This window comes from Pseudoalteromonas sp. NC201 (assembly GCF_002850255.1).
GTDB lineage: Bacteria > Pseudomonadota > Gammaproteobacteria > Enterobacterales > Alteromonadaceae > Pseudoalteromonas.
In genome coordinates, this window is the sequence record NZ_CP022522.1 from 170172 (window position 1) to 227842 (window position 57671).

Annotated in this window: 33 protein-coding genes (2 of these 33 cut by a window edge); 16 read left to right on the plus strand and 17 right to left on the minus strand. The window is 43.7% G+C overall.

What is annotated here, in order from left to right; translation table 11 throughout:
- From PNC201_RS00725 to PNC201_RS00740, 4 genes are all read left to right on the plus strand, one after another.
- On the plus strand, positions 1 to 1626 hold the end of the coding sequence (locus PNC201_RS00725; protein WP_102055868.1) for a non-ribosomal peptide synthetase. 1785 nt of this gene lie to the left of the window's left edge; only the last 1626 of its 3411 coding nucleotides appear in the window; its start codon lies beyond the left edge, outside the window; it ends in the stop codon at positions 1624 to 1626.
- Complete coding sequence (locus tag PNC201_RS00730; RefSeq protein ID WP_010604336.1) at positions 1623 to 2393, plus strand: phytanoyl-CoA dioxygenase family protein; 771 nt, start codon at positions 1623 to 1625, stop codon at positions 2391 to 2393. Before PNC201_RS00725 ends, PNC201_RS00730 begins: the two co-directional genes overlap by 4 nt.
- An 11-nt stretch (positions 2394 to 2404) precedes the next feature.
- Positions 2405 to 9028 (plus strand): non-ribosomal peptide synthetase, encoded by a 6624-nt coding sequence (locus tag PNC201_RS00735; protein WP_158299090.1) that lies wholly within the window; start codon positions 2405 to 2407, stop codon positions 9026 to 9028.
- A 104-nt stretch (positions 9029 to 9132) separates the two neighbouring features.
- The gene (locus PNC201_RS00740; RefSeq protein WP_102055870.1) at positions 9133 to 22935 is read left to right on the plus strand and encodes a non-ribosomal peptide synthetase; all 13803 of its coding nucleotides are present in this window, start codon (positions 9133 to 9135) and stop codon (positions 22933 to 22935) included.
- Positions 22936 to 23577: 642 nt separating this feature from the next.
- Here the strand turns inward: PNC201_RS00740 and PNC201_RS00745 are convergent.
- The 6 genes from PNC201_RS00745 to PNC201_RS00770 form a co-directional block, all read right to left on the minus strand.
- Complete coding sequence (locus PNC201_RS00745) at positions 23578 to 26034, minus strand: ABC transporter permease (protein WP_102055871.1); 2457 nt, start codon at positions 26032 to 26034, stop codon at positions 23578 to 23580.
- Between the two features lie 93 nt (positions 26035 to 26127).
- Positions 26128 to 26853, minus strand: a complete 726-nt coding sequence (locus tag PNC201_RS00750; protein WP_010607883.1) for an ABC transporter ATP-binding protein — start codon at positions 26851 to 26853, stop codon at positions 26128 to 26130.
- Positions 26854 to 26872: 19 nt separating this feature from the next.
- Positions 26873 to 28126 (minus strand): HlyD family secretion protein, encoded by a 1254-nt coding sequence (locus PNC201_RS00755; RefSeq protein ID WP_102055872.1) that lies wholly within the window; start codon positions 28124 to 28126, stop codon positions 26873 to 26875.
- 348 nt (positions 28127 to 28474) lie between these two features.
- Positions 28475 to 29563, minus strand: coding sequence for a sensor histidine kinase (locus PNC201_RS00760; protein ID WP_227387611.1), 1089 nt, complete (start codon positions 29561 to 29563; stop codon positions 28475 to 28477).
- A 193-nt stretch (positions 29564 to 29756) separates the two neighbouring features.
- Complete coding sequence (locus PNC201_RS00765; protein ID WP_102055873.1) at positions 29757 to 31118, minus strand: sigma-54-dependent transcriptional regulator; 1362 nt, start codon at positions 31116 to 31118, stop codon at positions 29757 to 29759.
- 45 nt (positions 31119 to 31163) lie between these two features.
- On the minus strand, positions 31164 to 33608 hold the full coding sequence (locus tag PNC201_RS00770) for an ABC transporter permease (RefSeq protein WP_227387609.1): 2445 nt from the start codon (positions 33606 to 33608) through the stop codon (positions 31164 to 31166).
- Positions 33609 to 33995: 387 nt separating this feature from the next.
- On the opposite strand from PNC201_RS00770, the gene typA reads away from it, so the two are divergent.
- Entirely contained in the window at positions 33996 to 35816 is a 1821-nt protein-coding gene (gene typA, locus PNC201_RS00775; protein ID WP_095728606.1) for a translational GTPase TypA, read from the plus strand.
- Positions 35817 to 35913: 97 nt separating this feature from the next.
- On the opposite strand, the gene PNC201_RS00780 is transcribed toward typA, so the two are convergent.
- The 5 genes from PNC201_RS00780 to PNC201_RS00800 all read right to left on the minus strand — a co-directional run bounded on the left by PNC201_RS00780 (position 35914) and on the right by PNC201_RS00800 (position 43184).
- Entirely contained in the window at positions 35914 to 36762 is an 849-nt protein-coding gene (locus tag PNC201_RS00780; RefSeq protein WP_010607888.1) for a CZB domain-containing protein, read from the minus strand.
- 41 nt (positions 36763 to 36803) lie between these two features.
- Complete coding sequence (locus PNC201_RS00785; RefSeq protein ID WP_010607889.1) at positions 36804 to 37901, minus strand: ABC transporter substrate-binding protein; 1098 nt, start codon at positions 37899 to 37901, stop codon at positions 36804 to 36806.
- The gene (locus PNC201_RS00790; RefSeq protein ID WP_102055874.1) at positions 37882 to 39951 is read right to left on the minus strand and encodes a GNAT family N-acetyltransferase; all 2070 of its coding nucleotides are present in this window, start codon (positions 39949 to 39951) and stop codon (positions 37882 to 37884) included. Before PNC201_RS00790 ends, PNC201_RS00785 begins: the two co-directional genes overlap by 20 nt.
- On the minus strand, positions 39929 to 42094 hold the full coding sequence (gene uvrD, locus PNC201_RS00795; protein ID WP_010607891.1) for a DNA helicase II: 2166 nt from the start codon (positions 42092 to 42094) through the stop codon (positions 39929 to 39931). The genes PNC201_RS00790 and uvrD overlap by 23 nt, the downstream gene beginning before the upstream one ends.
- A 145-nt stretch (positions 42095 to 42239) precedes the next feature.
- Positions 42240 to 43184, minus strand: a complete 945-nt coding sequence (locus PNC201_RS00800) for a chemotaxis protein CheV (protein ID WP_010607892.1) — start codon at positions 43182 to 43184, stop codon at positions 42240 to 42242.
- 122 nt (positions 43185 to 43306) lie between these two features.
- Here PNC201_RS00800 and PNC201_RS00805 point away from each other — a divergent pair, with 122 nt between their 5' ends.
- A complete protein-coding gene (locus PNC201_RS00805) occupies positions 43307 to 44386 on the plus strand; it encodes a potassium channel family protein (RefSeq protein ID WP_010607893.1) in 1080 nt (359 codons plus the stop codon).
- On the plus strand, positions 44386 to 44568 hold the full coding sequence (locus tag PNC201_RS00810) for a hypothetical protein (RefSeq protein WP_010374482.1): 183 nt from the start codon (positions 44386 to 44388) through the stop codon (positions 44566 to 44568). The genes PNC201_RS00805 and PNC201_RS00810 overlap by 1 nt, the downstream gene beginning before the upstream one ends.
- Here the strand turns inward: PNC201_RS00810 and PNC201_RS00815 are convergent.
- Positions 44565 to 45026, minus strand: coding sequence for an EVE domain-containing protein (locus PNC201_RS00815; protein ID WP_102055875.1), 462 nt, complete (start codon positions 45024 to 45026; stop codon positions 44565 to 44567). The genes PNC201_RS00810 and PNC201_RS00815 overlap by 4 nt on opposite strands.
- 153 nt (positions 45027 to 45179) lie before the next feature.
- Between PNC201_RS00815 and tesB the strand changes: the two genes are divergently transcribed.
- From tesB to PNC201_RS00835, 4 genes are all read left to right on the plus strand, one after another.
- Positions 45180 to 46037, plus strand: coding sequence for an acyl-CoA thioesterase II (gene tesB, locus PNC201_RS00820; protein ID WP_095728597.1), 858 nt, complete (start codon positions 45180 to 45182; stop codon positions 46035 to 46037).
- Positions 46038 to 46371: 334 nt separating this feature from the next.
- The gene (locus PNC201_RS00825) at positions 46372 to 47040 is read left to right on the plus strand and encodes a CsgG/HfaB family protein (RefSeq protein WP_102055876.1); all 669 of its coding nucleotides are present in this window, start codon (positions 46372 to 46374) and stop codon (positions 47038 to 47040) included.
- A gap of 36 nt (positions 47041 to 47076) precedes the next feature.
- Complete coding sequence (locus PNC201_RS00830; protein ID WP_102055877.1) at positions 47077 to 47421, plus strand: DUF4810 domain-containing protein; 345 nt, start codon at positions 47077 to 47079, stop codon at positions 47419 to 47421.
- Position 47422: 1 nt separating this feature from the next.
- Positions 47423 to 48079, plus strand: coding sequence for a DUF799 domain-containing protein (locus PNC201_RS00835; RefSeq protein WP_102055878.1), 657 nt, complete (start codon positions 47423 to 47425; stop codon positions 48077 to 48079).
- A 4-nt stretch (positions 48080 to 48083) separates the two neighbouring features.
- Here the strand turns inward: PNC201_RS00835 and PNC201_RS00840 are convergent, their stop codons facing one another.
- Both PNC201_RS00840 and PNC201_RS00845 read right to left on the minus strand, forming a co-directional pair.
- Complete coding sequence (locus PNC201_RS00840; protein ID WP_102055879.1) at positions 48084 to 49892, minus strand: Lnb N-terminal periplasmic domain-containing protein; 1809 nt, start codon at positions 49890 to 49892, stop codon at positions 48084 to 48086.
- A gap of 45 nt (positions 49893 to 49937) precedes the next feature.
- Positions 49938 to 50408, minus strand: a complete 471-nt coding sequence (locus tag PNC201_RS00845) for a DUF3015 family protein (RefSeq protein WP_069023445.1) — start codon at positions 50406 to 50408, stop codon at positions 49938 to 49940.
- 180 nt (positions 50409 to 50588) lie between these two features.
- On the opposite strand from PNC201_RS00845, the gene PNC201_RS00850 reads away from it, so the two are divergent.
- Positions 50589 to 51389, plus strand: a complete 801-nt coding sequence (locus tag PNC201_RS00850; RefSeq protein ID WP_010607902.1) for a VOC family protein — start codon at positions 50589 to 50591, stop codon at positions 51387 to 51389.
- On the opposite strand, the gene PNC201_RS00855 is transcribed toward PNC201_RS00850, so the two are convergent.
- Entirely contained in the window at positions 51386 to 52114 is a 729-nt protein-coding gene (locus PNC201_RS00855) for a transporter substrate-binding domain-containing protein (RefSeq protein WP_010607903.1), read from the minus strand. The genes PNC201_RS00850 and PNC201_RS00855 overlap by 4 nt on opposite strands.
- 157 nt (positions 52115 to 52271) lie before the next feature.
- Here PNC201_RS00855 and PNC201_RS00860 point away from each other — a divergent pair, with 157 nt between their 5' ends.
- The 3 genes from PNC201_RS00860 to PNC201_RS00870 all read left to right on the plus strand — a co-directional run bounded on the left by PNC201_RS00860 (position 52272) and on the right by PNC201_RS00870 (position 55730).
- Positions 52272 to 52937, plus strand: a complete 666-nt coding sequence (locus PNC201_RS00860) for an SDR family oxidoreductase (protein ID WP_102055880.1) — start codon at positions 52272 to 52274, stop codon at positions 52935 to 52937.
- An 87-nt stretch (positions 52938 to 53024) separates the two neighbouring features.
- Entirely contained in the window at positions 53025 to 53396 is a 372-nt protein-coding gene (locus PNC201_RS00865; protein WP_010374501.1) for a hypothetical protein, read from the plus strand.
- Positions 53397 to 55730 (plus strand): fatty acid cis/trans isomerase, encoded by a 2334-nt coding sequence (locus PNC201_RS00870; protein ID WP_102055881.1) that lies wholly within the window; start codon positions 53397 to 53399, stop codon positions 55728 to 55730.
- A 39-nt stretch (positions 55731 to 55769) separates the two neighbouring features.
- Here PNC201_RS00870 and PNC201_RS00875 read toward each other — a convergent pair whose 3' ends face one another.
- Positions 55770 to 56396 (minus strand): peroxiredoxin-like family protein, encoded by a 627-nt coding sequence (locus PNC201_RS00875; protein WP_102055882.1) that lies wholly within the window; start codon positions 56394 to 56396, stop codon positions 55770 to 55772.
- Positions 56397 to 56510: 114 nt separating this feature from the next.
- On the opposite strand from PNC201_RS00875, the gene PNC201_RS00880 reads away from it, so the two are divergent.
- The gene (locus tag PNC201_RS00880; protein ID WP_017219351.1) at positions 56511 to 57131 is read left to right on the plus strand and encodes a dUTP diphosphatase; all 621 of its coding nucleotides are present in this window, start codon (positions 56511 to 56513) and stop codon (positions 57129 to 57131) included.
- On the opposite strand, the gene yrfG is transcribed toward PNC201_RS00880, so the two are convergent.
- On the minus strand, positions 57128 to 57671 hold the 3' portion of the coding sequence (gene yrfG, locus PNC201_RS00885; RefSeq protein WP_010607908.1) for a GMP/IMP nucleotidase. It continues 116 nt past the right edge of the window; only the last 544 of its 660 coding nucleotides appear in the window; the start codon falls outside the window, past its right edge; it ends in the stop codon at positions 57128 to 57130. The genes PNC201_RS00880 and yrfG overlap by 4 nt on opposite strands.

Here is a 57671-nt window from a genome sequence, read left to right on the forward strand (position 1 = left end):
ATAACGTTGATGGCCATATTGAAAGCGGGTGCAGGCTATATTCCAATCGACGAAGCATTACCTTTAGAGCGTATTGATCAGATATTACAAAATTACCCAAATAGCTTGTTGATATATGGAGCCTGCTCTCAGGCGTGCATCAGTGAGCACAATAATAAAAGGCAACTGTCATCGCTAATTTTGAGTAATTACCCAGTTACTAATCCGGTGCTCGAAGTGGGGCTACTAGAGTCGCCCTGCTATGTCTTACACACCTCAGGCTCTACAGGTAAGCCAAAAGCGGTACAGATGTCACATAAAGCGCTGTTGAATTTGATTGTGACCATTGGGGTTGCTCAACCTCTTTTAACGAAACAGCCTACTTGGTTGCAATACGCATCAATCGGTTTTGATATGAGCTTTACTGATATTTTTATGGCACTTAGTAACCATGGTAAGTTGGTACTAACTCGTCGAGAGTGTATGAGTGACCTAGACTATCTTAGTAAAACGATTGTGGATCATGATGTCAGCGTTTTAAATTTGCCACACTCAATGCTGCACATTTTATTGAGTTATTGGGTAGAAAGTCACGTCAATCCAGCGCAACTGAATTGTGTGATATCTACGGCTGAGCAACTAAAAATAACTCCAGCGATCAGAAAGTTCTTTTCACGCAATAATCGAATACAACTTGTTAATCATTATGGTCCTACAGAGACACACGTTGTGACTGCATTAAATCTCTCAAAAGTACCAGAGACTTGGGCTGATATACCTAATATTGGGTCGCCAATAGCGAATGTGAGCTGCTTGGTACTTGACGAGTTTGGCTATCAAGTACCTGTAGGCGCTATGGGGGAGTTGTATATCACAGGTGCATGCTTGGCCGATCAGTATCTCGGAGAGCCTGAGCTGACGAAGGAAAAGTTTACTGAGCTACCTCATTATCCTCATTTGGGTGAGCGATTTTATCGTACGGGAGATTTGGTTCGTTGGACGTCAAATGGCAACTTAGAGTATTTAGGTAGAAGCGACCAACAGGTGAAACTGAGAGGCTTCCGAGTTGAACTAAGTGAAGTGGAGACTACCTTAGCATTGCATCCAGACGTAGATATGGCATCCGTAAAATGTGATGAATTCAACGGAGATAGCAAGCTAATTGCTTACTTTACTGTAAAGGGAAGAACACCTTCACAAACTGAGCTAAATGAATTTTTGCTTTCCAAGCTACCTTACTACATGTGTCCAAGCTTATTTATCGAAGTCACTTCATTTACATTTAATATCAACGGAAAAGTAGACAAAAATGCGTTGCCTAAGGCTGATTTCTCGGTACTAGAAAGTCACTATAGTGAACCTGAAACTCCGACAGAGTACCGCCTTCAAGGTGCGTGGCAATCATTGCTCAATGTTGAGAAAGTAGGCCGTAATGATAACTTCTTTAACTTAGGTGGGCACTCGTTACTTGCATCACAACTCTCTGCTGGGATCCAGCAAGAAACCGGCATAAAACTATCAGTAAAAACGATTATGGAAGCCCCTATTTTGAGGGAGCAAGCGCGCTTATTCGATGAGCTAAATTATTTGCAGAATGTTGAGAGCCTAAAGGCTGGACAAACAATCAAGGAGGAGGGGGTGCTATGAAAGAACTTAAACTATCACTAGAAAATTATCTACATGAAGGCGTGGTTAAGTTAGAGGGCGTGTTTTCTCAAAACGATATTGAGACCTTAGAAATGCACCTTCGAGATCATATTGGTGTTGAAAAACGGGGGGTTGTCTATGAGCAAGATGGAGTTACGGTACGCGGCATTCATGGTATTCACTTGTACCATGAGTTTTTCTCCACATTAGTAAAACAGGAAAAATTACTTGGTATCGTTCGGAAAACCCTAGGTGACAACTGCTATGTGCATCAATCCAAAGTAAATGTTAAGAAAAAAGGGGTTGGGGAATTCTGGCCATGGCATCAAGATTTTGTGTTTTGGCATAATAATGACCATATAGAGAAAGAAGAACTAGTCAATATCGCCATATTTCTCGATGATGTGGACTTTATTTCTGGTCCTTTGTGGTTTATTCCAAACTCGCATACGCAAGGGAACCTCTGCCAAAATATAACGCTTGAAGCTCAGCCTGATAAATCATGGTCGAATGATGTGGCTTCAGCGCTTACTTTCCAAGTGCCAATTGAAGAAGTTGACAAGCAAATTCAGATGAATGGTGTTGCTCCCGCAATAGGTAAAAAAGGCGATGTCATCGTTTTCCACCCACAAACTATTCATGGTAGCCCTAATAACTTAGGGCCAACGGATAGACGGTTGCTTATTCTGACCTACAACAAAGTGAGTAACGTAAGCAAGTCTCTTTCAAGCCGGCCTGAGTTTTTGTGCTCACCAGTCACTTATTAAGGAGTATGATAATGGTGAAGGAATTAATTAATGATGCTGCGTCGGCAGGGGTTTTTCTCTCATTAGATGAAGCAGGACAGTTGAAATATGAACTATCTGTAGATGAGTTTCCAGAACAGCTAAAGCAAAAAATTATTCAAAATAAAAACGAAATCATTGCCTTTTTTGAAGGATTATCAAGTTTAAATTCAAGTCCCGGTTACAGTACTCAAGATGCTATCGAGAAAGCATCTGAGGCATCGGTATCTTTCGCCCAACAGCGCTTTTGGTTGATTGATAATATTGAAGGCGGAAGCGCCCACTATAACATGCCAGGTGCTTTTCAGTTAGAGGGTGAAATAGATTTACACGCTATTGAACGGGCGTTTGTAGAAGTTATACAGCGACATGAAGTACTACGCACAACATACCATGAACTAGATGGTCAAGTTACTTTGCAGGTCCACGATATTGAAAGTTTCCCTATCAAGCAAACCTCTATCGAGCATTTAAGTGCGGAGCTGGTAAATAAAAAACTCACTGAACTGCTCAGCCTAGAGGCATCTAGAAGTTTTGATTTAGAAAATGATCTTATGATCCGTTGTCATCTCATCAAGCTCTCCAATAACAAATATGTTGTTGGGGTGAACATGCATCATATTGCCTCTGATGGTTGGTCGTTAGGGATCTTAATAAACGAATTTGTAGAGTGCTATAGTGCAGTGCTCGAACATCGTGATGTAAGCTTACCTGAATTGCCTATCCAATATTCAGACTTTGCGGTGTGGCAGAAGGCACAGTTGCGCGGAACGTTACTAGATCAACTCGGTAGCTACTGGAAAACGCAGCTTGCAGACATACCTATGGCGCATAGCTTGCCACTTGATAAACCGAGACCACAAAGACCGGATAACCAAGGTACGACATTTAGTATTCAACTTCCCGCATCACAAAGTAAGGCTTTGAAAACATTCTGTGTTGAGCAAAATGCATCACTTTTTGCCGGAGTTCATGCGCTTTTCGCTGCATTGATGTCTCGCTACAGTAATGAAAATGATGTTGTTATAGGAACCCCTGTCGCGGGAAGGGATAATGCTGAGCTTGCAAGACTAATTGGGTTGTTTGTCAATACTCTTGTTTTACGAACTATCAACCCTGCCAAATTAAGTTTAGTTAAGGCGCTAGAAGTAAGCCGGAACACCATATTTGAAGCCTTTGAGCACCAAGCTATTCCCTTTGAGAACTTAGTTGAAATTCTAAATATCGAAAGAAGCCCTGCATATCATCCTATATTTCAGGTTATGTTGGCGATGCAAAATAATGATCAGGAGGCACTAAAGCTGCCTAATTTGGCATTGAGTAACGTGGAACAGCCAATAACCACGACGAAGTTTGATTTAACAGTGCATGTGAGAGAAGTTGGTGAGCAGATAGAGTTCACATGGGAGTATGCAACAGCGTTATTCAATGATGATACGATTAAAGTGATGGCAGGGCATTTTAACCAGCTAATCACTCAAGCGGTAGCTAACCCCAACGCCTCACTAGATACAATGCCTTTGCTGACAGCATCTGAGTACGAGACAGTTGTAAATAAATGGAATGCGACTTCTGTTGCTTATCTTGAAGACCTGTGTATGCATGAATTGTTTATACAGCAAGCACTAAAAACTCCAGCTGCCATAGCACTCGTAGACTCTCAAGGGGAGATGACCTATTTTGATTTGCTAAGACATGCTTTGCTCGTTGCGAGCAAGCTATCTGGGCAGATTACTGTCGAGGAGCTGGTTGCTGTAAGAGCTGAAAAAGGTAGAGCGCAGGTCATTGCCACATTAGCTATTTTGATTGCAGGAGGGGCATATTTGCCTCTTGAAACCAGCTGGCCGGTTGAAAGGTGTCGCGATATTTTAGTGCAGGCACAGGTAAAAGTCTGTTTAGTTGATAGTCAACAGCAGTTATTATCATCAGAAGAGTATCAATATATCGACTTGAGCCGCATCGACAACACAGGTATTTCTACCAAAGAGGTTATTGCATACTTTGAAAATTATCGAGCTCCGCAACAGATAAATCAGTTGGCCTATGTCATTTTCACATCAGGTTCAACAGGTGTACCTAAAGGGGTAGCGATTGAACATCAAGCAGTAGTTAACACTTTACTTGATATCAACAGTAAATATGAGGTTACGCATAAGGATAAAGTTTTATGTGTATCTGCATTGAGCTTCGACCTGTCTGTATATGATATTTTTGGTATGTTAGCGGTCGGTGGAGTGCTAGTCTTTCCAGCTCCTGAATTGGCGAAAGACCCTCATCACTGGCTTGACATGCTGGAAAAGCATGAAATAACAGTTTGGAATACAGTACCCTTATCTATGGGACTAATCACTGAGTTACTCGAAGCTGATAACCGACAAGATATTGCGCCTTTACGTATCGTGTTGATGAGTGGAGATTGGATCCCAACCTCATTACCTAAGCGTATATGGCGTCGCTTTAGGAATGCAAAACTCTTTAGTCTTGGAGGAGCAACGGAGGGGTCGATTTGGTCGATTCATTACCCCATTACTGAGGATTTGAGCGATCGTCGAAGTGTGCCATACGGTAAGCCTTTAGGTAATCAAGCATTCTATATACTTAATTCGCAGCTCCAACACTGTCCTACCGGTGTGACGGGGGAGTTGTTTATCGGCGGAAAAGGTGTTGCTCGTGAATACTACAATGCGAGTGAAATCACCGAAAAGCATTTCTTATACCATCCTGAATTACAACAAAAAATCTATCGAACAGGTGATTTAGGACGTTATTTACCAGACGGTAACATTGAGTTTGTAGGTCGCTTAGATAATCAACTAAAGGTTAGGGGATTCCGAGTTGAGATAGGTGATATTGAAAGTCAGTTGCTTGCTCATCCAAAAGTTGAAGGTGCGCATGTCGTAGCTGTACCAGACAAGTCAAAAAACATTCAGTTAGTTGCATACGTTGTAATGACAGAAGAGTGGAAGCCATCACGTATTCGCGAGTATCTGTTCGGTACCTTACCTGATTATATGGTGCCAAGTGCAATTATGTTGTTGCCAAGCTTCCCGTTGACCGCAAATGGGAAGCTTGACCGCAAAGCTTTACCTGAACCTGACTTTAGCCAAGCACTCGCTGAGTATGAAGCTCCCAAAAATAAAATTGAAGCCCTATTGTGTGAGCTTTTTGCAGAATGTTTGGGATTGGAAAAAGTAGGAAGGAAAGATAACTTCTTTTCTCTTGGTGGGCATTCTGTTTTAGGTATGGAGCTGATCTCAAAAGCTAAGCGTAAAGGCATCATTATAGAAGCTCGCCACTTGTTTTCCGTAAATACGTTAGCAGAGTTAGCGGATGTAGTGAGCGTAAATGAAGGTGAAAAGCGGCTGTATCAAGCGCCTAAGAACAAGGAGTTGCAAGATGGAGAAAGCCTTAAACCCGAACATTTGACACTTGTAAACCTTTCTAACAGTGAGCTCGAAAGTATTGCGAAGCTAGTTCCTAAAGGAATTGATAATATTCAGGACATCTATCCACTGAGCCCTGTTCAAGAAGGGTTTCTATTCCACTATATGCTTGGCGCTGACGTGGATCCTTATATTCTAAATTCTGTCATCGAATTACCACAAACAACTTCTTTATCAACGTTGCAGCAGGCCTTTGAGGTCATTCTATTAAGGCATGATGTACTAAGAACGCAAGTTCAGTGGCAAGGCGTTGCTGAACCTGTGCAAGTTGTATGTAAAGAAGTTGAATTCGTTGTGGATGAATGGGAGTTCAGTTGCGATGACGATGATACCGACGTTTTAGAAGTGATAGCACCGTCGTTACGCTCAAAGATGACAATTAGCCAAGCACCTTTAGTAAATATAACCTTGGCAAGAAATTCAACGACTACAAAGTCTTATTTAGTTATTCAGTGCCATCACCTTATCGTAGATCACGCTGGTTTAGAGATGATTGGTCAAGAGCTTGCTGCAATTTTAAATGGGCAAGAATTAAAAGCGCCTGCGCATCAGTTTAGAGAGCAAATAGCGTTTATTAAGGAACACTGTGACTTAGAAGCGGCAAAGGCATTTTATAAAGATTACTTAAATGATGTAACGCAAGGTTGTTATCCATTTAACTTGTCGAGTGTCCATGGTGATGGTAGCGATGTTGTTCAGTTGAATCATGATTTATCTGAAAAATTGAGTGCAGAAATCAGAGCATTATCTCGAGCATATCGTGTATCTCCCGCTATTCTATTCCACATGGCTTTATCTCTAACAATCTCTATTGCAAGTGCTAGTAGTCGAGTGATATTCGGGACGGTGATGTCGGGTAGGCTTGATGGTGTAAGTGGGGTTGATAAAGTGATGGGGACGATGATAAATACTGTCCCAGTACACTTAGAACTTAAGAACCTGAGTGCCGAAATGCTGTTGCGAAAAACGGAAGCATGCTTAAATGAACTCGTTTTATTTGAGCATGTACCTTTGGCTATAGCGCAGCAACAGAGTGGGTTAACTTCGGATACTCCTTTGTTTAGTTCGCTATTTAATTATAGACGGTCAAAATCTGAGAGTGCAGTGCAAAGTACTTTAGGTCTGCGTAGCTTATCCCTGAAGGAAACAACGAACTACCCTTTGGTTGTCTCAGTTGATGATTTCAATGATAAGAAGTCGTTCACCGTTGAAGTTAAAGCGATGGGAGAGTACGCCTCAAGAGTGCAAAATATTTTTGCATCTGCGATGGCAAGTATTTGCTCGGCGCTAGTATCTGGTCATGCTGGAGAAGTTACGAAGCTAGCTTGCTTACCTAGTAGTGAGCTTCCCAAAATAACATCTAAAACGGGGTGGCCTAAGAGCTGTAAAGAAATACCCTTAGCGCACAACCTGTTTGAAGCGACTGCCGTTCAGACGCCTGATGTGGATGCAGTGGTTACAACGCAAAATACACTGTCTTTCGCTGAGCTTAATAAATCGGCGAATCAGTTAGCAACTTACTTACGCCAAACTCATGGTGTTAAAGAAAACAAATTTGTCGGTATTGTCGTCAATCGTTCACAGAGCTATGTCGTTGCAGTTCTAGCTGTCTTGAAATGTGGTGCAGCCTTTGTACCCATTGATCCAAGTTACCCAACAGAGCGAGTGAGCTACATATGTGACCAAGCTAATGTGACAGTTGTTCTAGGTGATCATGACGAGCTGTCAAAAAAGGTCAGCGCACCTTTTGCTAACTTGGATTTATGCATCGAGGAGGCTACAAGCTATACCTCAGAACCACAACCAACGACTATTGATGCCAAAAGTGCAGCTTATGTGATTTTCACTTCGGGCTCTACTGGTCGGCCTAAGGGAGTCGTTGTAAGTCACCAAAATTTGGTAAACCATAGTACAGCACTAAAGGCAGACATTCTGGAAGCAACCGGAGCGAGTCGCTGGGGCTGGACACTATCAGGTGCATTTGATGGGGCGATGAAGGGTATATCTGCTTTATTAAACGGTATTTCACTTTGTATGGTGTCCGAACAAGCTAGGTATAACCCTAGCATATTGTGTTCAGAGCTACAGTTACTAAAGGCTGATATTGTAGATAGTACTCCTGTGATGATAAATGAAATCTTCAGGCTAGCTGAAATACCTCAAGTAAATTGGCTTATCGGAGGGGATGCAATTGATCCTGTGATGTGGAATAAAGTAGCCAAGTATCAGCAATCTATAGCAAGAAAAGCCTTTAATATGTATGGTCCAACTGAATGTAGCATCAACACTTGTTGGGGAGAAATAACAACAAACTCAAGCCCTCATATTGGCTCACCCATACTCAATGTAAATCTATCGATATTAGACAATGAAATGAGAGCTGTACCAGCAGGGGTTGTAGGCGAGCTTTACATTAGCGGATTTGGGGTGGCTAAAGGTTATATTAACTCGGTAGATGACGAAGCATTTCTAAGCCAAAGTGTATGTGCTGAAGCAGGCCTGGAATGGCCAGTATATCGCAGTGGCGACCTTGTGAAAGCGAGCGTTGATGGGGTATTGCAGTTTGTCGGAAGGAAAGACTCACAGGTTAAAATAAGAGGCTACCGAATCGATTTAAATGAAGTGGAAGCTGCCATTTTAGCGTGTAACATCGAATTAGCTGCGGTTACGACACACGAAGATACGCTCGGAGGGACTCAGTTACTTGCTTTTTATGAATCATCCGATATATCCGAGCAAGAGCTAAAAGAGCGCTTACGCGAGATGATCCCTTCTTATATGCTTCCAAGCGTTATTCAAAAACTTGAGCAAATGCCAATCAATAGCAATGGAAAGATAGATCGGAAAGCCTTGCCCAAGGTGGGAGAAGTCAATTCAACAGTAGTTTATGTTGCCCCCGACACAGAAATTGAAAGCAGTCTCTGTAAGCAGTGGGAAACTCTTTTGGGAGTAGAAAAAATTAGTGTTGAAGCGAGCTTCTTCGACTCTGGTGGCCACTCAATCTTAGCAACAAGATTTGCTAGTTTCGTTGAGCAAGAGTTTAAAGTGCAGTTACCGCTCTCTATGCTTTTTGAAAGTGCCACGGTGCGGACAATTGCTTCCTATATTGAGTCTATTCAATTGAGTAGAGGGGAAGTTTCTCTCAAAGAAGACGAAGAAGAGTTCTTTTTATAAGAACGTGTATTGAATCGTACAACAAGAACAATAAAAACCCTCCAAATCTGCTTACATGTGGATTTGGAGGGGCAAGGAATGAGTAGATTACCTCTAAGATAATTATGAAAGCTGAAAATATAATAATTAATGCAGTCAAGAGCGGTGTTCACCTCTATTTAAAAGATGGTCGGTTAGCGTATAAACTAAACAAAGGGAGTTTTCCCGACGATATAAAAGCAATGGTAGTTGCTAACAAAGACCTTGTTATCGAGCACTTAGAACTACAGTTAACCCAGAGCAACTTAGATAGAACAGTTCAAGCCTATCCAAGAGAAAGCCAGACGTTACCAACGTCATTTTCGCAGCAGCGTTTATGGTTTATAGATCATCTCAAAGGAGGCTCACCAGAGTACAACATGCCAGTGGCCTTGACTGTAAAAGGTGAATTATCGCTGCCTGTAGTTGAGCGTGTTTTTCAGCGGATAATTGCGCGTCATGAGGTGCTAAGAACCAATTATTATGATGAAGCAGGCGTGGTGTATCAATATATCCATGAACCTGAAAATGTGGCGTTTAGTGTTGTATATCAAGACCTCAGGTCGTTACAAGGCGAAGCGCAGCAAGCCCAAATAAAAGCACGGATATCAGAGGTTATCACCACCGCGTTTAACTTGGCAGAAGACTTACTATTAAAGGTATTGTATCTGGCGACCGGAGAGGATACAGGAGTCCTACTCTTTAATATGCATCATATCGCGTCGGATGGTTGGTCAATGCAGGTGTTGACCAATGAGTTTGTACGTTTGTATGAAGCCTATAGTCAAGGTGAAGCCGAGCCTTTACCACAATTGGCGTTACAGTATGGAGATTATGCGCAGTGGCAGCGAACGCATATAACGGATACGGTATTAGATAAACAGCTCAGTTATTGGTTAGCGCAGTTGGATAAAGCCCCCGCGGTGCATAACCTCACATTGGATTATCCCCGCCCAGCAGAGAAGCAATATCATGGTGCTCAGGTGGTGTCAGCGTTTTCAGCGCAAACAGCGGATGCGTTATTGGCAGCAGCTAAACGCCATCAATTGACTCCTTTTATGTTATTACATGGTGCATTGTCATTGGTCTTATCAAGACATAGCAATAGTCATGACATCATTATGGGCACACCGGTTGCGAATCGCCTTCAAGCAGAGTTAGCCCCTTTAATCGGCTTCTTTGTAAACACCTTAGTGTTGAGGGTGAATACACAGCATGACAGCTTAGCGGAATATTATGCCCATGTGCGAGCGACCCACTTAGCAGGTCAAAGTCACCAAGATGTTCCATTTGAGCAGTTAGTAGAAAAGCTGAAAGTGCCAAGAAGTCGTGCCCATGGACCTTTGTTCCAGATTATGGTGACGACGAATACAGATTATGGCCTACATGAGCATCAACCATTGCAACTTGCGGGAATAGAAGTAGCGCCTTATCAATCAGATATAGTGCAAGCAAAGTTTGATTTAAAAGTTGACTTAGCCATAGATGAACAAGGAGGTGGCGTTAGCTGGAGCTATGATACGAGCCTCTTTAGTGAAGCACATATAGAACAATTAAGTACGCATTTACAGCAGCTATTAGAAGCGCTGGCAGACACACGAGGTGAGTGGGATATTGCGCTGTCTCAGCTAGACATGCTGTCAGCAAAAGAAGTTAGGCAGTTAGTGCACGAATGTAATGCTCGAAGTGATAATGCTACGCAGGCATGGGGCAATATCGTTTCCCACTTTACCGCGCAAGCTCAGCGACAGAGTACGCAGACAGCGGTCGTGTGTGGTGACAGCAAGATGAGTTATGGTGAGTTAGATAGGCAATCGAACCAGTTGGCACGCTATTTAATGACGAGCCATCACGTGCAGCGAGGCACACTGGTTGGGCTCTGTATGGATAGGTCCATAGAGATGGTGGTCAGTATTTTAGCGATCCTGAAAGCAGGGGGTGGCTATGTGCCACTAGACCCACATTATCCGGAGTCACGATTACGTTATATGGCGACGGACACGGGGATGTCTTTGCTGTTATCACAACAGAGGCTGAAATCGACGTTACCGGATTTACCTGTGGAAGTCGTTGCGGTGGATGAGATAGCTCAGGATTGGCAATGTTTGGTAGCAACGGATGTAGACGTAGCGATAACGGGGTCGGATGTCGCGTATGTGATCTATACGTCAGGCTCGACGGGGCAGCCTAAAGGGGTACTCACACCACATCAAGGAGTGACTAGACTAGTCATAGAGCAAAGTTTCATGACACTGAATAGTGATACGGTGATGATGCATTGTGCAAACATTGCGTTTGATGCCGCGACCTTAGAGCTATGGGGGCCATTACTCAACGGTGGGCAATGTGTTCTGTATCGTCCACCATACTTATCACCAGCAGAGCTGAATAAAGAGCTCGAACAGCATAACGTTAACAGTCTGTGGTTAACCGCAGGCTTCTTTAGAGAATGGTCTTATCATGTGCCGACAGTGACATCGCTACGTCAACTGCTAGCAGGGGGAGATAGTCTAGATCTAGACGCAATCAAGCGGATACAGCAGATACAGCCAGAGTTAACGTTGATAAACGGGTATGGACCAACAGAAAACACGACTTTCTCAACGACCTATACATTTCCTCAGGCTTATCAGGAGGAGCGAGTACCAATAGGTTATCGCTTAGATAGTGATGAAATTTACATTTTAGATGGTCACCAGCAATTGGTGCCTCAAGGCTGTATTGGTGACCTATTTGTGGGCGGTCCAGGGTTAGCGCTTGGGTACTTGAATCAACCAGAGCTAACAGCGGAGCGCTTTGTAGAGAACCCATTTTATGATGAGGCGCAAGCAGGCAGCTCAAGACGACTCTACCGCACCGGAGATCTAGTTCGTTACCTGCCGGATGGGAGAATAGAATTCATAGGTCGTGTTGACAGTCAGGTGAAGATAAGAGGGTTCAGAATAGAGCTTGGGGAAGTGGAAGCCTGTTTACATGCAGCTTCAAGCGTTGCATCGGCGTTGGCGATAGTGAAGGACATCGCGGGAGAGAAGCAATTAATAGGGTATGTGCAGCGACAAAGTGGGCTGGATATAGATGAGTCAAGCTGGCTGCAGGCATTGAAGGCAGAATTACAGCAAGATTTACCAGAACATATGATACCAAGCATACTGATTGCAGTGGATGAATGGCCATTGACGGCAAATGGCAAGGTGGATAGACGGGCATTGCCAAGTGCAGATGTGGGTTGTTTGCAAGGGGAATATGTAAGCCCTGAAGGTGATATTGAGCAACAGTTAGCTGGTATTTGGGCACAGCTTTTGGGTATAAAAGCTGCTGAGATCAGTGCAACGGCGAACTTCTTTACTCTGGGTGGGCATTCGTTACTCACCATACGTTTGGTGTCAGAAATTCAGCGCTGTTACGGTGTCGATATTTCATTACAACAGGTATTTAACGCGAAGGACTTACGCTCGCTGGCGAATGATATTGAGCAAAGCGAGCAAGGGCAAGTATTACCTGCGGTTCAAGCCTATCCAAGAGAAAGCCAGACGTTACCAACGTCATTTTCNCAGCAGCGTTTATGGTTTATAGATCATCTCAAAGGAGGCTCACCAGAGTACAACATGCCAGTGGCCTTGACTGTAAAAGGTGAATTATCGCTGCCTGTAGTTGAGCGTGTTTTTCAGCGGATAATTGCGCGTCATGAGGTGCTAAGAACCAATTATTATGATGAAGCAGGCGTGGTGTATCAATATATCCATGAACCTGAAAATGTGGCGTTTAGTGTTGTATATCAAGACCTCAGGTCGTTACAAGGCGAAGCGCAGCAAGCCCAAATAAAAGCACGGATATCAGAGGTTATCACCACCGCGTTTAACTTGGCAGAAGACTTACTATTAAAGGTATTGTATCTGGCGACAGGAGAGGATACAGGAGTCCTACTCTTTAATATGCATCATATCGCGTCGGATGGTTGGTCAATGCAGGTGTTGACCAATGAGTTTGTACGTTTGTATGAAGCCTATAGTCAAGGTGAAGCCGAGCCTTTACCACAATTGGCGTTACAGTATGGAGATTATGCGCAGTGGCAGCGAACGCATATAACGGATACGGTATTAGATAAACAGCTCAGTTATTGGTTAGCGCAGTTGGATGAAGCCCCCGCGGTGCATAACCTCACATTGGATTATCCCCGTCCAGCAGAGAAGCAATATCATGGTGCTCAGGTGGTGTCAGCGTTTTCAGCGCAAACAGCGGATGCGTTATTGGCAGCAGCTAAACGCCATCAATTGACTCCTTTTATGTTATTACATGGTGCATTGTCATTGGTCTTATCAAGACATAGCAATAGTCATGACATCATTATGGGCACACCGGTTGCGAATCGCCTTCAAGCAGAGTTAGCCCCTTTAATCGGCTTCTTTGTAAACACCTTAGTGTTGAGGGTGAATACACAGCATGACAGCTTAGCGGAATATTATGCCCATGTGCGAGCGACCCACTTAGCAGGTCAAAGTCACCAAGATGTTCCATTTGAGCAGTTAGTAGAAAAGCTGAAAGTGCCAAGAAGTCGTGCCCATGGACCTTTGTTCCAGATTATGGTGACGACGAATACAGATTATGGCCTACATGAGCATCAACCATTGCAACTTGCGGGAATAGAAGTAGCGCCTTATCAATCAGATATAGTGCAAGCAAAGTTTGATTTAAAAGTTGACTTAGCCATAGATGAACAAGGAGGTGGCGTTAGCTGGAGCTATGATACGAGCCTCTTTAGTGAAGCACATATAGAACAATTAAGTACGCATTTACAGCAGCTATTAGAAGCGCTGGCAGACACACGAGGTGAGTGGGATATTGCGCTGTCTCAGCTAGACATGCTGTCAGCAAAAGAAGTTAGGCAGTTAGTGCACGAATGTAATGCTCGAAGTGATAATGCTACGCAGGCATGGGGCAATATCGTTTCCCACTTTACCGCGCAAGCTCAGCGACAGAGTACGCAGACAGCGGTCGTGTGTGGTGACAGCAAGATGAGTTATGGTGAGTTAGATAGGCAATCGAACCAGTTGGCACGCTATTTAATGACGAGACATCACGTGCAGCGAGGCACACTGGTTGGGCTCTGTATGGATAGGTCCATAGAGATGGTGGTCAGTATTTTAGCGATCCTGAAAGCAGGGGGTGGCTATGTGCCACTAGACCCACATTATCCGGAGTCACGATTACGTTATATGGCGACGGACACGGGGATGTCTTTGCTGTTATCACAACAGAGGCTGAAATCGACGTTACCGGATTTACCTGTGGAAGTCGTTGCGGTGGATGAGATAGCTCAGGATTGGCAATGTTTGGCAGCAACGGATGTAGACGTAGCGATAACGGGGTCGGATGTTGCGTATGTGATTTATACGTCAGGCTCGACGGGGCAGCCTAAAGGGGTACTCACACCACATCAAGGGTTATCGAACTTTTATAGCGGGTTTCTAGCTCAAGGCGAGGTGCTGTCGCAAGGGGTGGGGGATGCGTGGCTATGGCTTTCTTCATATGTCTTTGATGCATCTTTGAAAGGGTTGTGCTTATTGGCTGATGGGGTCAAATTGGTCATTCCAAGTAAAGCGCAAATATTAGCACCCCTTGAATTGAGTAAGCTAATCAAACAACACGATATTCAAGTTGTGAATGCGACTCCACAATTATTAGGTGCGTTACTTTCAGAACCAACATTACCTGCGGTAGATGTGATTTCTAGTGGTGATCTAATTGGTGCAGGGCTGTTGAAGCGACTACAGCAGTTTGTACAAAAACATAAGCGAGTGCTGTTGAATGCATATGGGCCAACAGAAACGACGGTCAATACGCACTTTGCCGAATTGACTCACAGTGATCGAGAGGTCATCGGGCGAGGCATGCATAATGTGTCTAGCTACATACTTAGTTCAGCCTTTGAGTTGGTGCCTCAAGGCTGTATTGGTGAACTATTTGTGGGCGGTCCAGGGTTAGCGCTTGGGTACTTGAATCAACCAGAGCTAACAGCGGAGCGCTTTGTAGAGAACCCATTTTATGATGAGGCGCAAGCAGGCAGCTCAAGACGACTCTACCGCACCGGAGATCTAGTTCGTTACCTGCCGGATGGGAGAATAGAATTCATAGGTCGTGTTGACAGTCAGGTGAAGATAAGAGGGTTCAGAATAGAGCTTGGGGAAGTGGAAGCCTGTTTACATGCAGCTTCAAGCGTTGCATCGGCGTTGGCGATAGTGAAGGACATCGCGGGAGAGAAGCAATTAATAGGGTATGTGCAGCGACAAAGTGGGCTGGATATAGATGAGTCAAGCTGGCTGCAGGCATTGAAGGCAGAATTACAGCAAGATTTACCAGAACATATGATACCAAGCATACTGATTGCAGTGGATGAATGGCCATTGACGGCAAATGGCAAGGTGGATAGACGGGCATTGCCAAGTGCAGATGTGGGTTGTTTGCAAGGGGAATATGTAAGCCCTGAAGGTGATATTGAGCAACAGTTAGCCGGTATTTGGGCACAGCTTCTGGGTATAAAAGCTGCTGAGATCAGTGCAACGGCGAACTTCTTTACTCTGGGTGGGCATTCGTTACTCACCATACGTTTGGTGTCAGAAATTCAGCGCTGTTACGGTGTCGATATTTCATTACAACAGGTATTTAACGCGAAGGACTTACGCTCGCTGGCGAATGATATTGAGCAAAGCGAGCAAGGGCAAGTATTACCTGCGGTTCAAGCCTATCCAAGAGAAAGCCAGACGTTACCAACGTCATTTTCGCAGCAGCGTTTATGGTTTATAGATCATCTCAAAGGAGGCTCACCAGAGTACAACATGCCAGTGGCCTTGACTGTAAAAGGTGAATTATCGCTGCCTGTAGTTGAGCGTGTTTTTCAGCGGATAATTGCGCGTCATGAGGTGCTAAGAACCAATTATTATGATGAAGCAGGCGTGGTGTATCAATATATCCATGAACCTGAAAATGTGGCGTTTAGTGTTGTATATCAAGACCTCAGGTCGTTACAAGGCGAAGCGCAGCAAGCCCAAATAAAAGCACGGATATCAGAGGTTATCACCACCGCGTTTAACTTGGCAGAAGACTTACTATTAAAGGTATTGTATCTGGCGACNGGAGAGGATACAGGAGTCCTACTCTTTAATATGCATCATATCGCGTCGGATGGTTGGTCAATGCAGGTGTTGACCAATGAGTTTGTACGTTTGTATGAAGCCTATAGTCAAGGTGAAGCCGAGCCTTTACCACAATTGGCGTTACAGTATGGAGATTATGCGCAGTGGCAGCGAACGCATATAACGGATACGGTATTAGATAAACAGCTCAGTTATTGGTTAGTGCAGTTGGATGAAGCCCCCGCGGTGCATAACCTCACATTGGATTATCCCCGTCCAGCAGAGAAGCAATATCATGGTGCTCAGGTGGTGTCAGCGTTTTCAGCGCAAACAGCGGATGCGTTATTGGCAGCAGCTAAACGCCATCAATTGACTCCTTTTATGTTATTACATGGTGCATTGTCATTGGTCTTATCAAGACATAGCAATAGTCATGACATCATTATGGGCACACCGGTTGCGAATCGCCTTCAAGCAGAGTTAGCCCCTTTAATCGGCTTCTTTGTAAACACCTTAGTGTTGAGGGTGAATACACAGCATGACAGCTTAGCGGAATATTATGCCCATGTGCGAGCGACCCACTTAGCAGGTCAAAGTCACCAAGATGTTCCATTTGAGCAGTTAGTAGAAAAGCTGAAAGTGCCAAGAAGTCGTGCCCATGGACCTTTGTTCCAGATTATGGTGACGACGAATACAGATTATGGCCTACATGAGCATCAACCATTGCAACTTGCGGGAATAGAAGTAGCGCCTTATCAATCAGATATAGTGCAAGCAAAGTTTGATTTAAAAGTTGACTTAGCCATAGATGAACAAGGAGGTGGCGTTAGCTGGAGCTATGATACGAGCCTCTTTAGTGAAGCACATATAGAACAATTAAGTACGCATTTACAGCAGCTATTAGAAGCGCTGGCAGACACACGAGGTGAGTGGGATATTGCGCTGTCTCAGCTAGACATGCTGTCAGCAAAAGAAGTTAGGCAGTTAGTGCACGAATGTAATGCTCGAAGTGATAATGCTACGCAGGCATGGGGCAATATCGTTTCCCACTTTACCGCGCAAGCTCAGCGACAGAGTACGCAGACAGCGGTCGTGTGTGGTGACAGCAAGATGAGTTATGGTGAGTTAGATAGGCAATCGAACCAGTTGGCACGCTATTTAATGACGAGACATCACGTGCAGCGAGGCACACTGATTGGGCTCTGTATGGATAGGTCCATAGAGATGGTGGTCAGTATTTTAGCGATCCTGAAAGCAGGGGGTGGCTATGTGCCACTAGACCCACATTATCCGGAGTCACGATTACGTTATATGGCGACGGACACGGGGATGTCTTTGCTGTTATCACAACAGAGGCTGAAATCGACGTTACCGGATTTACCTGTGGAAGTCGTTGCGGTGGATGAGATAGCTCAGGATTGGCAATGTTTGGCAGCAACGGATGTARACGTAGCGATAACGGGGTCGGATGTTGCGTATGTGATTTATACGTCAGGCTCGACGGGGCAGCCTAAAGGGGTACTCACACCACATCAAGGGTTATCGAACTTTTATAGCGGGTTTCTAGCTCAAGGCGAGGTGCTGTCGCAAGGGGTGGGGGATGCGTGGCTATGGCTTTCTTCATATGTCTTTGATGCATCTTTGAAAGGGTTGTGCTTATTGGCTGATGGGGTCAAATTGGTCATTCCAAGTAAAGCGCAAATATTAGCACCCCTTGAATTGAGTAAGCTAATCAAACAACACGATATTCAAGTTGTGAATGCGACTCCACAATTATTAGGTGCGTTACTTTCAGAACCAACATTACCTGCGGTAGATGTGATTTCTAGTGGTGATCTAATTGGTGCAGGGCTGTTGAAGCGACTACAGCAGTTTGTACAAAAACATAAGCGAGTGCTGTTGAATGCATATGGGCCAACAGAAACGACGGTCAATACGCACTTTGCCGAATTGACTCACAGTGATCGAGAGGTCATCGGGCGAGGCATGCATAATGTGTCTAGCTACATACTTAGTTCAGCCTTTGAGTTGGTGCCTCAAGGKTGTATTGGTGAACTATTTGTGGGCGGTCCAGGGTTAGCGCTTGGGTACTTGAATCAACCAGAGCTAACAGCGGAGCGCTTTGTAGAGAACCCATTTTATGATGAGGCGCAAGCAGGCAGCTCAAGACGACTCTACCGCACCGGAGATCTAGTTCGTTACCTGCCGGATGGGAGAATAGAATTCATAGGTCGTGTTGACAGTCAGGTGAAGATAAGAGGGTTCAGAATAGAGCTTGGGGAAGTGGAAGCCTGTTTACATGCAGCTTCAAGCGTTGCATCGGCGTTGGCGATAGTGAAGGACATCGCGGGAGAGAAGCAATTAATAGGGTATGTGCAGCGACAAAGTGGGCTGGATATAGATGAGTCAAGCTGGCTGCAGGCATTGAAGGCAGAATTACAGCAAGATTTACCAGAACATATGATACCAAGCATACTGATTGCAGTGGATGAATGGCCATTGACGGCAAATGGCAAGGTGGATAGACGGGCATTGCCAAGTGCAGATGTGGGTTGTTTGCAAGGGGAATATGTAAGCCCTGAAGGTGATATTGAGCAACAGTTAGCCGGTATTTGGGCACAGCTTCTGGGTATAAAAGCTGCTGAGATCAGTGCAACGGCGAACTTCTTTACTCTGGGTGGGCATTCGTTACTCACCATACGTTTGGTGTCAGAAATTCAGCGYTGTTACGGTGTCGATATTTCATTACAACAGGTATTTAACGCGAAGGACTTACGCTCGCTGGCGAATGATATTGAGCAAAGCGAGCAAGGGCAAGTATTACCTGCGGTTCAAGCCTATCCAAGAGAAAGCCAGACGTTACCAACGTCATTTTCACAGCAGCGTTTATGGTTTATAGATCATCTCAAAGGAGGCTCACCAGAGTACAACATGCCAGTGGCCTTGACTGTAAAAGGTGAATTATCGCTGCCTGTAGTTGAGCGTGTTTTTCAGCGGATAATTGCGCGTCATGAGGTGCTAAGAACCAATTATTATGATGAAGCAGGCGTGGTGTATCAATATATCCATGAACCTGAAAATGTGGCGTTTAGTGTTGTATATCAAGACCTCAGGTCGTTACAAGGCGAAGCGCAGCAAGCCCAAATAAAAGCACGAATATCAGAGGTTATCACCACCGCGTTTAACTTGGCAGAAGACTTACTATTAAAGGTATTGTATCTGGCGACNGGAGAGGATACAGGAGTCCTACTCTTTAATATGCATCATATCGCGTCGGATGGTTGGTCAATGCAGGTGTTGACCAATGAGTTTGTACGTTTGTATGAAGCCTATAGTCAAGGTGAAGCCGAGCCTTTACCACAATTGGCGTTACAGTATGGAGATTATGCGCAGTGGCAGCGAACGCATATAACGGATACGGTATTAGATAAACAGCTCAGTTATTGGTTAGCGCAGTTGGATGAAGCCCCCGCGGTGCATAACCTCACATTGGATTATCCCCGTCCAGCAGAGAAGCAATATCATGGTGCTCAGGTGGTGTCAGCGTTTTCAGCGCAAACAGCGGATGCGTTATTGGCAGCAGCTAAACGNCATCAATTGACTCCTTTTATGTTATTACATGGTGCATTGTCATTGGTCTTATCAAGACATAGCAATAGTCATGACATCATTATGGGCACACCGGTTGCGAATCGCCTTCAAGCAGAGTTAGCCCCTTTAATCGGCTTCTTTGTAAACACCTTAGTGTTGAGGGTGAATACACAGCATGACAGCTTAGCGGAATATTATGCCCATGTGCGAGCGACCCACTTAGCAGGTCAAAGTCACCAAGATGTTCCATTTGAGCAGTTAGTAGAAAAGCTGAAAGTGCCAAGAAGTCGTGCCCATGGACCTTTGTTCCAGATTATGGTGACGACGAATACAGATTATGGCCTACATGAGCATCAACCATTGCAACTTGCGGGAATAGAAGTAGCGCCTTATCAATCAGATATAGTGCAAGCAAAGTTTGATTTAAAAGTTGACTTAGCCATAGATGAACAAGGAGGTGGCGTTAGCTGGAGCTATGATACGAGCCTCTTTAGTGAAGCACATATAGAACAATTAAGTACGCATTTACAGCAGCTATTAGAAGCGCTGGCAGACACACGAGGTGAGTGGGATATTGCGCTGTCTCAGCTAGACATGCTGTCAGCAAAAGAAGTTAGGCAGTTAGTGCACGAATGTAATGCTCGAAGTGATAATGCTACGCAGGCATGGGGCAATATCGTTTCCCACTTTACCGCGCAAGCTCAGCGACAGAGTACGCAGACAGCGGTCGTGTGTGGTGACAGCAAGATGAGTTATGGTGAGTTAGATAGGCAATCGAACCAGTTGGCACGCTATTTAATGACGAGGCATCACGTGCAGCGAGGCACACTGGTTGGGCTCTGTATGGATAGGTCCATAGAGATGGTGGTCAGTATTTTAGCGATCCTGAAAGCAGGGGGTGGCTATGTGCCACTAGACCCACATTATCCGGAGTCACGATTACGTTATATGGCGACGGACACGGGGATGTCTTTGCTGTTATCACAACAGAGGCTGAAATCGACGTTACCGGATTTACCTGTGGAAGTCGTTGCGGTGGATGAGATAGCTCAGGATTGGCAATGTTTGGCAGCAACGGATGTAAACGTAGCGATAACGGGGTCGGATGTNGCGTATGTGATTTATACGTCAGGCTCGACGGGGCAGCCTAAAGGGGTACTCACACCACATCAAGGAGTGACTAGACTAGTCATAGAGCAAAGTTTCATGACACTGAGTAGTGATACGGTGATGATGCATTGTGCAAACATTGCGTTTGATGCCGCGACCTTAGAGCTATGGGGGCCATTACTCAACGGTGGGCAATGTGTTCTGTATCGTCCACCATACTTATCACCAGCAGAGCTGAATAAAGAGCTCGAACAGCATAACGTTAACAGTCTGTGGTTAACCGCAGGCTTCTTTAGAGAATGGTCTTATCATGTGCCGACAGTGACATCGCTACGTCAACTGCTAGCAGGGGGAGATAGTCTAGATCTAGACGCAATCAAGCGGATACAGCAGATACAGCCAGAGTTAACGTTGATAAACGGGTATGGACCAACAGAAAACACGACTTTCTCAACGACCTATACATTTCCTCAGGCTTATCAGGAGGAGCGAGTACCAATAGGTTATCGCTTAGATAGTGATGAAATTTACATTTTAGATGGTCACCAGCAATTGGTGCCTCAAGGTTGTATTGGTGAACTATTTGTGGGCGGTCCAGGGTTAGCGCTTGGGTACTTGAATCAACCAGAGCTAACAGCGGAGCGCTTTGTAGAGAACCCATTTTATGATGAGGCGCAAGCAGGCAGCTCAAGACGACTCTACCGCACCGGAGATCTAGTTCGTTACCTGCCGGATGGGAGAATAGAATTCATAGGTCGTGTTGACAGTCAGGTGAAGATAAGAGGGTTCAGAATAGAGCTAGGGGAAGTGGAAGCCTGTTTACATGCAGCTTCAAGCGTTGCATCGGCGTTGGCGATAGTGAAGGACATCGCGGGAGAGAAGCAATTAATAGGGTATGTGCAGCGACAAAGTGGGCTGGATATAGATGAGTCAAGCTGGCTGCAGGCATTGAAGGCAGAATTACAGCAAGATTTACCGGAGCATATGATACCAAGCATACTGATTGCAGTGGATGAATGGCCATTGACGGCAAATGGCAAGGTGGATAGACGGGCATTGCCAAGTGCAGATGTGGGTTGTTTGCAAGGGGAATATGTAAGCCCTGAAAGTGATATTGAGCAACAGTTAGCTGGTATTTGGGCACAGCTTTTGGGTATAAAAGCTGCTGATATCAGTGCAACGGCGAACTTCTTTACTCTGGGTGGGCATTCGTTGTTATTGGTAAAACTTTGCAATCAGATCCAAGCTCAGTTAGCTGTTTCTGTGTCTTTTCCAGATTTGTATACTGCACTCTCACTGAGAGAGCAAGCCAACGCAATTCAGAGTAAAAACATAGCAGATAGTAATCACAATTCGCCTTTAGTATTTTTAAACAAAAGTGCAAGTGAAGATAAGTCTGAGTTTTTGGTTGTTGCGATTCCTGGGGTGTTGTCAACACCGAATGATTTTAGGTCTTTCGCTCAGACTCTTGATACACACGGAGTACCATGTATCAGTATTCACCATCCCGGTGTATTCGATGATTGTGAGTCAGTTACTACGATCAAATCACATGGACAGTATATCTTTGACAGCATTAGGCCACAGTTTAAGAATAAACAGATCGTTTTAGTTGGGCATTCTTATGGTGGAGCTCTGGCCCAAGAGGTTGCAGAGTGTATGGGCAGTATTGAGAATCAAATATCGCTTGTTTTGCTGGATAGTTATTTTGCGCAGAGTTCATACAGGATGGATATGGACTCTAGATTAGAAAATATAGCAACGTGGACACAATCACTTAAAGATACAGAGCTTGTTAATAAGTTGAATAGGTTGGCTAAGTGGCAGTCGGAAGCGTTTTTCTCATATAGCCCTGATCAGATCTGGGACAAAGAGGTGCTAATGATGTTCGCGGAGGGTTCATCGATCGAGTCATGCAATTATATTGAGCTATCAAAGCAGTGGTTTAGTGGTCCTGTAACAGTTGAAATGGTACCGGGAGGTCATAAATCCATGCTGGAAAGTCCTAACGTTGAGCAAGTCAGTCATGGCTTGTTACGTTATCTCGGTATTCAATAACTACTAGACGTAGATGAATCAGTTGTAGAAATGAGCTGGGCTCCATACTGTTATGGGGCCCATTTTTATTTATCGGTCTAACATCAATCACGCTAATTCTCCAACTAATTGGAACGAAAATACGATATCTCCACGCTTAAAAAAGTTCATTTATTTAACCTCGGGGTAAGAAGTAAGTTAATCCACTAAATCACTAAGTTCAAAAGCGTAATATCACTCTAGCCAGAAGTTATTTCTTAAATGCAAGGCAAATTTGTGCGTCAAAAGCTGGCCTATTGCAAGAAAATTTAACGCAGTAGTAAGGGATAACAGCTGCTAGAGAACAAGTTGTTATCCCAAGCTCAGGTTATTTAATGTAATCAACACTTGTACAAGCTAAAACTGGCACAGCATAATTAGCCTAACAGCAAGGTAAAGATACTAATCAATGGCATTGATGCGAGAGGCCATCACACTGCGCTTAATTCATCAATTTTCGTATAAGTTGCTTGACTGCAAATTCTGCGTTCTGGCTAAAATTCACTTAGGTGGATTACATCTCGTAGCGTGTTAATTAATAGCTTTTTTAGAATGTTTATTGAGGGAAAGCAGAACTCGGAATAATAGTTTCTCAATCCGAGTTCTGGGTGCTTAGATGGGCAGTTATTGATCTCGTAGGGAATAAATTGCCGGTCTTCTGATAATCCCCCAAACAGCAAGTGTGGATGTAAACGCAGTTACTGCAATAATAGTAACTATTGGTAATATTAATCCTGTTGTTGAAAGAGCGAATGTGAAACGGGTTGAAGTTATCCACACTGCAACGCCTGAAACTATGATTGCAGCTCCAATTAGCGCGAGTATGATGACCTTAAAGTTCTCTAAGATCACACCTTTCACAATAGTAAGTGGTGACGCTCCAATAGCCATACGAACCCCGAGTTCAAATTTTCTCATGCTAATTCCATAACTTAATACGCCATATATACCAATCACGGCGATTGAAAGTGTCACTATTGCCAAAGCTAGAGATGCCCAACTAGCGATGTAATGAAGCGCAAGAGAATTTGCTAATTGTGATTCAAGTGGTTGAATATCCGAGACTCGCCACGTGGGTGTGGTCTTCGCGATAATACTATTTATAAATTGGGGAGTAAGCTGCTGGTTTGAATCTACTTCTATGATAAAAGAAGGAGCGTAACGCTCGATATTATCTACAGCCCACATTTTGGCTGAGTTATTTTGTTCCGGTAGGTTTAGATCTTCGGTGACGGCAATAATTTCATATTGAATTGTACGGCGTCCATTTAACCAGTAATAACGCTCACCAACTACATCGCCACCCGGCTTTAACTTATTGGCAAACTCTTTATTTACAATGAGGTAAGGAGAGCGATTATACACGTCTTCTCGAGTAAAATTGCGACCTTGGAGAATGTCTAACTGTAACGTTGGTATATACGCTTCATCAATTAAGTTGCCAGAGACAGAATACTGATTCTCAAACCCAGAGTCTGGGCTTAAGAAAGTACTAATACCAAACTCGACAGGCGTACCTGTAGTTAAGCTTGCAGATACAACTCTAGGGTTGGCTCTTATCTCGCTTACAATATCAAGTAGTTGTTGTCTTCTCGTACTATAATATGAATCTCTTTCAGCGCGACTTGGCCTTGGTTCGAAAAGCTGATTCAATTCCACTTGGTAACGATCTTTACTTACGAAATTGGGAGCCTGGCTTAGCAATGACCATGAGTTTATAAAGATTTGAAAGCAAGAAATCAGTAATAAACTAGCAAGAAAGATCTGACTGAAAATTAGTGCTGAACGGGTACTTGATTTCACTTGGATGCTGGTACCTTTACCACTACTTTGTATTTGAGAGTTTAGTTTACTGAAGTTAATTTTGGCACTGATAAGCCAAGCACCTAGCCAAGCTAATAATGCTGAAAGAGTTAAACAAAATATGACTGACGGCACATTAGTTGTTAAGCGTGCAACACTAGGTAAGCTGTCTGTTGCAATTAATTTTAATAGGTAATAGCACAGCTCCGATACACCCAATGCTAAAATTGCTGATAAGAGAGTTAATGTCGCAAGCTCAATAAAAATGCCTCGAACGATCTGTTTTCGTTGAGCGCCTAAAGCCGCTTTTATGGACATAGTCCGCTGCTGATTTACTGCTCTTGCGAGCACTAAATTGGCGATATTGGCACAAGCGATTAGCGTCAAACAAAATGCACCAACTAATAACCAAATAGTTCTTGATGCACTGTCGCCATGGATTTTTTCTTTTAATGGTTTTAGCTCAAAAGTGATAGTCATATCATTAAAAAATGAACGACCTGCAGTTTCTGCTTTAAAACGCCCGTTATATTTATTTGTCAGTTGGTGATTCAGCTTAGCGATATCTTCATCCGCTAAAATTTTAGTTAAAATGTGTCTGTTTGGGCCTGTCAATCCCCATTGCTGAGCATCTCGTCGATAGGATGGAAGGTAATCCCATGGAAGCCAAATACTTGTTAGTCTGCCTGGAGTATATAGCTCTGGCTCAGGTGTATTCTCTGAAAGTACGCCAATAATTCTGAAGTTAACTTGATCTATCTGGAACGTTTTTCCCAAAACCTGTGGATCTGCGCCAAAGTACGTTTGCCAAGAGTGGTAAGAAAGCACCGCTACAGGTGATATACTATCGATACCTTCTTCATCAGAAAAACCACGACCAAGCTCGTAATTGAAACCCAAAAGGGGCATAAACTCTGGAGTGGTGTAAGCAACATTCACCCGAGGGGTATCGGCACGGCTTCGTATTACTTCTTCACCATAGGCAAAAAGTGCAGTTTGAATGTGATCTGATTTTTCGTTTTTATACGCCTCGACCAAAATTGGCATTGGGGTGTAGTCTTCAAATTCAATTTTATCTTTTATGTAGTGGTTTGTCTTAGAGACATATAATTTCTCACTATCATGGTATGGCAGGGGGGCTGCGAGAATCTGGAAGTTTAAGTTGAACATGGCAATAAGCGTGCCCAAAGTAATTCCAAGAGTTATAATTATAGTAAGGGTAAATATTTTTGCTTTGCTAAGAGAGTATAAGCATGATTGGATCTCTTGTTTCAACATGTTGAGCTCCTCACCGGCTGTGTGACGAGCAAAATTGGCAATTCGAAGTGCGGTTCGTACATTTTAAGCTTCCTTGTGTATTCTTATGGTTATTTAGCTAGCCAACGGCTCCGAATGCTTTTCAGTGCTCTGTTCTTGAGGAGTTAAAATCTTGCCATCTAATAGGTGCAGCTTTCGTGTTGCCATATCTGCATACCTAGGATCATGTGTAACCATGCACAATGTGGTGCCTTCTAAATTTAGCGCTTTGAGCATATCCATCACGGCATCACCGTTCTTTGAGTCAAGGTTACCAGTCGGCTCATCTACAAGCAGTAACGCAGGGTTGCCAACCAAAGCGCGGGCTATAGCAATACGTTGTTGCTGTCCGCCTGAAAGTTGATTAGGGCGGTGGCTAGCTCTATGGCCCATGTCTACTTTTGTAAGGCAGCTGGTAACCGCTTGTGTGATCTCAACCTCGGTCATTGGCTCTTTGCGATAACGCAATGGAAGTGCAATATTTTCAAATACGGTCAGTTCATCTATCAGATTAAATGATTGAAATATAAAGCCAACCTTTTGGTTCCGTATATGTGCAGCTTCACTCAAGCTTAATTTACTTACTTCTATTCCCTCAACCTGATAACTTCCATCTGTAGGCGTATCTAGTAACCCCAATATGGAAAGGAGAGTTGATTTACCACAACCTGATGGACCGCATATTGAGACGAAATCACCCTTATATATTTCGAGGTCTATTCCTCTCAGCGCGTGCGTTTCCATTTCCTCTGTGCTAAACACCTTAGTGATGCCTGACATTTTCAATATTGCTTCTTTCATAGTTTGTTATCCTATTAAATTACTGAATTATTCTTATTTTCTGCGCTGTTTTGAAAGAGGTGGTATCGGAGAGAATAACTTGTTGGTCTAAGCCAATACCTTCCTCTATTTGAATATAGTTGCCAGCGTCAATACCGAATGAAACAGATGTTGAGTTGGCATACTCTCCTGCACTATCTAAAACGAAAATAGATTGTTGGGTGTGGGGATGAGTATTACTAGGGCGCTCGACGTATAACACGTCCTGTAATGAATGTGTCATGATTGTTGCGTCCACGTTGAGTTCTGGTCTTGCAGATTCTGGTACGGCATCGTTGAAGGTGAGCTCGACTTCGATTGTCCCTTCCTGTACTTGAGGGCTGATCCTAGTAACAGTTGCTTGCACTTTCTCACGTCTAGTGTTTACAACCGCAGGTTGACCCACTCGTATTTGCTCGGCTTTAGATTGTGAAACACGAACAAGTGCTTGAAGATCTGCGCTACTACCTACTTGCGCTAGCTCTTGGCCAGCCACAACACTTTGTCCTAGTTCTACAGCCAATCGTTGTAAAACACCTTCAGTTCCAGCGCGAACGGTGAGCTTAGCTTCTCTTTCTATAAGTCGTGCGAGAATGGAATTAGCTTGATTTATTAATTCCTGTGAAATAGTTAAGTCTTCTTTATGCAGTAACTTTAACTGCTCTATACGCTGATGTTGTAACTTTACACGTTCAGCAAGCTGCCTTTCTTCAAGTTCTGCGGTTTTTACCTCAATTGCAGGTACAACTCCCTGATCTCTGAGCTCCTGCTGTGCTTCGCGGCGCATAGCTAGAGACTGATGCTCACTTTTTAATTCCGCTAACGTCGCAGCTTCCATGAGAAGCTCTCGTTGGTTTGCGAGTTTTTGTCGGCGGAAGTTGGCTTTTTGTCTGTTTAATTCCATTTCTGCGCTGGCTAGCTGCTGCGTCAGGTCTGGATCCTGCATCTTTAAAATAATGGTGTCAGGTAGTACTTCACCGCCGGGGCGCACTAATATTTCATTTACTGTTGCGGGGTCTTGTGCGGTAATTAGTTTTTGCTTATTTGAGCGAAGTACACCATAGCCTGTCACTTCAACGTCAAGGTTACCGCGCTGTACATTGCCAATGATAATTGAATGCCTTTCAAGCTTAGTACTGGTCTGATCTGAAAGTTTCCCTATCATGAACCAAATAGATACAAGTACCACAGGAATGCTTATGAGTATAAACAGTTTACGTAATGGCTTAGCTTGTTTCTTTTTTATTACATCCACCTTTAGTTGCCTTTTTTATCGGATTGATAACTTGATGTAAGCAAACAGTGTGCCACTTGTATCTTGTTGTTTTGTTTGTTGTTTTATTTTTATTTGGATAAGTAAAGTCCGGTTCTGGACTATGCGGATGAGTAAATCGGACCAGCAATTTGTGGAACAAGAATGGCGCTATTTATTATGAAATGAGGCATGGCATAACTGTTTTTCTGCCTTGACCTCCATACTGCGTTATCGCTTATTTATGGGGAACAACCACACTACATAGGCTCAGTCTTGCCTAAATACCACACAGGCTGCTGCAAATTTAACCTTGAAAGGCCAACAGACCCTAATTTTCCGATGTTTAGATTAACTAAGTGGTACTGGAATGAGCACTTGGCAAAGAGCTCCAGGCCTATCAGAGCGGTTGGTTAAGCTGATGGATCCGGACATATGCTCAACGAAGTAACGACTGATATAGAGCCCGATACCTTCGCCCTTTTGTTTTGTAGAATAAAATGGAACAAAAAGGTTATCGCTATTAGCTACACCGCTTCCTTCATCTAAAACTTCAAAAACAGCGGTATTGTTGGTGGTATACAACCGAAGTGTTATTTTTGAGTCTCTCGGGCTAGCTTCTATGGCATTTTTAACAATATTAATAATCACTTGTTTAAACAGGGTTGGATCAACGTGAAAGTAAACGGGAGAAAGCTCTACTTGCCACTGTTGGTCTGGAAACATACCTTGTACCATTTTTATGAGATCAGTGCCCGATAGGCGCTGGATCGTCACTGTTATTGGTTGGTTTAATTGTGTGTACTTTTGAATAAAGTCCTGTAAGTGAAAACAGCGCTCTAAGACAATATCGAAAGCTTGGCTATCTCTAGGATCGTTGATGCGTGTTTGCAACCTTTCTAATAAGGCAGTTACTGGTGTAAGTGAGTTACGTATTTCATGGCTAATGACACGAATCAAGCGTTGCCAAGCCTGTAGCTCTTGATTTCGCAATGCATGTTGTATATCTATACAAATAACGAGATGATAAGTGTGTTCTTGGTTTGTAAATGTACTGTGTCTAACTTGCCAGCGCTTGTTGAGTCCAAGGTCAACAAAGTGCCACTGTGGCGTATTACTTAGCCCAAGCGATTCAGGGCGACTATAGCGTAAAGTTTGCCATGGTTTTTGGAATAATTGGTAGCACTCTTCATTGCCAAAACAAAGTTGCATGCGTTGATCAAAGATCAGTATGGGGGTATTCAACACACTGATAAGCTCAGCGACCAAAAACGATTGGACATCTTCATCCGTTTTTTCACTTTGCAACATGTCAGAGAGCGCATTCAGTTGGTTGTGCAATTGCGCGACAACACCCGAAGAAAATGTGGGCTTAGCTCTTAGGCTAAAATCACGTTTTAACCATGCTTCGACTTGATAACCGCAGCGTTCAAAAGACAATTTACAACGATTGTAGAGCTGTCTTACCAGCAAGCCTTGACACAGAATAAAAATGACAATTATTAGTAGTGAATATAAAGTTATGGATGCCGAAATGTGCACGTCTAAGTGCCAACTCAAAACGCAAATGCCTACAATTTCAAGTACTACCAGCAGTAAAAACTTTACTACAAAATACCGAGCTAACGGTTCTTTAGTTAAGCTCATATTTCTCAAGGCGTCGGTAGAGTGCTTGTTTAGTAATACCCAGTAATTCAGCCGCTTGTTGTTTATTTCCTGCCGTATTATTCAAAGCCTGTGTGATTAATTGTTGTTCCGCTTGTTCTAATGTGATCAGAGGTAATGCTTCTGAATGATTTTGTGTAAGCTGCGATGGTGTGCTCATATGTAATTGCTCCGGCCCTATTTCATCTGTTTGAGCTAATAGAACTGCTCGCTCTAGTAAGTGCCCCAGCTCTCTAGTATTTCCTGGCCAGTCATAAAGTTTTAATTGATTGAGTGCTGCGGGAGTGAGGCTACATTCATTTTTCCCGTATCGGTTACCGTGGGTTTTTATAAAATGCTCTGCCAATAATTCTATATCCTCAGGCCGCGTTCTCAATGGAGGAATTTCTATGGTAAAAGTATTGATTCTATAGAAGAGATCTTGGCGAAACTCAGCTTGTGATATTAGCTGTTCAAGCTTTGCATTAGTGGCACTAATTAGCCTTACATTAGCCACTTCAGTAGTGCTTGAGCCAACAGGTTCATATTCTCTGGATTCTAATACCCGAAGTAACTTGCTTTGTTGCGCTAGAGGCAGGGTACCAATCTCATCTAAAAACAAAGTACCAAGATTCGCGAGTTTAAATCGTCCTGCACGGTCTGATTTAGCATCCGTAAATGCACCTTTTGTATGTCCAAAAAGCTCGCTCTCAAAGAGTTGCTCTGGGATTGTCGCCATATTGACAGAAATAAACGGATGCGTTGAACGGTGTGAGTGCTGATGGATCCACTGGGCTATAAGGCTCTTACCTACACCATTTTCCCCAGTCAGTAGAATATTAGCATCAGTAGGGGCCATCACTTCAAGCTGCTCCATGAGCTGCTTCATTGTTTTACTACGCCAAAGTACGGGTTTAGCATCTCCAGCTAGCGCGTGCTGAAGCCCTTGATTTTTATTAGTTAAATCACTGAGCTGTAGCTGATACCGGATTACTTGTTCGAAACGTTGATTTTTCCATGGCTTTTCTAAGAAATCAGCAGCGCCTAATTGCATAGCTTGCACAACAAGCTCTGTATGTGACCAGGCTGTCATTGCTACAATAGGTGTCGTATTGCCAAGCTGCTGCTGCTGTCTTAAAAACTTTAAACCCTCCTGCCCCGATGTTGAATCTAGTTCAAAGTTCATATCGAGCAAGATTAACTTAGGCTTATTCTGTGCTAGAAAAGTCAGTGCTTGTACTGGATTTTCAACTTCCTCGACAGCTAAGCCTAAATCTTCTAATACAAATCGTGCGGCCAACCTAACTTCTCTATTATCTTCTACTAGCAATATTAGTGGTTTAACGCTCACAGCAAGCTTCCTTGATTTATTATTATCATACCATCAACAGCAGCATTACTCTCCGCGAAGCGAGTGTAATGCTGGGCGGGTAATAATACTTTTTAAGGATAGTAGCGCAACACCAACGACTAGAATAACGACTAAAGTGAAAGAAACTAACCAATGGATAGCGCTATTTATTGTAACAGGTACAAGCGTATCCTGAAGCATCGAAATACTCAATAATACCAAGATTGAGGTGCATACGGCAGCTAGAATAGGTCGTAAATTATCCTTTAACACGAGTGAAAATATGGCAATAGGTGTTGCGCCTAATGACATTCTGACACCTAGCTCAAAGCGTCGTAATGCCATATTGTATTTACATACACCATAGATACCAAGCGCAGCGAGTGCAAGTGCAATCACAGAAAGTGTTAAGGTGAAGATACTGATTACACGTTCTTGCTGTAAATGTGCCGCTAGAAGCTCAGTTGTAGATTGGAAGTTGTAAACGCGCATCTGAGGGTGAATACGTGTTAATACTTGATTGATTTCCGCTCTGCTAATTGTAGAGTGAGGCTTGGTTTGAATTAAAATGAAAGGGTAACCTGTCGGTATTGCTGGTGTAAAAACTCTCGCGATGTGCAGCTGTTTAGGAAGATAGATATCATCAACGACACCCACCACTTCTAAACTCTCATGACTATTACGTGGGTATAATTTTGCACCTAGTACTTGTCCCTGTTCTTTCAGTCGTTTAGCGAGTGTTTGATTTACAATAACGACAGGATCACTATTAATGGCTTCTTTCATGGTAAAGGATCTCCCACTGGTAAGTTTAGCACCAAAGGTGTCGAAGTAAGTTGACGTACCAGTCGTGCGTTGATACTCAAAAGCATTCTTTTCTATTCCCGGTTCAAGTTGCATCTGGCGGTCAGAAAAACCAGGCAACCAGTAGGAAATTGGCGGGTAACCCCCAATACCAGCTGTTGCGACGTGGGGTAGCTTCGCCAATGAGTCAACGGCAGATAGGAGTAATTGTTGACGCTCTTCCCGACTCATTTGTTCTAATAGAGTGCCTAAGTTAAGCGCGACTTGATAGGTATTTTGTTCCCTAATCCCTGTATCACGTTGTAAGTTTTGCCAGCTTGTTTGGAATATCCCAATGCAAATAGTGAGGAGTGAAAGACAGATAAATAACTGAAACGAGATTAGTAAAGTGCGAGTCGTTGCGGAGATTTGAACGCTGGTTCCTTTACCACTACTTTGCAGTTGCTGAACAATATGGCGGTAGTTAAGTTGCCGGCTTACTATCCAAGAAAGGAGTAAGCACACCGTAATACTGACTAAGAAGGCAAATGCAATAGTATGCATCTCTAGATTGAGTTCTTGTAGGCGTGCTAATGGGCCAGCTACTCCTGACTTTAGCAGCTCGATGATCCCTTCGGCAATGAACAGCGACAATGCTGCGGCTGTTATAAACAGCAGTCCTAGCTCTATTGCAATATGCAAAAATAGGTGATTTGGTTTTGCACCCAAAGCGGCCTGAATAGCAAAGCTCTTTTGTTGCTCTGCTGCACGTGATAGCACTAAACTACAAATATTACTCAATGCTATTAACAGCAATACAAGGCTCCCTAACAACATCATAATACTCACTTGCGATGCTTCACCGATAATACGATGTTTAACGGGGATAAATTTGAGATGTACTTTACTGTTGGCAAATGCTTGTTCACCAGCAGTTTGTTGTTGTAGTTGTTCGTTGAGCCAGTTTTCAAGAGACAGCTTTGCGCGACGTGCATGTTGCACGTCATGTAACTTTAGCAATTGATATGTCTGGATATTATTCCTTTGCCATGTCGGAGCTGGTGAATCATTGTAGTCATAGCTAATCCATACATCAGTATACCAGTTGGGTGTTGATAATACGGGTTCAATAAATTGCTTATCAGTAACACCTACTATTTTAAAACTAACGCCTTTGAATACGAGCGTTTTATCTAAAATATCAGGGTTACCACCGAAGTAACGCTTCCATACTTGGTATGAAACGATTGCAACGGGTTGCTGACTACCGACCCCTTCATCAGCACTAAAGTAGCGGCCCAATGCCAGTGGCGCATTGAGTAATGGCATAAACTCAGGGGTAATAGCACCGATGTTAAATGTAGGACTGCTCGGTAAACTTTGTTCAACATCAATACTAATATTCTGAATGGCCATGATTTCGATATCAGAGAATTGTGTTTGTTTGTTGTATGCCTCTAAACTCCCCGCATGAGGAATAAAGTTGCTCTGTTTCACCTCATTATGGTCATCAACTAATTCACCACGCATTAGCATTAGGCGTTCAGAATCAGGATAGGGAAGCGGAGCTGCGAGAAGTTGATAATTTAGATTATACATTGATACCAATGCGCCTAGCGTCATTGCTAGAGTGAGCGTGATTGTTAACGCATAACTAATGTGGCATTGAAGTCTTTGCCAGGCCATTTTAATAGAATGTATTACCATTTTTACCCCAAATCCGCTCACGATATCCGTCTGTATTCTGTAACAGACATGTCACTCAAATAGAACAAGGTCAGCAACGCGTATGCCAGAATTTATCTTTTTGATAAATATAGAATTTACATTTTTATTGCAATCATTTAGTCCATTATCGGACGATAAAAGACCATAAATGGACTGTGACTGCGCTTAGACTGTGGTGATCCGATACTCTGCCATTGATTTATGAGTTTCTGATGAGGATTATTGAAAAAAATGTTGGATAAACTTTCATCTGTCACATTAATAGTAGATAATACGCGACCTTTAATTCTCAATCGGGCAATCTCAATGCGCATTTTTGCGTAGATCGACTAGGATCACTGAGGGCCAACTTCACTGAGTAATAATATGAGCATCGAAAAGTTAAGAAATATCGCGATTATCGCGCACGTAGACCACGGTAAAACAACGCTTGTAGACAAGCTACTAGAGCAATCAGGTACACTACAGCAGCGCGGTGGTAATGAAGAGCGAGTGATGGACTCAAACGATCTTGAAAGAGAGCGTGGTATCACCATCCTTGCAAAAAATACCGCAATCAAGTGGAACGACTACCGTATCAATATCGTAGATACTCCAGGACACGCCGACTTCGGTGGTGAAGTAGAACGTGTTCTTTCGATGGCTGACTCAGTATTACTACTAGTTGACGCGCAAGAAGGTCCGATGCCACAAACGCGTTTCGTAACGCAAAAGGCGTTTGCTCAGGGTCTTAAGCCAATTGTTGTAATCAACAAAATTGACAAGCCGGGCGCTCGTCCTGATTGGGTAATGGACCAAGTTTTCGACCTATTTGATAATTTAGGTGCAACTGACGAACAGCTAGACTTTAAAGTGATCTACGCATCAGCAATCAACGGTTGGGCAACACTTGATCTTGATGAACCGTCTGACAACATGGAACCAATGTTCCAAGCTATCGTAGACGAAGTTGAAGCGCCTAACGCGGATCCTGAAGGTCCGTTCCAGATGCAAATTTCTCAGCTTGATTACAACTCATATGTTGGTGTTATCGGTGTTGGTCGTATCAAGCGTGGTTCAGTTAAACCTAACCAACAAGTGACTATTGTCGGTGCTGATGGTAAGACACGTAATGGTAAAGTTGGCCAGGTACTTGGTTATTTAGGCCTTGACCGTCACGAAGTTGAGCAAGCAACGGCTGGTGATATTATCGCAATTACAGGTCTTGGTGAGCTGAAAATCTCTGACACTATCTGTTGTCAGAATAATGTCGAAGCACTACCACCATTGTCTGTTGATGAACCGACAGTAACAATGACTTTCTCTGTGAACACGTCTCCATTCTCAGGCCAAGAAGGTAAATACGTAACCTCACGTAACATTCTTGAGCGTCTAGAAGCTGAGCTTGTGCACAACGTTGCACTACGTGTTGAAGAAACAGATAACCCAGATAGCTTCCGTGTATCTGGTCGTGGTGAACTTCACTTAGGTATTCTTATCGAGAACATGCGTCGTGAAGGCTACGAGATTGCAGTATCTCGTCCAGAAGTAATCTTGCGCCATGTTGATGGTCAGCTGGAAGAACCGTACGAAACAGTGACTATTGACTGTCAAGAAGAACACCAAGGCTCTATCATGGAACAGCTTGGTCTGCGTAAAGCGGAAATGACTGACATGTCTCCTGACGGCAAAGGTCGTGTACGCATGGACTTCATGATGCCTGCGCGTGGTCTAATCGGATTCCAAACTGAATTTATGACGTTAACATCTGGCTCTGGTTTGATGTACCACACGTTCTCACATTACGGCCCACACAAAGGCGGTAACATCGGTCAGCGTAAAAATGGTGTACTAATCGCTAACGCAGCAGGTAAAGCGCTAACAAACGCACTATTCAACCTACAAGAGCGTGGTCGCCTATTTATTGGTCACGGTGTTGAAGTGTACGAAGGTATGGTTATTGGTATTCACAGCCGTGATAACGACCTAACGGTAAACGCGCTTAAAGGTAAGCAGTTAACAAACGTACGTGCATCTGGTACTGATGAAGCACAAAACCTTGTGCCACCTGTTGTTATGTCTTTAGAGCAAGCGCTTGAGTTCATCGATGACGACGAGCTAGTAGAAGTAACGCCTGAAAGCATCCGTATTCGTAAGAAATTACTGACTGAAAGCGAGCGTAAACGCGCTAGCCGCCAAGCTAAGTAACCTGAGCTTGGGATAACAAGTTATCTCGAAGCAGGCTACTTAGAATACAAAAAACGCCGCAATTTTGCGGCGTTTTTTTGTGCTCCATTTGCTGAATCTAAAACAAGCCGTACTCTTCTGTTTCTTCTGGCTCATAATTTTGTAAATGTTCTGGGCGGAAAATGGCGCTAGGGTCAATCAATACGCTGTGACGTTTTCCCATCTTGACCAAACCCTTCATCAACTTTTTGGTTTGCGCATCGATTTCAAAACCAATACTGGTCATTTCCTGTAGTGATTTAATATCGCTTTCGTCACAGTGAACGTTATCTTCTACCTTATCGACAAGCAAACCGATATGCGGACTTTGGCCATCTTGAGTGGTAAAGACGATGATAGGTTTATGGTCAAGCATGATCTGATCACGGGCTGATTCAAACAATCGTATGAGTTTATTAAAAGTGGTGCTCTTTTCACGAGCGAGAGTATCTATGGCTTCTTGTTTATGTCCCTGTGCGCACATCACTAATAGTTTATCCGCTAATGAATGTAGTTTTGCATGTGGTTCTTCGAAGCGACTCAGTAGTGCTTTAAGATCGTCATTTTCAGTTTTGAAGCCGTAATACCACTGTCCAAAAGCACATTGCTTTGGATCTTTGGCTTTAGTGAAGGGGACATCGTTAAAAATGCTTGCTTCGAGTGCGACAAGCCATTCTTTATGATCTTGCTCTCGCTGCTGTAGCATGCTGACCAATTCTTGATTGGTCTCATAGGAAGAGCGTTTGTTCAATATGATCCCTAAATCAAAAATAGGGGTCGGTACGCCCATGTAATCTTTGACGCCCAAGAAGCTGGGGTTGTCATTGGGTAAATCCGTTAAATTTTCTTCGTAGCGTTCAGTTAATAGAATATCGAGGATTTGCAGTGATATTGTTTTTTTCCCGACGCGAAAGTTAATTAAATCCATGTCAGCCTCGCATATGGTCAGTATCAACTAAGCATAGAACATTATTGGAAAAAGGAACGGTAAACTGGCAATTTCTTTTGCGCTGGCTGGAGCATAAATACCTCTTTAATAACGGTGTTATGCTCCAACTCGTGTTGTAATGCGTTTAGTAGGCAATTGCTGTCAATAGGCAGATCACATTGCTGGATAGCAGTCGTCAACAAGTAGGCATTGAGATAGCCTTCGAATACCTGTTCGTTTTGGGAAAGCGTGCTATTGCGGACTGCTTCGCGAAAAGTGTCACAAAGCTTACCCTTACAAATCGCTGGGTCAGGCACAACTTCGGTGACTAATACTTTGGGCTTGCCTCTGAGTCTAGCGAATAGCTCATTGGAGGAGGCAAATGAAACCGTGGCGTATTGTGTTTCTAGGCCAACTTCCATGGCACGATTGATAAACTTAGACAGTGGCGTGTAGGTGCCGACCATAGCCAAGCCTTCAATTTTATGGCGCTGTGCTTGCTCAAGTGCTCGCTCAATATCATCAGTATTTCGTCTAAAACGGGTTATCACAACAGGTTTGAATCCACGTTCAGCTAACGCTTTGGTAAGGCTTTTTTCTACGGTGAGACCAAATTCATCGGCTTGTATGAGTAGAGCGACTCGCTTGAGTTTTTGTTCATCGACGAAGTAGCGGATGATATCTTGAGCCTCTTTATTATAGCTAGTGCGGAGGTTAAACACATTAAAAGTAATAGGATCTTGGAGAAACTCAGCGCCAGTATATGGCATAAGAAAGGGAACTTTAGAGTGTTCTAAAATTGGTTTTATAGCGTAAGAGGTTGGGGTGCCCATAACGCCAAATAATGCATCGACCTTATTTTCATAAACGAGCTTACGAGCATTGGTTACAGTTTTGTGTGGCTCATAGCCATCATCTAGCACCTGCAACTCAATCTTAGCTGCGCCATCCGTTTTATGCTGGTTATAAAAGTTAAAATGTAGCTCAGCACCAGCCCTTAGTTGTTGACCAATCTCTTTTGCAGGACCTGAGAGTGCGGTGGACATACCAATTTTCACCACAGGTTGAGCGGAAGCTGCAAAGCTCAGTACAGCAGAAGCAAAAGTGAATAGTAAAAATTTAACACCGAAAATACTCATATACTTGCCGTACTGTCTCTCTTAGCGTTGTGGTGAGGGCTTTTTTACCAGATAACCCAAGCAAATTAATTACGACGTGGGTCGAATGTTGCTGTAATATTAGACGAATCACTAATGCTTTGGAAACTTTAGTTAAGTTTTTAAGCAATCGAGGATCGGTTGTGATCAACTGCCATAAAAAAGGACATACTTGTTGCTCAACCGGGTTGCTTTTACGTAAATAGCGCAAATAATCTAGCTGCTCATTAGTTATATGTTCAAAGGGTAAGGTCGCCAATAGCGCGCTCACCACCTCAGTATCGAGTTGTTGATAGTGCGAGCGCAACTGATAGAAAAAAGCTTGTTTGAATACTCGAGTATAGGCGTTGTCTAAGTCGCCTCGGATTTTTTTGAACATCAAAACTGCATACTCGCCACTGGCCTTATCTTGCTTAAATCCCAGTTTCATCGGCTGATAGTGACGTTGTGACCAAAATGAAAGCAATGGCGCTGTAAGGCCAAAACTGGTTCCTATGTAACTGATATCTTCTGGTAATGTGGTTTCAAAACATTCAAGTAATTGACTGCCAATTCCTTGCTGTTGTACATCCGGGTGCACGGCTATTCTAACAACTCTTGCGCTTTTTTCGGTGACAAAACGGCTATCACCCAAGCTTGTCGTTAGCTGCTGCGCCAAGAGATGGCCTGTGGGTCTTCGTTTTCCTACTAGAATATCTTCTGCGAGATCTGAAGCGAGTCCGCCTTCGATGACAGCAAGGCAAATACCTACTAGTTCGTTATTGCAAAACGCACCTTGTAAGCGCAGATCGGGTGCATCTAATAATTGCCGTAAATCATCGACGCTGGTTTGATAATGCGCTAAAACGAGCAGTGAAAATACTTGCTCAAGTAACTGGCTATTTTCTACCAATTCACTCTGGGAAATAGCACGCATTGTGGTTGATGAAGTGAATATGGGTGATGTCGCTTTACACTCGAGTACAAATAAATCCCTGATCTGCTGCTCCAGTGGATCATCTGACGCATAACGAATAGGAGTCGACAAGGTGAAATCAAGATAACTTGGGTAATGTGATTCTAAGTAGCGTTTAAACCGTAACGTGTAGCCTCTACCATTACCCTCATAACCAACTAAGGTGCTGGAAAAAATGCAGCGAAAACCAAGTTGAGTGATTTGTATTAAAAATGGAACTGGCAGGGCAGCTGCCTCATCTACCAAAATAATCGTATTGCTATCAAGCGTAGAGGCTTGTTGTAGTAACGTATCTGGTGCCATATAGCTGAGATTAGCCAGCTTCTTCGTTTTTACATCAACCTCGGTATTGAGTGTTTGAGCAAGCATGCTAAAGCAACTATGCAGAGCATGAAAATGGCGGCTACAAATAACAAATTGTTGTGTAGGATGCTTTGATGCCAAGAGACCTAATAACGCGCTCTTCCCTCGACCTCTATCTGCACTCAGTAATACAGGTGTTTGCTGGTTTTCCAATATTGCGGAGAGTTGCGCAAGTACAATTTGTTGCTCTGCAATACCACTAACCACTGAACTTGTAGCAAGATACGCTGAGGGTAATTGAGCTCCAAAGTGTTCACTGATATGCCAAACTGTTCGTTGCTGCCAGAGCTGCTGCCACCTTTTTAAAAAGTGGCTGTGTTTGGGCGTTTGCCCCTCTGAACACCAGCGGGTAATTGCAGGGTCTAGCCAGTGGTCGAGTTCATCTAACTCGGGAAGTAACAACAGCAGTAAGCCGCCTGCTTTTACCGTGCCCGCTGCCGCTGCGATTTTGTTAGGCACAATACCGCTAAAGCCGTCGTAGACTAGGTTGCTAAATTCTTGTCCGAGTATTTGGTGTAAATGCTCAGGCCAAACGGCATTTTCTAATGTCTTATTGCTACTTAGGATAAGATTATCGTTTGAGTTTGCTAGTAGCTGCTGACACTGCGCGTAACACCAAGCTTGGCTGCCGGTGATAAGCAAGAGTTGCCGATGGCGGGCATCGGCAAGCTGAGAACGTAATTGTGAAAGACTAGAGTGCTTGAAGTCTTGCATAGGCGGTTACTAACCACTTACTACCAACATCATCAAAGCTAACTTGGATGCGTGATTGAGCACCTGCACCTTCATAGTTAAGCACTGTACCTGCACCAAATTTGGCATGGAGGACGCGCTGGCCTAAATTAAAGCCGCTATCTTCAAAGGTCGCGTGACTGATTGATGGGCTGAATCGACCCGAGTTAGCCGGACGAGAAATTTGCGTTTTGATCCGGATTTCTTCCATGCAGTCTTCAGGAATTTCACGTAAGAACCTTGAAGGGCTGTGATGTTTTTCTTGACCATACAAGCGGCGACTTTCTGCGTGGCTAATGTAAAGCTTATCCATGGCACGCGTCATACCGACGTAGCACAAGCGGCGCTCTTCTTCCAAGCGGCCTGACTCTTCATTACTTTGTTGCGATGGGAACATGCCTTCTTCCACCCCAACCATAAAGACCAATGGGAACTCGAGACCTTTGGCCGAGTGCAGCGTCATCATTTGTACCGCATCTTCGTGCTCGTCTGCCTGGCCTTCGCCTGCCTCCAAAGAGGTATAGGCTAAAAAGCCTTGTAATGGTGAAGTAAAATCTTCATCGATAGGCAGCTCATACTGACCACAAGCACTGATCAATTCTTCCAAGTTTTCCACTCGAGCGCGGCCTTTTTCGCCTTTTTCGGCTTGATACATTGCCATGAGACCTGACTGCTCAATGGCTGTCTGTGCTTGTTGTGCCAGTTCAAGCTCGGCAATTTTATCGTCTAGCTGCTCGACTAATTCAATAAATTTTGTCACCGCCGTAGCTGCTCTTCCCGCTAAATGCTTTTGCGCAAGTACGGCTTTGGCTGCATCCCAAAGTGAGAGTGATTCGTGACGTGCACAATCGCGAATATGACTTAACGTTTTATCACCAATACCACGGGTTGGGGTGTTTATCACACGCTCAAATGCCGCGTCGTCATTACGATTACTGATTATACGAAGGTAAGACAGGGCATCTTTAATCTCTTGGCGTTCGAAGAAACGCATACCGCCATAAATACGGTATTTTAGCCCTTCTTGAAGTAAGGCTTCTTCTAACACTCGGGACTGTGCGTTGTTTCTGTAGAGTACCGCGCTGTCGCTGAGCGCATTGCCAGCCTGTAACCAAGATTTAATTTTGCCAACCACAAAGCGTGCTTCATCAAGTTCATTAAAAGCGGCGTAAATTGAAATTGGCTCGCCTTGGTTACCGTCAGTCCAGAGACTTTTACCCATTCGTTCGGCGTTGTTTTCAATGAGCGCGTTGGATGCTTTTAGAATGGTTGCAGTAGAACGATAATTTTGTTCAAGACGGATCGTTTCGGCGTTAAAGTCGTCTAGAAAACGTTTGATGTTTTCTATTTTTGCACCACGCCAGCCGTAAATACTCTGGTCGTCATCCCCTACGATCATGATATTGTTGTCACTACCTGCAAGCAGGCGTAGCCACAAATACTGAATGCTGTTGGTATCTTGGAACTCGTCCACTAGCATATGGCGGAAGCGTTGTTGATAGTGACGTAGCAAGGTAGGTTGTTGCTGTAATAGCTCGTAGCAGCGCAATAGGATCTCGGCAAAATCAACAAGACCGGCTCTATCACAGGCATCTTGGTAAGCACTATACACGTTCAGCATCAGCTGTTCGTTGACATCGTATGCTTGAATATCTTTGGGTCTTAATCCTTCGTCTTTACGCGCGCTGATGTACCAGCTTAACTGCTTAGGTGGCCACTTTTTCTCATCGATATTCATGGCTTTGAGCAAACGGCGGATCATTCGTTGCTGATCATCGCTATCTAGAATTTGAAATGACTCTGGTAATTTAGCTTCACGGTGATGGGCGCGTAACATGCGGTGGGCAAGGCCGTGGAAAGTGCCTATCCACATACCACCAACAGGGCCATTGAGCGTCGCTTCAACACGAGCACGCATTTCTTTGGCTGCCTTATTGGTAAAGGTTACCGCGAAAATACTAAATGCAGAGGCGTGCTCAACTTGCATAAGCCAAGCTATACGATGAACGAGTACTCGTGTTTTACCTGACCCCGCACCTGCGAGCACTAACATGTTTTGCAGAGGTGCGGCGACTGCATCGCGCTGTTTGTCGTTGAGGCCGTCGAGTAATTCTGATACGTCCATTGCTTTGCCTATTTGCTCAAATGATGGCAAGTATACCGAGTCGTTGCCGTAAATCCCAGCATATCGCAAAGCAAACCTAACCGAGTAAAGGTAACGTTATGATTTATAAAGAAACATAAACTGGTTTTTTATACAGTGTTTATATTTATTTTTGCAAAACGTCCTTCAACCGATTTTGTACCTCTGTAACCAATAAATCGGGCTGGAATTTTGATAGAAACGCATTACAACCCACTTTTTCGACCATGGCATGATTAAAGCTGCCACTGAGTGAGGTATTGAGAATGACATAAAGGTCTTTCAGGCGACTGTCATTGCGAATTTCATAGGTGAGTCGATAACCATCCATAACCGGCATTTCTGCATCGGTGATCACCGCAAGTAACTCTTTTTGTACGTCGATACCTTCGTCGGCCCAGTGCTTTAACACATTGAGCGCCTCTTGGCCGTCAGTCGCTGGGATGATTTCTATGCCCAATTGTGCCAAGGTATCGGCAACTTGACGACGAGCAGTCGGCGAGTCATCGGCATGTAGAATTTTACGGCCATGAAACTCGTTGATGATATCTTTATCTAGAATGTCTTGCGGGATCTCAACTTTGTATTCGACGATTTCGGCAAGTACCTTTTCTACATCGATAATTTCAACGATGTGTTCAACGCCGTCACGTTTGATTTTGGTCAGTGCGGTGAGATAGTGATTGCGGCCAACAGACTTAGGGGTTGGCATAATATCGGACCACGTAGTATTGACGATTTGGTCAACTTTACCAACTAAGAAAGCCTGCACTGAGCGGTTGTACTCTGTGATCACTAAGTTGCAGTCTTTGTCTCGGTCGCATGGCGGCATGCATATCGCTTGTCGTAAATCGATAACCGGAATAGACTCACCACGGATGTTGGTTACGCCACACACTTTAGGGTGTGCATTGGGCATTTTGTTAAGATGAGGGAGCTTAACAACTTCTTTTACCTTGAAGACGTTGAGCGCAAAAAAGTGGCGGCTATGAAGATGAAACAATAGCAACTCTAGGCGGTTTTCACCCACCAGTTGTGTGCGTTGATTTACTGAGGCCAATACGCCAGCCATGTTAACCCCTCATTACTTCTTGTAACCTTTTCTAAGACTATATCAAAGAAGTCGATATGTCGTGTTGTTTTTTGGCTAAAATCTGCAGTAAGGTAGCAGTATGTATTTGATAGGGAAGCAATATGCCTATAATTTTTAAGCGCTTAGTTGTTTTGATGCGGGCTCATGTGGATAAGGCCAGCTGGCAACTGTTATTTATGGCAACGCTCATTCATATGTCGGTGACCTGGGGGTTATTATGGCTCAGCAATGAATCGGCGTTATTACCACTGAGCACGTTCTTTTATTACTACGTGGTGACGACTTCAACAGTTGGCTACGGAGACTTTAGTGCAACAACGGATTTTGGCCGTTTAGTCGTTGCCATAATACAGATCCCATTTGGCCTTGCGCTATTTGGTGTGTTATTGGGAAAAGCTGGACAATTTGTGACGTATTGGGTGAGAAGAGGCATGACAGGGGAAAAAGACTTTGCACATTTGCAAAACCACATTGTAATTTTTGGTTGGCATGATGTCAGAACAAAAAAAATGGTGGATTACATTTTAGGTGACAATAAACGCGAAGATAGAAAAATCGTATTAGCCGTCACCGAGGCCATGGAGCATCCGCTGTTGAGTTATCCGGAAGTCGCATTTGCGCGTTTAACCAGCTTTACTGATGACGAACAGCTAAGTCGGATTAACATTGAGCGGGCTGACAAAATCATCATTGATGGCGATGATGATAACCAGACATTTACCACCGCGCTAAAGCTTAGTCGGGTAGTAAAACCCGAAGCACATATTAGCGCGCACTTCTTGGACGATAGCAAAGCACTACTTTTAAGAGAGCATTGTAAAAATGTTGAATGCTCAGCATCTATGTCTGCGGAAATCTTAGTGCGAGCCATGCAAGACCCAGGCTCAAGCCGAGTACAAGAGGAATTGCTGTCGACGCTACACGGCGATACGCAATTTAGCTTAGCCTTACCTGCAGAGGTAAGCTGTTTAACCTTTGGTGATATTTTTGGTTATTTTAAACAGCATCATGATGCGACGCTGCTCGGTGTTGCGCACGATATAAATGCGCTAAATATGGATCTAAACCCACCTCTGGATTACAACATCACAGGGGGAGATATTTTGCACTATATTGCACCACAGCGAGTGCTTGCATCAGAGGTTGACTGGTCATCACTATGTTCGAAGAACTCTTTTTGATGATTGCTGTTGTGTGCGCTTACTTACTTCCTGTCGCTTTGGTTGCAGGAAGCAAGCGCAGCAAAGGGCATGAAAAAAACGGCTGGCTGATAGGAACGCTACTGTTTTCTTGGGTCGCTTTGCTGCTATATATCAGCATAGTGCCTAAGCACGGGCGACAAAAAGGCAAAGCAAAACGTTAGCTTTGCCCCGACATCTCTAAAATAACCTGCCACTCAGGTTCGATGATGGGCATGATGGATAACCTCCCCCCTTTTTTTAGAGCCAGCTCGGTGAGCGCAGTGTTGGCTTTTATCGCTTGCAGGGTCACCGGGCGTAGGTGCCGCTCATATGCTAGAGTGACACCTACCCAGCGAGGGTTATCAGTGCTTGATTTAGCATCATAATAATCACTGCTTAAGTCAAATTGATGTGGATCTGGCTCTGCTGCTTTCACCACTTTGGCAATACCGACAACCGCAGGGACTTTACAGCTTGAGTGGTAAATAAACACTGAGTCACCCACCTTAACCTCGTCACGCAGGAAGTTTCTTGCCTGATAATTACGAATTCCCTCCCAAAAAGTTTGCTGCTCAGGCGCGTTTTTTAAGTCATCAATGGAAAATGCATCGGGTTCTGTTTTAAACAGCCAATAAGCCATATGGGTTAGTCCAATAGTTTGAGTTATGATGTATTATACTCATTTGAGCAATGTACTTGGTTTGCTACCAGTCCGAGTCTTACTTGGATTTGGTAAAAGTATTATCTCATTATAACGACTATCGCCAGTTCTACTAGACGTTCGGAGTGCAACATGAGTCAAGTGTTACAAAATCTGTTGGATTTGCTCAGCCTTGAAGAAATTGAGCAAGGGATATATCGAGGTCAAAGCCAAGACCTTGGTTTTCCTCAAGTGTTTGGAGGTCAGGTGATGGGGCAGGCGTTGTCCGCAGCAAAATACACCTTACCAGAAGGGCGCTTTGTTAACTCGCTGCACTCTTACTTTTTGCGTCCTGGTGATGCAAGCAAGCCCATCGTCTACGATGTCGAAAACATTCGTGATGGTCGCAGTTTTAGCACTCGTAGGATCAGTGCCATTCAATATGGTAAGCCGATATTTTACATGACTGCCTCTTTCCAAGGGGATGAACCCGGCGTTTCTCATCAATCTTTGATGCCGGATGTGCCAGAGCCTGAAACATTGAAGTCATCACTTCACTTTTATCAAGAACATGCGGACCTCATTCCAGAATCACTTCGAGCGAAATTTACGCAAGAAATGCCGCTGGATATGCGCCCTGTAAACTTTCAAAATCCATTCAAACCTAAAAAACAGGACCCGGTGAGAAATGTTTGGTTTAAAGCCAATGGTGACATGCCGGACGACAGAAGGATCCACAACTATTTGCTGGCTTATGCCTCTGATTTTGAATTTCTACCAACTGCACTACAACCACATGGTTTGTCGTTTATGCAGCCAAATATGCAAGTCGCGACAATAGACCATGCGATGTGGTTCCATCGTCCGTTTAGAATGGATGAATGGATTTTATATAGCGTTGATAGTCCGAGCGCGTCTAATGGCCGAGGCCTAGTACGTGGTCAATTTTTCAACCGCCAAGGTGAGTTAGTTGCGTCGACTATTCAAGAAGGCGTGATGCGCCAACGCTAATTTGTTGGAAAGTGTATGGCGCTTTTTAACAGTAATCTTGCTTGGTGCTTTGTGCAGTACTAAGCAAATCACAAACTTACAAATCCATAACTATTTGTTATAAAAATGAATTTAGGTTTGTTGATGGCCGCTTCTTAAGTCGTCTGCACTACTTTTTCCGGTGCTGTACTCGGTTTTATTTTGCACTATCTTTAAAATCCCATCTAGATGTAGCGTTATTGCATTTTTCCCAAACAAAAATTAACACTAAAGTCAGCTAAATTTATCTACATTGTTATTAACAAAACGAATCGCTGCGTCACAGACTGGCGCATATGACTTTAGGAGAATGATAATGAATAAACCGCTTGCCACAGTAATTGCATTGACGTTTGTCGGATTAACCGCGGGTTGCGCAACGGAAGCATCAAGAACGGTAGAAGCACCTAAAGTGGCCTCATATAATCAGACATATAATGGACCAAAAAGTCAGTTAGCGGTTGGTAAATTGCAAAACCGTTCAGCTTTTCACAATGGTGTGTTTAGTTCAGGACCGGATCGCTTGGGTTCTCAGGCTAAAACTATTCTGACCACCCATTTACAGCAGAGTAATCGCTTTATTGTTTTAGATAGAGAAAACATGACAGAGATTGCCCAAGAAGCTGGATTTGCGGGCGCAAAACAAAGTATTAAAGGCGCTAACTTTGTGATCACGGGAGATGTTTCCGAGTTTGGTAGAAAAGAAGTAGGTGATAAACAATTGTTCGGCATCCTAGGTAAAGGAAAATCGCAAATTGCTTACGCTAAGGTAAATCTGAATATCGTTGATGTGACTAGTTCAGAAGTTGTCTACTCAGTGCAAGGTGCTGGAGAATACAGCTTATCTAATCGAGAAGTGGTTGGTTTTGGTGGCACTGCGGGGTATGACTCAACGCTAAACGGCAAGGTATTGGATTTAGCTATTCGTGAAGCCGTTAATAACTTGGTGAGTGGTATCGAGAAAGGCGATTGGAAGCCTTTATAGACAATCCCCACAGCTAATCTAAACCTCAGGTAAATTATGAAGCAAATGATATTTGTGGCGACTTTACTATTGATATTGTCTGGTTGTCAGAGTACGACACCACAATATTATTACGGTTCTTACGAACGTAACCTCTATGAGTTCTTTCGAGGTGATGGGCAGTCGCTTGAGCAGCAGATCAGTCAGTTAGAGTCAAGCATAGCGCGCGCAGAAGTAAAGCAGATCAGTCCAGCACCAGGTATGTATGCGCATCTCGGTTACTTATATTTGATGCAAGGGGATAACGGCAAAGGGTTTGCGTATTTTGAACAGGAAAAACAACTGTATCCTGAGTCCAGGCAATATATCGACTTTTTACTAAAAAATGCACAGGGAGAATAAGATGAAATGGATTAAAGCGAGCTTGGTGCTTTTGACTTTTGCCTTATTGAATGGCTGTGCGACGGCTCCTAAGCAGGATTACAGCGCTTTTATTCAAAGCGATCCTAAGTCGATACTGGTGTTACCGCCTATCAATAATTCCAATGAGGTGGTTGCGCCTTACGGGGTCATGGCGACAGTGGTGAAGCCACTTGCAGACTCTGGCTATTATGTTTTTCCAGTATCTTTGGTCAATGAGACTTTTAAAAATAACGGCTTAACTGTGGCTCATGATGTTCACAATGTTGCGATAGACAAGCTCTATGAAATCTTTGCTGCGGACGCCGCCTTATACATAGAGATTCAAGATTATGGTACGTCATACGTTGTATTAGATAGTGACACTACCGTAGCGCTATCGGCAAGGTTGGTTGATTTAAAAACTGGCCAAGTAATTTGGCGTGGTAAGTCAAAAGCGTCAAGTAGTGAAGACAGAGATGACCGTGATAGCAGTTTGGCTGGCGCATTGATTGGCGCGGTACTAAATCAGGTGATTGAAAGCACTTCAGATAAAGGATTTGAAGTTTCACAGAAAGCATCACAGAGATTATTATCAGCGGACTCAAGCAGTGGTTTGCTTTATGGCGTGCGCTCACCTAAGTATGGGCAGCCGAAGTGAGCCACTAATCCCAATAATAATTGAACTGTAATGAAAGTCGGGATGTTTCTGCATAGTCCCAACCAATCCTTACATCGGATTGAGGCGAAAGCTGGTTTGCGAGCTCAAGTTTGATATGTGCTGCGTGATGAGTGTTTTTCGAGATAGAGGTTCTGAATGCAAAAGAATTATTTAGCCTTGAAAGTAAGCCAACTTCAATACCTGGGCTGAGATAGTAATTGTTATTTATAGAAAAAGTTTCTATTGTTGCGAGAGCAAATGTGATGCTGCTAGCATTTAGCAGATGGGCGTAGCCTGCTGCAGTATTTAATCCAACAAAAGCGCAATCATTACAATAAGCCTGCTGCTTTTCATAGCCTAAGCGTAGGCGCCAAGCCCAGTTTTGGTTATCAAACCCTTTTGCATAGCTTGGATTAAAGGACTCTAAATCCAGCACGTCAAACTTGTAAATATCTATGTCGTTATCAGCTAGCGCAAGTTCTACATCCAGCATTTCTAAGTTTGAAAATTTAACTCTAGCAGTGTCTGGAGAAAGCGAATCAAAATATGTCAATCTAAAGCCAAACCTCGCAGTATACTCTGAATCGGGCTGTGACTGAATGGCTAGGCTTACTTTCGACGGTTTTGTTGCCAAGTGTGGTGCTTTGTCACTTGGTGTTATAGCCGAGAGGGATTTCGCCTTACTGATGCCTGCTGGAAGCTTTATTCGTTCTTTTAGCAATACACGTTTAAACTCGCTGTTGCGTTTCTCGTCTCTTTCTAAGGTAAGTTGCAGCTGTACAAAGCTCATCAATACTTCAAGTAATATTACTTTTTGCTCAGTTGGAAGCTGTTGATACTTTTCATTATTGAAGTCTTTTTGATGGTGATAAAGATGGATTGCCAACGATCTGAGCTCAGGACTTAATTTTTCATATAGGTTGTAGAACTCACTGCTTGTTGAAGGAATATAATGAATCGCTGACACTAAAGAATTATCTTGGTGCTTAGCTTGATTCAATCTATCAAAAATAGTGACAGGGATCACCCAAGGCGGTAGGTCAGCCGTTAATGGCTTATCAAGCACAAGTTCAATAAGTTGTGCGATATGAAATGCGCAATTTTCGTCAGCAAAGTAATAATCAAATTGAGCGTTTAGTAATTCCCAAAGGTGTTTTGTAATAAATTCGACTTCATCTGGTGTTAAATTTAATTTGTACTCCCAAAGGTCACGCAGCTCGTCCGCACTGTAGTTATGGTGATGATGAAAAAATCGCTGATCTGAAAAGCCAGCCTGATAGCCGCCAAATAACCCTCTAGCTATATAAACTAACCCATTTTCGTCCTCTGGAACGATTGCTCCATAATTGACACTCCGGTCTAACAGGATATTGTGAGCTGATTGAGAGCCGATTTTAAGTAACATATGCCCATACAGCGAGGCCGGGTTGCTCATGTATCCGGAGGCAAACACTAAGCTGATAGAATTCCAGTCACCTTCATTTTTCCATTCATCAAAAGCCACGCAAGCTGGCGCTTTTGGCAACGGAACGCCTTGGGATCTTAGCCACTTGGCTCGAGCCGGAAATTGGCACTGTGAACTAGGCTCACGTTGAAAAGCTGCAATAGTTGCATTAAGTTCGTTCGCTGGTGAAAATTGGGTGTGATCAGATAGAAAAAAAGAAGCTGATTTTATTAAACTGTGGCCATCTTTCTTTAGATGGAGAAGTTTTTGCCACGTTGTGTTTTGGGCCAGCTCGTTGGTATCAAAGCTTAATGTGGCTGTACTATAAAACAGTAAGCTGTAAGCTGAATATTTGAGAACGGTCTTCATCAAAAAAGTGAGCACAGCGCTATTAGGTGTGCTCACCTATACCATTTAGCTTGCGTTACACTGAGCTGAATAGCTAGTCGAAACGCGAGTTTCTACGATGTTGTATAGTGCTTCAGCGTTATTTGCAGGCTGCGCTGCGTAGTCATTTCTGATAGCGGTTACAATGTCAGCTGTTGCTGCTGCGTCACAGCCACGTACTGCTAACATCGCAGACACGTATTCACCTTGACCTTCTGCAATTTCTTGCTCCAGTGTAGGGAATGTTTGCTGAATAAACATTGCAGTTTTTACTTCACGACCAGCACAAGATTCTACAGATGAAATCTTTGTAGAAACAGCAGTCGTACCAAGGTCCCAAATGATATTCGAAATTGCAGCAGCTGCACCATTATCTGGGAAGATGATTGCACCGATACCACATTCTTGCCAAGGGTTTACAGAATCAGAAGCGTGTGCAGCTAGAGGGGCAGTCATTGCGCCAACGACGATTGCTGCAGCTAGAGTAGTTTTAAACATTTTACATCCTATAGTTGTTTTTATTTCGCCTAGTCTTCAAAGGCGGAACGGGATTCTATAGGTTAATTTTTAATTCCACAACAATAAACCTCCCACACTTGTAAATTTGTGTAAATGCCTCAGGCGGCTTTAGGCTACTGCTGCTATATTCAATACACTTGAATGAGTTTGGTGCTTATCATGGCAATAATTAGTGAATTTAGACCCGGTTATTTTTGTTGGATTGAATTGTGTTCAAGCGACTGGCAGTCAGCAAAACCTTTCTATAGCCAACTATTTGATTGGCAAATTCTTGACCAGCCCATTGGTGAAGATTGTTATTACACCATGTTGCAAAAAGAAGTCGATGATGTCGCAGCGATGTATCAGATGACCGCTGAGCAACAACAAGGAGGCATGCCTAGTCACTGGCTTGCTTATGTGGCGGTAGACAATGTTGATGAATGTCTAAACAAAGCCAACGAGCTCGGTGCTGAAGTGCTTGCAGGCCCTCATGATGTCCCAGGGGCAGGGCGGATGGTGATGTTAAAGGAGCCAGGTGGCGCGGTGTTTGCGTTATGGCAAGAGGGTGGCCATATTGGGACGCAACGTCATCTTGAAGCGAATACCCCTTATTGGTTTGAGCTAGTGAGTAAAAACAGCGCCAAAAGTCGTGACTTTTATTCCGCATTATTTGGGTGGCAAATCGAAGTCAAAGACATGGGAAATATGGACTACACCTTGTTCAAAGTAAATGAGCAACCCGTCGCTGGCATGTTAGAAATGACGGCTGAATGGGGTGAAGACATTCCTCCGCACTGGATGGTTTACATTGCGGTATTGGACTGCGATAGTAAAGCTGAATATGCCCAAAAGCTTGGCGGAGAAATTTGTGTACCGCCGACAGATATACCAGATGTAGGTCGCTTCAGCGTGATAACGGATCCTCAAGGGGCGGTATTCTCTATCATAGAATCTGCCATGGATGATATTTCAACTTAATGCATTTCTAATTCAATCACTTTGCCATGGCAAGTGGCGAAGCTCTCAGAGAGCCGGTTTAGAATAGTATCGCGCTCTCCACTACTATTTAGCTGCTTGATAGACGCTGTTAATTTCGGCAGTAGGTCTTGGTGTTTACGATTGATATAGTGATAAATAGGATAACTCGCATCTCGTAGCCTACGCACATAAACTGTGGCGAGTCCTGACTGACATAGCGCACCAAGCGCAAATAAGTCATCAGCTAAAATTTGTTCTACATGACCTTTTTCAAGTGCTTGAAACGCAGAAACATCGTTAGAGACCGCGTTACAGGTCAACCTTTTACGCTGACAAACTTGCTCCGTTATTAAACTGCCTTGTATTACCACATAGTCTTGTCGGGTCGACAAAGTACAACGCTCCTTCTTGAGACAAAACACCGCCATTCGCACGGTTGCAAGTGGTTCGGGTATTTGCAGTAAGTTAGGATAGGCATTTGCAATAGCGCTAGTGCGTCCTGCCTCCGCATCATAAAACCCTTGATCTACATATTCTAATCCGCGCTCACTGGGTAACACGACAAGTGTGGGCGTGATGTCCAAAGGTGCGTATATTTTTTGCATGAGTTGTGCGATTTGCTGTTGGCCAAGCTGATAAGCGACCAGCTCACTGACATTGATTTGGTAGGCGAACGTCGCCTTGTGGATAAAGAAAAGCAAGAGGGTGCTAAGTGCGAGTTTCACAACATATCCTTACGGTTGTCAGAGTTATAACTGTAGCAAAGTTGTCAGAAAGTGAAAAAGTACATCATAAAAATGAATTCAGTCAGGATTGACCTTGAGTTTAGTAAACTCATACCAATTGTAATAGTTTGAGCATAAAAATCGTGAGGAGAAGGATATGACACTACATGTTTTGGTGACCGGTGCTAATCGTGGGATTGGATTAGAGTTTTGTAAACAATACTTATCTCTAGGCTGCAAAGTAACTGCGGTTGTTCGCAAAGCATCGGCAGAACTAGAATCTCTAGGCGTGGATATCATTGAAGATATAGATGTTGCGACGGAAAATGGCGCGAAAAAGCTATTGGCGGCATTGGGCTCGGAGAAAATAGACATTCTTATTAATAACGCTGGGGTATTTCATAACGAAACACTAGTGGAAATGGATTTTGAAAATATCGACCACCAATTTAACGTTAATGCGCTAGGACCAATTCGAGTCACTCATGCACTGCTCGATAACCTCAAAGCAGGTAGTAAAGTTGCCATGATCACAAGTCGTATGGGTTCGATTGCAGATAATGGTTCTGGTGGTTACATTGGTTATAGAATGTCGAAAGCTGCATTGAACGCGGCGAGCGTAAGTATGGCTCACGAGCTGAAAAACCAAGATATTGCTGTTGGACTATTCCATCCTGGCTTTGTGCAAACGCAGATGGTGGGATTTGCAGGTGATATTGGTCCAGATGTTGCGGCGGAACGTTTAATTAAGAGAATTGAACACCTAACTATCGAAAACAGTGGTGGTTTTTGGCACTCCAATGGAGACACGCTTCCTTGGTAATCAAGCTGGGCGCATCGTCGCCCCCTTTTCAGCCATCAGCCATCTAACTGTGCTAATATAAAGCAAATACTCAGATGGTAACCTTTGATGGAATTACAACAAGATACCCCATTATCACTGCCGCTTTTTTTGTTAGACGATAACATCGAGAATCGTGATATCGACTCTCCAGATGCTGAAGTATCAGTGATGTTGAGTGAGAACCTCCTTGCTCATTTGTGCCAAAACCCAAAAGAAGATGAGAATATTAGCTTGCATATTGATGACTATGCGCTCAACAACATTAGTACGACAGTGACTGAGTTGATAGGTGCGGAACATCAGTTGCAATTGCTCATTAATCGCGGGCCTATTCTCAGTGCTGTGCTGAGTACCAGTAGCGATGCATTATTTGTCTCGCCTCCAGTAGAAATGATGCCGACTTTTGATCTTGGGCTGGATGACGACGAGGGCGAGTAAATGTCTAAACGTGCACTGTTTTGTGCGGTGGTTGTCGCCGTGCTTTCTGGCTGTGTGGCTTTGGGTGTGTCTAAATATGATGATATGTTTGGACCAGAGCAACCCCAAGCACGAATCGAACAATATCACCAAGGCGGTGCACGTTACTTACAAAGCGTGAAACCCATTTTGGAGTCGCGTTGTGTGGTTTGCCATGGTTGTTATGACGCACCTTGTCAGCTTAAACTGTCATCTCCAGAAGGAATCGATAGGGGATTGTCAAAGGAATTAGTGTATGACGGCACGCGGTTGTTAGCACAAACACCAACCCGGCTGTTATTCGATGCCCAAACCACGACACAGTGGCGTGAGCGTGGTTTTACCCCAGTGCTGAATGAGCGCAATCAATCTGAATACAGCAACCTAGCTGGGAGTGTGCTTTATAATAGCTTGCTGTTAAAAATGTCTCATCGTTTTCCTGAGCAAGGCATCTTGGGTAAAGAGTTTGATTTCTCTTTAGATCGAACGCAGTCTTGCCCAACCATGGATGAATTTTCTACCCTGGCGAAACAACAGCCTCATGCGGGGATGCCCTACGGCTTACCAGCGCTCACGCATGATGAATTCAAAACCTTGGAAGCATGGCTGCAAAGTGGCAGTAAAATGAGCCAGATTGCAAAGCCAAGTGTTGCAGCACAAAAAGAAGTGAAAAAGTGGGAACAATTTCTTAATCAGGACTCCAATAAACACCGCCTTGCCGCGCGTTATATTTTTGAGCATTGGTATTTAGCCCATATCCACTTCCCTCATCTGGATGACCCCGCGTTTTTTCAATTGGTACGCTCAAGCACGCCGCCGGGCCAGCCAATCGCACTGGTGAGTTCGGTGCGTCCGTTTGACGATCCTGAGATCGATAGGGTGTATTATCGATTGATGCAAGTGCGCAGTACCATTTTGTCAAAAACTCACATGCCACTGGCATTGAACGACGCCAAGCTATCTCGGTTACATCAGCAATTTTATGCAGCGGATTATCACGTGGAGGAACTGCCAGGTTATGAGCCAGAGCTTGCAGCAAACCCATTTAAGGTATTCAAAGATATTCCGGTTAATTCTCGTTATCAATTTATGCTGGATGAGGCCGAGTTAATTGTAAAAGGCTTTATCAAAGGTCCTGTATGTCGAGGCCAAATAGCGCTTAATGTCATTAACGATCATTTCTGGGTGGCGTTTGTTGATCCTGAAAAAAATAGCAATGAAGCGGTGAACCAGCTGCTGCTTAAACATGATGAAGATTTGGTACTACCTGCGGCTGAGCAAAGTAATGCTTTACCGCTTTCCAGTTGGGCGAAATACGCCACTAAGCAGCAGGATTACTTACGTGCCAAAACAGAGCTTGCAGATAAGATGTTTGCCGATGGGCAGCGTCTCAATATGGACTTGATTTGGCGTGGAGAGGGGGAAAACCCGAATGCAGCATTAACTATCTTCCGTCATTTTGATAGCGCAACGGTGGTTAAAGGTTTTATCGGCCAGCCTCCCAAAACAGCTTGGGTATTAGACTATGCCTTGTTCGAGCGCATTCACTACTTGCTGGTGGCAGGTTTTGACGTGTATGGCAACATTGGTCATCAGTTGATCACACGCTTATATATGGACTTTTTGAGGCTTGAAGGTGAGCAAAACTTTTTAAATTTACTGCCACTTAGTCATCGACAGGAAATTAAACGCTATTGGTATCGTAAGTCACACTTGAGCTTAAGTGAGTTTATCAATCGCAAATCACTAATCGGTGCGCCAACGGGGATAAAATACGAAACGGACGATCCAAAGCAAGAGTTGTATGACAAACTACATGCTGTGCTTAAGCCGATTCTAAATAGGGATTATGACTATCAAGCCGTCGGCAAGCCACTGCAGGCACTCAATAGCATGTCCGTTAGGGCGATTAATTTGCTTCCTCAGGTCTCGTTTATTATTACTAAGCAAAGTGACGGTTCACATCAAGCGTTCTCGCTATTACACCATAATGCCCACTACAACATCTCCAGTTTGTTAAATGAAGAAGGGCAAAGAGCGTATACAGAAGACACTGCGACGATTGTGCCAGGCTTTATCGGAGATTACCCAGAGGCAATTTGGTATTTAGAAAGCGAGGTAGCACAAGAGGACTTCGTCTCATCATTTAGCCAAATGAATAGTGAGTCTGATTACCGAGCGCTACGAGCGCAATATGGGATCCGCAGGACTCACCCAGAGTTTTGGCGTTACAGTGATTTAATTCACGATATTGCCAAACAAACACGTGGCGTTGAATATGGTTTATTTGACTATAACCGGCTAGAAAACCGCTAAAAAATGGAGTCTTCGGACTCCATTTTTTATGTGCTTTTTCTATAGTTGACTAGCTGCTTTGACCGCGGCTAGTAGCACACTTTCATCCAATCTCACTTTGTAATTTGGGTTTGCGTATTGAAATTGGATCAAGCCCTTCTTATCGACTACAAATACCGCCGGCACCGGCAAGGCAACTTTATCGTTCCCCTCAAAATCAACAAAATTTACGCCCAACTTGTTGCGATAAGCAAGGGCTGTTTTATCATCTAGGAAATAGGCGAGACCTAACGCTTGGCTCATACGCATTTCGTTATCAGACAACAGTTGGTAGTGAGGGGATTCAATTGTACTTTTTGCCAGCGCCTCAGGTGAATCTGGTGCGATAGCAATAATTTGTGCCCCCATTTTAACAAGCTGTGGTTCAATTTCTTGGATCCCCGCGAGCTGTCTTGAACAGTATGGACACCAGCCACCACGATAAATCACCAGTACGGTGATATTTTCTTTATAGCGTGTCGGGAGGTCGACAGTTTTACCTGACTTATCTTTGAGTTGTAATGCAGGGGCATCAATGCCTGGAAGGAGTGGGCTTACTTGTTCAGGTGCTGCGGCGATATTAGTGATTTCAGCTGCGCTGACAAAGGCTGAACAAGCCAAAGCGAGCGATAAAATAAAATGACGCATAAAAAGTTCCTAGGGTTTCAAGTTGATATCGACTCAGAAGACCTAAGCGCTGGCGAAAATCTTTCACTTCGGTATGATATCGCTCGTAATTGATTTCCATGAAGAGAGAGCACAATGTCTGCAAACATCACTAAGCTTGTGGTTATGCTAGAAATGCAACATGCCATGAATACCAAAGTACACCAACAATGGTTTGAACAAGGGTTTGAATGGTACCGCGCAATTTGGGTTGAGTGTGCAGAAATGCTAGATCACTACGGCTGGAAATGGTGGAAAAAGCAAACGCCAGATACAGAACAAGTGATTTTAGAGCTAGTGGATATTTTTCATTTTGGCTTGTCTTTACGTATCGATGGCGAAACATCATTTGAGCAACTAGCGACTCAGTTAGAGGCTGAATTGGCAAAGCCAACTACCGCAGAAGACTTCAAGGAAACCCTTGAATTACTTGCAAGTGCGGCTGTAACCAAACGCGAGTTTGATGCCCATGCGTTTGCGGGATGTATGCAGCAAATCGGAATGTCTATTGATGACCTATACCGTGGATATGTCGGTAAAAACACGCTTAACTTCTTCCGCCAAGACCATGGCTATAAAGATGGTTCTTACATCAAGGTATGGAATGGCCAAGAAGATAACGAGCACTTAGTCGAAGTGGTGAAAAGTCTAGATACAGCACACCCAGACTTTAAAACACACGTGTACGACGGCTTAAAAGCTCGCTACCCAGCTTAATCTATAATAGGTAGCAAGGTACGGTAATCGGAGACTGAGAGATATTCAGTGATCTCTCGCTCTGGTTGCCGACTGTCAGGGTTAGCAACGGCAAGCAAATGGCCAATACCAAATTCTTTCGCAGCATTTAACACGCTAATGCTATCGTCCACAAATAAAGTGCGGGACTTATCAAAGCCCAAATCACGCTCTACCTGTTGCCACAACATCTGACTTTCTTTACTTACGCCATATTCATGGGTTGAAACCAATTTGTCGAGATACTTATCGAATTGGGTACGCTCAATTTTCAAACTTAGACTGTTTGGGTGAGCGTTGGTCAACAAGATAAGCTGTTTTCCACTCTCTCTTAAGGCCTCTAAAAACGCTGGTACATCCTCACGAATTGAGATCAAGTGTTGTACTTCACGTTTAAGCTCCATAATTGGGAGCTGTAGTTGCTCCTGCCAATAATCTAGGCAATACCATTCTATCTGGCCCATTACTGCGTCATAACGCGCGAGGATGTCGGCCCTTGCAGCCTCAAGGGTTAAGCCTTGA

Excerpts from the sequence above, each read along its gene's own strand:
- PNC201_RS00730 (WP_010604336.1), top strand. The coding sequence starts at position 1,623 with ATGAAAGAACTTAAACTATCACTAGAAAATTATCTACATGAAGGCGTG.
- PNC201_RS00735 (WP_158299090.1), top strand. The coding sequence starts at position 2,405 with ATGGTGAAGGAATTAATTAATGATGCTGCGTCGGCAGGGGTTTTTCTC.
- PNC201_RS00745 (WP_102055871.1), bottom strand. The coding sequence starts at position 26,034 with ATGTTGAAACAAGAGATCCAATCATGCTTATACTCTCTTAGCAAAGCA.
- PNC201_RS00750 (WP_010607883.1), bottom strand. The coding sequence starts at position 26,853 with ATGAAAGAAGCAATATTGAAAATGTCAGGCATCACTAAGGTGTTTAGC.
- PNC201_RS00770 (WP_227387609.1), bottom strand. The coding sequence starts at position 33,608 with ATGGTAATACATTCTATTAAAATGGCCTGGCAAAGACTTCAATGCCAC.
- typA (WP_095728606.1), top strand. The coding sequence starts at position 33,996 with ATGAGCATCGAAAAGTTAAGAAATATCGCGATTATCGCGCACGTAGAC.
- PNC201_RS00780 (WP_010607888.1), bottom strand. The coding sequence starts at position 36,762 with ATGGATTTAATTAACTTTCGCGTCGGGAAAAAAACAATATCACTGCAA.
- PNC201_RS00785 (WP_010607889.1), bottom strand. The coding sequence starts at position 37,901 with ATGAGTATTTTCGGTGTTAAATTTTTACTATTCACTTTTGCTTCTGCT.
- PNC201_RS00790 (WP_102055874.1), bottom strand. The coding sequence starts at position 39,951 with ATGCAAGACTTCAAGCACTCTAGTCTTTCACAATTACGTTCTCAGCTT.
- uvrD (WP_010607891.1), bottom strand. The coding sequence starts at position 42,094 with ATGGACGTATCAGAATTACTCGACGGCCTCAACGACAAACAGCGCGAT.
- PNC201_RS00800 (WP_010607892.1), bottom strand. The coding sequence starts at position 43,184 with ATGGCTGGCGTATTGGCCTCAGTAAATCAACGCACACAACTGGTGGGT.
- PNC201_RS00805 (WP_010607893.1), top strand. The coding sequence starts at position 43,307 with ATGCCTATAATTTTTAAGCGCTTAGTTGTTTTGATGCGGGCTCATGTG.
- PNC201_RS00810 (WP_010374482.1), top strand. The coding sequence starts at position 44,386 with ATGATTGCTGTTGTGTGCGCTTACTTACTTCCTGTCGCTTTGGTTGCA.
- PNC201_RS00815 (WP_102055875.1), bottom strand. The coding sequence starts at position 45,026 with ATGGCTTATTGGCTGTTTAAAACAGAACCCGATGCATTTTCCATTGAT.
- tesB (WP_095728597.1), top strand. The coding sequence starts at position 45,180 with ATGAGTCAAGTGTTACAAAATCTGTTGGATTTGCTCAGCCTTGAAGAA.
- PNC201_RS00825 (WP_102055876.1), top strand. The coding sequence starts at position 46,372 with ATGAATAAACCGCTTGCCACAGTAATTGCATTGACGTTTGTCGGATTA.
- PNC201_RS00830 (WP_102055877.1), top strand. The coding sequence starts at position 47,077 with ATGAAGCAAATGATATTTGTGGCGACTTTACTATTGATATTGTCTGGT.
- PNC201_RS00835 (WP_102055878.1), top strand. The coding sequence starts at position 47,423 with ATGAAATGGATTAAAGCGAGCTTGGTGCTTTTGACTTTTGCCTTATTG.
- PNC201_RS00840 (WP_102055879.1), bottom strand. The coding sequence starts at position 49,892 with ATGAAGACCGTTCTCAAATATTCAGCTTACAGCTTACTGTTTTATAGT.
- PNC201_RS00845 (WP_069023445.1), bottom strand. The coding sequence starts at position 50,408 with ATGTTTAAAACTACTCTAGCTGCAGCAATCGTCGTTGGCGCAATGACT.
- PNC201_RS00850 (WP_010607902.1), top strand. The coding sequence starts at position 50,589 with ATGGCAATAATTAGTGAATTTAGACCCGGTTATTTTTGTTGGATTGAA.
- PNC201_RS00860 (WP_102055880.1), top strand. The coding sequence starts at position 52,272 with ATGACACTACATGTTTTGGTGACCGGTGCTAATCGTGGGATTGGATTA.
- PNC201_RS00865 (WP_010374501.1), top strand. The coding sequence starts at position 53,025 with ATGGAATTACAACAAGATACCCCATTATCACTGCCGCTTTTTTTGTTA.
- PNC201_RS00870 (WP_102055881.1), top strand. The coding sequence starts at position 53,397 with ATGTCTAAACGTGCACTGTTTTGTGCGGTGGTTGTCGCCGTGCTTTCT.
- PNC201_RS00875 (WP_102055882.1), bottom strand. The coding sequence starts at position 56,396 with ATGCGTCATTTTATTTTATCGCTCGCTTTGGCTTGTTCAGCCTTTGTC.
- PNC201_RS00880 (WP_017219351.1), top strand. The coding sequence starts at position 56,511 with ATGTCTGCAAACATCACTAAGCTTGTGGTTATGCTAGAAATGCAACAT.